The 53,005-nt window shown below is 72.9% G+C and carries 63 protein-coding genes and 2 pseudogenes (2 of these 65 running past the window's edge); 45 read left to right on the top strand and 20 right to left on the bottom strand.

All coding sequences use genetic code 11. The annotated features are described in order from the left end of the window. A protein-coding gene (locus tag ACT3SP_RS01230) for a lactate racemase domain-containing protein (protein WP_444585411.1) crosses the window boundary here: on the bottom strand, positions 1 to 195 show its 5' portion. 1,161 nt of this gene lie to the left of the window's left edge; the window shows 195 of its 1,356 coding nt (coding positions 1–195); it begins with the start codon at positions 193 to 195; its stop codon lies beyond the left edge, outside the window. 163 nt (positions 196 to 358) lie between these two features. Here ACT3SP_RS01230 and ACT3SP_RS01235 point away from each other — a divergent pair, with 163 nt between their 5' ends. After that, positions 359 to 961 (top strand): class I SAM-dependent methyltransferase, encoded by a 603-nt coding sequence (locus tag ACT3SP_RS01235; RefSeq protein ID WP_444585412.1) that lies wholly within the window; start codon positions 359 to 361, stop codon positions 959 to 961. Between the two features lie 108 nt (positions 962 to 1,069). After that, positions 1,070 to 1,624, top strand: coding sequence for a hypothetical protein (locus ACT3SP_RS01240; RefSeq protein WP_444585413.1), 555 nt, complete (start codon positions 1,070 to 1,072; stop codon positions 1,622 to 1,624). A gap of 79 nt (positions 1,625 to 1,703) precedes the next feature. Here ACT3SP_RS01240 and ACT3SP_RS01245 read toward each other — a convergent pair whose 3' ends face one another. Next, positions 1,704 to 2,108 carry a hypothetical protein gene (locus tag ACT3SP_RS01245; RefSeq protein WP_444585414.1) on the bottom strand — a complete coding sequence of 135 codons (405 nt, stop codon included), beginning with the start codon at positions 2,106 to 2,108 and terminating at the stop codon, positions 1,704 to 1,706. Positions 2,109 to 2,112: 4 nt separating this feature from the next. On the opposite strand from ACT3SP_RS01245, the pseudogene ACT3SP_RS01250 reads away from it, so the two are divergent. The 14 genes and pseudogenes from ACT3SP_RS01250 to ACT3SP_RS01315 form a co-directional block, all read left to right on the top strand. Next, positions 2,113 to 2,157 (top strand): annotated as a pseudogene (locus ACT3SP_RS01250) (hypothetical protein); the annotation flags it as partial. A gap of 125 nt (positions 2,158 to 2,282) precedes the next feature. Next, positions 2,283 to 2,588, top strand: coding sequence for a hypothetical protein (locus tag ACT3SP_RS01255; RefSeq protein ID WP_444585415.1), 306 nt, complete (start codon positions 2,283 to 2,285; stop codon positions 2,586 to 2,588). A gap of 57 nt (positions 2,589 to 2,645) precedes the next feature. Then, the gene (locus ACT3SP_RS01260) at positions 2,646 to 3,503 is read left to right on the top strand and encodes a GNAT family N-acetyltransferase (protein ID WP_444585416.1); all 858 of its coding nucleotides are present in this window, start codon (positions 2,646 to 2,648) and stop codon (positions 3,501 to 3,503) included. Between the two features lie 162 nt (positions 3,504 to 3,665). After that, positions 3,666 to 4,058 (top strand): SDR family oxidoreductase, encoded by a 393-nt coding sequence (locus ACT3SP_RS01265; RefSeq protein WP_444585557.1) that lies wholly within the window; start codon positions 3,666 to 3,668, stop codon positions 4,056 to 4,058. 301 nt (positions 4,059 to 4,359) lie between these two features. Then, entirely contained in the window at positions 4,360 to 5,541 is a 1,182-nt protein-coding gene (locus ACT3SP_RS01270) for an MFS transporter (protein ID WP_444585417.1), read from the top strand. Positions 5,542 to 5,585: 44 nt separating this feature from the next. Next, positions 5,586 to 6,272, top strand: coding sequence for a DJ-1/PfpI family protein (locus tag ACT3SP_RS01275; protein ID WP_444585418.1), 687 nt, complete (start codon positions 5,586 to 5,588; stop codon positions 6,270 to 6,272). Positions 6,273 to 6,395: 123 nt separating this feature from the next. Further along, positions 6,396 to 7,532, top strand: coding sequence for a helix-turn-helix transcriptional regulator (locus ACT3SP_RS01280; RefSeq protein ID WP_444585419.1), 1,137 nt, complete (start codon positions 6,396 to 6,398; stop codon positions 7,530 to 7,532). A gap of 54 nt (positions 7,533 to 7,586) precedes the next feature. Beyond that, the gene (locus ACT3SP_RS01285) at positions 7,587 to 9,083 is read left to right on the top strand and encodes an FAD-binding oxidoreductase (protein WP_444585420.1); all 1,497 of its coding nucleotides are present in this window, start codon (positions 7,587 to 7,589) and stop codon (positions 9,081 to 9,083) included. Between the two features lie 78 nt (positions 9,084 to 9,161). Further along, positions 9,162 to 9,911 (top strand): phosphotransferase family protein, encoded by a 750-nt coding sequence (locus ACT3SP_RS01290; RefSeq protein WP_444585421.1) that lies wholly within the window; start codon positions 9,162 to 9,164, stop codon positions 9,909 to 9,911. Between the two features lie 185 nt (positions 9,912 to 10,096). Further along, positions 10,097 to 11,734, top strand: a complete 1,638-nt coding sequence (locus tag ACT3SP_RS01295; RefSeq protein WP_444585422.1) for an outer membrane protein assembly factor BamB family protein — start codon at positions 10,097 to 10,099, stop codon at positions 11,732 to 11,734. 23 nt (positions 11,735 to 11,757) lie between these two features. Continuing rightward, positions 11,758 to 12,312, top strand: a complete 555-nt coding sequence (locus tag ACT3SP_RS01300; protein ID WP_444585423.1) for a hypothetical protein — start codon at positions 11,758 to 11,760, stop codon at positions 12,310 to 12,312. A 19-nt stretch (positions 12,313 to 12,331) separates the two neighbouring features. Beyond that, the gene (locus ACT3SP_RS01305; RefSeq protein ID WP_444585424.1) at positions 12,332 to 12,907 is read left to right on the top strand and encodes an LD-carboxypeptidase; all 576 of its coding nucleotides are present in this window, start codon (positions 12,332 to 12,334) and stop codon (positions 12,905 to 12,907) included. A gap of 279 nt (positions 12,908 to 13,186) precedes the next feature. After that, positions 13,187 to 14,689 (top strand): MFS transporter, encoded by a 1,503-nt coding sequence (locus ACT3SP_RS01310; protein ID WP_444585425.1) that lies wholly within the window; start codon positions 13,187 to 13,189, stop codon positions 14,687 to 14,689. A 35-nt stretch (positions 14,690 to 14,724) separates the two neighbouring features. Further along, positions 14,725 to 15,312 (top strand): TetR/AcrR family transcriptional regulator, encoded by a 588-nt coding sequence (locus ACT3SP_RS01315; RefSeq protein WP_444585426.1) that lies wholly within the window; start codon positions 14,725 to 14,727, stop codon positions 15,310 to 15,312. Between the two features lie 71 nt (positions 15,313 to 15,383). On the opposite strand, the gene ACT3SP_RS01320 is transcribed toward ACT3SP_RS01315, so the two are convergent. Further along, positions 15,384 to 16,148, bottom strand: a complete 765-nt coding sequence (locus ACT3SP_RS01320; protein WP_444585427.1) for an SDR family NAD(P)-dependent oxidoreductase — start codon at positions 16,146 to 16,148, stop codon at positions 15,384 to 15,386. 76 nt (positions 16,149 to 16,224) lie between these two features. Continuing rightward, positions 16,225 to 16,674, bottom strand: a complete 450-nt coding sequence (locus tag ACT3SP_RS01325; RefSeq protein ID WP_444585428.1) for a GNAT family N-acetyltransferase — start codon at positions 16,672 to 16,674, stop codon at positions 16,225 to 16,227. Positions 16,675 to 16,817: 143 nt separating this feature from the next. Between ACT3SP_RS01325 and ACT3SP_RS01330 the strand changes: the two genes are divergently transcribed. Beyond that, on the top strand, positions 16,818 to 17,291 hold the full coding sequence (locus ACT3SP_RS01330; protein WP_444585429.1) for a GNAT family N-acetyltransferase: 474 nt from the start codon (positions 16,818 to 16,820) through the stop codon (positions 17,289 to 17,291). 223 nt (positions 17,292 to 17,514) lie between these two features. Here ACT3SP_RS01330 and ACT3SP_RS01335 read toward each other — a convergent pair whose 3' ends face one another. Further along, on the bottom strand, positions 17,515 to 17,838 hold the full coding sequence (locus tag ACT3SP_RS01335) for a hypothetical protein (RefSeq protein ID WP_444585430.1): 324 nt from the start codon (positions 17,836 to 17,838) through the stop codon (positions 17,515 to 17,517). A 151-nt stretch (positions 17,839 to 17,989) separates the two neighbouring features. Here ACT3SP_RS01335 and ACT3SP_RS01340 point away from each other — a divergent pair, with 151 nt between their 5' ends. Continuing rightward, complete coding sequence (locus tag ACT3SP_RS01340; protein WP_444585431.1) at positions 17,990 to 19,621, top strand: outer membrane protein assembly factor BamB family protein; 1,632 nt, start codon at positions 17,990 to 17,992, stop codon at positions 19,619 to 19,621. A 98-nt stretch (positions 19,622 to 19,719) separates the two neighbouring features. On the opposite strand, the gene ACT3SP_RS01345 is transcribed toward ACT3SP_RS01340, so the two are convergent. The 3 genes from ACT3SP_RS01345 to ACT3SP_RS01355 are packed head-to-tail and all read right to left on the bottom strand — an operon-like array spanning position 19,720 to position 22,125. Next, positions 19,720 to 20,469: an ABC transporter permease gene (locus ACT3SP_RS01345; RefSeq protein ID WP_444585432.1), complete on the bottom strand. Its 750-nt coding sequence runs from the start codon at positions 20,467 to 20,469 to the stop codon at positions 19,720 to 19,722. A gap of 1 nt (position 20,470) precedes the next feature. Then, on the bottom strand, positions 20,471 to 21,220 hold the full coding sequence (locus tag ACT3SP_RS01350) for an ABC transporter permease (protein ID WP_444585433.1): 750 nt from the start codon (positions 21,218 to 21,220) through the stop codon (positions 20,471 to 20,473). Further along, on the bottom strand, positions 21,217 to 22,125 hold the full coding sequence (locus ACT3SP_RS01355) for an ABC transporter ATP-binding protein (protein WP_444585434.1): 909 nt from the start codon (positions 22,123 to 22,125) through the stop codon (positions 21,217 to 21,219). The genes ACT3SP_RS01350 and ACT3SP_RS01355 overlap by 4 nt, the downstream gene beginning before the upstream one ends. A gap of 240 nt (positions 22,126 to 22,365) precedes the next feature. On the opposite strand from ACT3SP_RS01355, the gene ACT3SP_RS01360 reads away from it, so the two are divergent. The 8 genes from ACT3SP_RS01360 (at position 22,366) to ACT3SP_RS01395 (ending at position 26,300) form a co-directional block, all read left to right on the top strand. After that, positions 22,366 to 22,896, top strand: a complete 531-nt coding sequence (locus tag ACT3SP_RS01360; protein ID WP_444585435.1) for an Asp23/Gls24 family envelope stress response protein — start codon at positions 22,366 to 22,368, stop codon at positions 22,894 to 22,896. A gap of 62 nt (positions 22,897 to 22,958) precedes the next feature. After that, a complete protein-coding gene (locus ACT3SP_RS01365; protein WP_444585436.1) occupies positions 22,959 to 23,135 on the top strand; it encodes a hypothetical protein in 177 nt (58 codons plus the stop codon). Between the two features lie 2 nt (positions 23,136 to 23,137). Next, the gene (locus ACT3SP_RS01370; protein ID WP_444585437.1) at positions 23,138 to 23,530 is read left to right on the top strand and encodes an Asp23/Gls24 family envelope stress response protein; all 393 of its coding nucleotides are present in this window, start codon (positions 23,138 to 23,140) and stop codon (positions 23,528 to 23,530) included. Then, positions 23,527 to 24,075, top strand: coding sequence for a DUF6286 domain-containing protein (locus tag ACT3SP_RS01375; protein WP_444585438.1), 549 nt, complete (start codon positions 23,527 to 23,529; stop codon positions 24,073 to 24,075). The genes ACT3SP_RS01370 and ACT3SP_RS01375 overlap by 4 nt, the downstream gene beginning before the upstream one ends. 11 nt (positions 24,076 to 24,086) lie before the next feature. Beyond that, complete coding sequence (locus ACT3SP_RS01380; protein ID WP_444585439.1) at positions 24,087 to 24,749, top strand: hypothetical protein; 663 nt, start codon at positions 24,087 to 24,089, stop codon at positions 24,747 to 24,749. Further along, positions 24,746 to 25,360, top strand: coding sequence for an RNA polymerase sigma factor (locus tag ACT3SP_RS01385; protein ID WP_444585440.1), 615 nt, complete (start codon positions 24,746 to 24,748; stop codon positions 25,358 to 25,360). Before ACT3SP_RS01380 ends, ACT3SP_RS01385 begins: the two co-directional genes overlap by 4 nt. A 5-nt stretch (positions 25,361 to 25,365) precedes the next feature. Continuing rightward, entirely contained in the window at positions 25,366 to 25,911 is a 546-nt protein-coding gene (locus tag ACT3SP_RS01390) for a hypothetical protein (RefSeq protein ID WP_444585441.1), read from the top strand. Continuing rightward, positions 25,908 to 26,300 carry a hypothetical protein gene (locus ACT3SP_RS01395; protein WP_444585442.1) on the top strand — a complete coding sequence of 131 codons (393 nt, stop codon included), beginning with the start codon at positions 25,908 to 25,910 and terminating at the stop codon, positions 26,298 to 26,300. Before ACT3SP_RS01390 ends, ACT3SP_RS01395 begins: the two co-directional genes overlap by 4 nt. A 54-nt stretch (positions 26,301 to 26,354) precedes the next feature. On the opposite strand, the gene ACT3SP_RS01400 is transcribed toward ACT3SP_RS01395, so the two are convergent. Together ACT3SP_RS01400 and ACT3SP_RS01405 are read right to left on the bottom strand one after the other, a co-directional pair. Continuing rightward, a complete protein-coding gene (locus ACT3SP_RS01400; protein ID WP_444585443.1) occupies positions 26,355 to 26,903 on the bottom strand; it encodes a GNAT family N-acetyltransferase in 549 nt (182 codons plus the stop codon). A 51-nt stretch (positions 26,904 to 26,954) separates the two neighbouring features. Continuing rightward, on the bottom strand, positions 26,955 to 28,385 hold the full coding sequence (locus tag ACT3SP_RS01405) for an MBL fold metallo-hydrolase (protein WP_444585444.1): 1,431 nt from the start codon (positions 28,383 to 28,385) through the stop codon (positions 26,955 to 26,957). A gap of 169 nt (positions 28,386 to 28,554) precedes the next feature. Here ACT3SP_RS01405 and ACT3SP_RS01410 point away from each other — a divergent pair, with 169 nt between their 5' ends. Next, on the top strand, positions 28,555 to 29,289 hold the full coding sequence (locus ACT3SP_RS01410; RefSeq protein WP_444585445.1) for a metal-dependent transcriptional regulator: 735 nt from the start codon (positions 28,555 to 28,557) through the stop codon (positions 29,287 to 29,289). On the opposite strand, the gene ACT3SP_RS01415 is transcribed toward ACT3SP_RS01410, so the two are convergent. From ACT3SP_RS01415 to ACT3SP_RS01425, 3 genes are read right to left on the bottom strand one after another with little or no spacing between them, the layout of a single operon-like run. Continuing rightward, positions 29,216 to 30,121, bottom strand: a complete 906-nt coding sequence (locus tag ACT3SP_RS01415; RefSeq protein WP_444585446.1) for a metal ABC transporter permease — start codon at positions 30,119 to 30,121, stop codon at positions 29,216 to 29,218. The genes ACT3SP_RS01410 and ACT3SP_RS01415 overlap by 74 nt on opposite strands. After that, positions 30,118 to 30,891 carry a metal ABC transporter ATP-binding protein gene (locus ACT3SP_RS01420; protein WP_444585447.1) on the bottom strand — a complete coding sequence of 258 codons (774 nt, stop codon included), beginning with the start codon at positions 30,889 to 30,891 and terminating at the stop codon, positions 30,118 to 30,120. Before ACT3SP_RS01420 ends, ACT3SP_RS01415 begins: the two co-directional genes overlap by 4 nt. Next, complete coding sequence (locus ACT3SP_RS01425; protein WP_444585448.1) at positions 30,888 to 31,805, bottom strand: metal ABC transporter substrate-binding protein; 918 nt, start codon at positions 31,803 to 31,805, stop codon at positions 30,888 to 30,890. The genes ACT3SP_RS01420 and ACT3SP_RS01425 overlap by 4 nt, the downstream gene beginning before the upstream one ends. Positions 31,806 to 31,964: 159 nt before the next feature. Here ACT3SP_RS01425 and ACT3SP_RS01430 point away from each other — a divergent pair, with 159 nt between their 5' ends. Further along, entirely contained in the window at positions 31,965 to 32,885 is a 921-nt protein-coding gene (locus ACT3SP_RS01430; RefSeq protein ID WP_444585449.1) for a class I SAM-dependent methyltransferase, read from the top strand. Positions 32,886 to 32,940: 55 nt separating this feature from the next. Here the strand turns inward: ACT3SP_RS01430 and ACT3SP_RS01435 are convergent, their stop codons facing one another. Together ACT3SP_RS01435 and ACT3SP_RS01440 are read right to left on the bottom strand one after the other, a co-directional pair. Further along, positions 32,941 to 33,765, bottom strand: a complete 825-nt coding sequence (locus ACT3SP_RS01435; protein WP_444585450.1) for a sugar phosphate isomerase/epimerase family protein — start codon at positions 33,763 to 33,765, stop codon at positions 32,941 to 32,943. Between the two features lie 55 nt (positions 33,766 to 33,820). Further along, positions 33,821 to 34,534: a DUF402 domain-containing protein gene (locus ACT3SP_RS01440; RefSeq protein ID WP_444585451.1), complete on the bottom strand. Its 714-nt coding sequence runs from the start codon at positions 34,532 to 34,534 to the stop codon at positions 33,821 to 33,823. Positions 34,535 to 34,802: 268 nt separating this feature from the next. On the opposite strand from ACT3SP_RS01440, the gene ACT3SP_RS01445 reads away from it, so the two are divergent. The 6 genes from ACT3SP_RS01445 (at position 34,803) to ACT3SP_RS01470 (ending at position 40,253) form a co-directional block, all read left to right on the top strand. Next, positions 34,803 to 35,777 (top strand): hypothetical protein, encoded by a 975-nt coding sequence (locus tag ACT3SP_RS01445; protein ID WP_444585452.1) that lies wholly within the window; start codon positions 34,803 to 34,805, stop codon positions 35,775 to 35,777. Positions 35,778 to 35,813: 36 nt separating this feature from the next. Next, entirely contained in the window at positions 35,814 to 36,389 is a 576-nt protein-coding gene (locus ACT3SP_RS01450) for a HEAT repeat domain-containing protein (protein WP_444585453.1), read from the top strand. Positions 36,390 to 36,449: 60 nt separating this feature from the next. Further along, entirely contained in the window at positions 36,450 to 37,658 is a 1,209-nt protein-coding gene (locus tag ACT3SP_RS01455) for an AAA family ATPase (protein WP_444585454.1), read from the top strand. Further along, positions 37,643 to 38,272: a GNAT family N-acetyltransferase gene (locus tag ACT3SP_RS01460; RefSeq protein ID WP_444585455.1), complete on the top strand. Its 630-nt coding sequence runs from the start codon at positions 37,643 to 37,645 to the stop codon at positions 38,270 to 38,272. Before ACT3SP_RS01455 ends, ACT3SP_RS01460 begins: the two co-directional genes overlap by 16 nt. 63 nt (positions 38,273 to 38,335) lie before the next feature. After that, complete coding sequence (locus ACT3SP_RS01465; protein ID WP_444585456.1) at positions 38,336 to 39,100, top strand: isocitrate lyase/PEP mutase family protein; 765 nt, start codon at positions 38,336 to 38,338, stop codon at positions 39,098 to 39,100. Between the two features lie 190 nt (positions 39,101 to 39,290). Further along, positions 39,291 to 40,253, top strand: coding sequence for an aldo/keto reductase (locus tag ACT3SP_RS01470; protein ID WP_444585457.1), 963 nt, complete (start codon positions 39,291 to 39,293; stop codon positions 40,251 to 40,253). Positions 40,254 to 40,260: 7 nt separating this feature from the next. Here ACT3SP_RS01470 and ACT3SP_RS01475 read toward each other — a convergent pair whose 3' ends face one another. Both ACT3SP_RS01475 and ACT3SP_RS01480 read right to left on the bottom strand, forming a co-directional pair. Further along, positions 40,261 to 40,674, bottom strand: coding sequence for a VOC family protein (locus ACT3SP_RS01475; RefSeq protein ID WP_444585458.1), 414 nt, complete (start codon positions 40,672 to 40,674; stop codon positions 40,261 to 40,263). A 52-nt stretch (positions 40,675 to 40,726) separates the two neighbouring features. Next, positions 40,727 to 41,266, bottom strand: coding sequence for a YbaK/EbsC family protein (locus tag ACT3SP_RS01480; protein ID WP_444585459.1), 540 nt, complete (start codon positions 41,264 to 41,266; stop codon positions 40,727 to 40,729). A 109-nt stretch (positions 41,267 to 41,375) separates the two neighbouring features. Here ACT3SP_RS01480 and ACT3SP_RS01485 point away from each other — a divergent pair, with 109 nt between their 5' ends. The 5 genes from ACT3SP_RS01485 (at position 41,376) to ACT3SP_RS01505 (ending at position 45,278) form a co-directional block, all read left to right on the top strand. Next, entirely contained in the window at positions 41,376 to 41,975 is a 600-nt protein-coding gene (locus ACT3SP_RS01485) for a hypothetical protein (RefSeq protein WP_444585460.1), read from the top strand. A gap of 53 nt (positions 41,976 to 42,028) precedes the next feature. After that, complete coding sequence (locus ACT3SP_RS01490) at positions 42,029 to 43,537, top strand: GNAT family N-acetyltransferase (protein ID WP_444585461.1); 1,509 nt, start codon at positions 42,029 to 42,031, stop codon at positions 43,535 to 43,537. Next, positions 43,534 to 44,070 (top strand): HIT family protein, encoded by a 537-nt coding sequence (locus tag ACT3SP_RS01495; RefSeq protein WP_444585462.1) that lies wholly within the window; start codon positions 43,534 to 43,536, stop codon positions 44,068 to 44,070. The genes ACT3SP_RS01490 and ACT3SP_RS01495 overlap by 4 nt, the downstream gene beginning before the upstream one ends. Further along, positions 44,063 to 44,806 (top strand): phosphotransferase, encoded by a 744-nt coding sequence (locus tag ACT3SP_RS01500; protein ID WP_444585463.1) that lies wholly within the window; start codon positions 44,063 to 44,065, stop codon positions 44,804 to 44,806. The genes ACT3SP_RS01495 and ACT3SP_RS01500 overlap by 8 nt, the downstream gene beginning before the upstream one ends. Positions 44,807 to 44,984: 178 nt before the next feature. Further along, positions 44,985 to 45,278 carry a hypothetical protein gene (locus tag ACT3SP_RS01505; RefSeq protein ID WP_444585464.1) on the top strand — a complete coding sequence of 98 codons (294 nt, stop codon included), beginning with the start codon at positions 44,985 to 44,987 and terminating at the stop codon, positions 45,276 to 45,278. 50 nt (positions 45,279 to 45,328) lie between these two features. Here ACT3SP_RS01505 and ACT3SP_RS01510 read toward each other — a convergent pair. After that, positions 45,329 to 45,433, bottom strand: a pseudogene (locus tag ACT3SP_RS01510) (NAD(P)-binding domain-containing protein); the annotation flags it as partial. Positions 45,434 to 45,544: 111 nt separating this feature from the next. Between ACT3SP_RS01510 and ACT3SP_RS01515 the strand changes: the two are divergent. The 5 genes from ACT3SP_RS01515 (at position 45,545) to ACT3SP_RS01535 (ending at position 49,996) form a co-directional block, all read left to right on the top strand. Next, complete coding sequence (locus tag ACT3SP_RS01515; protein WP_444585465.1) at positions 45,545 to 46,453, top strand: ABC transporter ATP-binding protein; 909 nt, start codon at positions 45,545 to 45,547, stop codon at positions 46,451 to 46,453. A gap of 10 nt (positions 46,454 to 46,463) precedes the next feature. Further along, on the top strand, positions 46,464 to 47,231 hold the full coding sequence (locus ACT3SP_RS01520; protein WP_444585466.1) for an ABC transporter permease: 768 nt from the start codon (positions 46,464 to 46,466) through the stop codon (positions 47,229 to 47,231). Between the two features lie 4 nt (positions 47,232 to 47,235). Then, the gene (locus ACT3SP_RS01525; RefSeq protein ID WP_444585467.1) at positions 47,236 to 48,486 is read left to right on the top strand and encodes a sensor histidine kinase; all 1,251 of its coding nucleotides are present in this window, start codon (positions 47,236 to 47,238) and stop codon (positions 48,484 to 48,486) included. Between the two features lie 177 nt (positions 48,487 to 48,663). Next, a complete protein-coding gene (locus ACT3SP_RS01530) occupies positions 48,664 to 49,095 on the top strand; it encodes a VOC family protein (protein ID WP_444585468.1) in 432 nt (143 codons plus the stop codon). 16 nt (positions 49,096 to 49,111) lie between these two features. Then, entirely contained in the window at positions 49,112 to 49,996 is an 885-nt protein-coding gene (locus ACT3SP_RS01535; protein WP_444585469.1) for an aminoglycoside phosphotransferase family protein, read from the top strand. Between the two features lie 24 nt (positions 49,997 to 50,020). On the opposite strand, the gene ACT3SP_RS01540 is transcribed toward ACT3SP_RS01535, so the two are convergent. Beyond that, positions 50,021 to 50,806 (bottom strand): GH25 family lysozyme, encoded by a 786-nt coding sequence (locus ACT3SP_RS01540; protein ID WP_444585470.1) that lies wholly within the window; start codon positions 50,804 to 50,806, stop codon positions 50,021 to 50,023. A 210-nt stretch (positions 50,807 to 51,016) separates the two neighbouring features. Here ACT3SP_RS01540 and ACT3SP_RS01545 point away from each other — a divergent pair, with 210 nt between their 5' ends. Then, positions 51,017 to 51,679 (top strand): carbonic anhydrase, encoded by a 663-nt coding sequence (locus tag ACT3SP_RS01545; protein ID WP_444585471.1) that lies wholly within the window; start codon positions 51,017 to 51,019, stop codon positions 51,677 to 51,679. 19 nt (positions 51,680 to 51,698) lie between these two features. On the opposite strand, the gene pabB is transcribed toward ACT3SP_RS01545, so the two are convergent. Next, a protein-coding gene (pabB, locus tag ACT3SP_RS01550; RefSeq protein ID WP_444585472.1) for an aminodeoxychorismate synthase component I crosses the window boundary here: on the bottom strand, positions 51,699 to 53,005 show its 3' portion. It continues 448 nt past the right edge of the window; 1,307 of the gene's 1,755 nt are visible here — the last part of the coding sequence; the start codon falls outside the window, past its right edge; the stop codon is at positions 51,699 to 51,701.

Below are 53,005 nucleotides of genomic sequence, written 5' to 3' on the forward strand. Positions count from 1 at the left end.
GGTGCCGTCGGGGATGATCAGGCAGACGCTCCTGCCGTCGTAGTCGGTGGCGGCGAGCTGCTCGGAGACGAAGTCCCGGATCTGCTCATCGGTGAGCGTGGCCTCGGGTCCGCCCAGGAGCGCAGCGCGTTCGGCCAGCCCGTCGGGGATCGGAGGGATCGTGGGACCCTGAGTCTGCGTCTCTGTCTGGCTCATCCCTCCACTATGCGCCGCCGGGCCTGACCAGGACAAGGATCGCCCGGCTGTTGCCATGAGGGGCGTGCGGCCGACGGGCGGCTCGATCTCGTGGGGATGCGGCTCGTCCGCTGACTCCGATGCTCTCGTGACGCCTCGGCGCGCGCCGATAGGATCCGTGGCCATGCAGCACTGCAGCGCGGACCGGGATTTCTCGGCGTACAACGCCGCTCAGCGGGCACGACCCGTGCGGCCACTCGCCCGCCGCGCCGCGGAGCTGGCAGCGGAGTGCTCGCGGACCGACGGGCCCGGGACCGCGGTGGAGCTCGGGTGCGGGATCGGGGTCGAAGCACATTTCCTGGCCGAGAACGGTTTCACCGTGCACACGGTCGACGGGGATGCGAGCGTCGAACCGGCCATGGCGGCGCTCTCCGCGGAGCGGCCGATCCACCACCGGACGGCCGACCTCGCGCAGCTGCGCGAGCTTCCTCCCGCCGATCTCCTGCTGTCCTGCGCCACGCTCCCGTTCGTGCCGCGGCCCGCCTTCGACGCCCTCTGGTCGACGATCCGCGAGGCGCTCCGCCCGTGCGGGATCCTCGCCGTCGACCTCTTCGGCGACCATGACGACTGGGCGGACACCGACGGCACCTACCTGAGCCGCGACGACGTGGAGGGGCTCCTCGACGGGCTCGAGATCCTCGAGCTCACCGAGGAGGAGCGCGACGGCCGCTCCTTCAGCGGCCCCAAGCACTGGCACACCTTCCAGCTGATCGCCCGCAGACACTGACGGGAGCCGTTCACCGCGCCCCGCTGCGCTCCGGCATGCCGCACCCCACACCCCCACGGTGGGAACGACGCTGCGGGCGGGCGATGCTCCAGGAGGCATGATCGAAGGATGAGTCCCGAGCGCTGCGTCTTCCATGCCCGGACGACCCACAACGCCGGCGCACACGAGCTGCAGCCTCTCAGTGCGCTCGAGCGGACGGACCCTCGTGCCTTCGCGGCCGCGATCGCCAAGTACGACGACACCCCGGAACGCCGACGGCTCCGGGACACATGGATCCCCGGCCTCGAGGCGACGTGGACCGAGGTGATCTTCCTGTCTCCCGTCCAGCCGCGCGCGATCTGGGAGGCGTGGCGCACCATCGCCGGCGTCGAGCTGCCCGCGCAGGAGTTCTGGGCGATCCCGGTCGAGGACCTCGGCCCCGCAGTCGTCTTCGACCGGCACCTGAGCAGCACGGGCGATCCGATCGAGCCGAGGGAGATCGATGTCCTCGACGTCGCGGCCTACCGCTCCTCGGACGCGACGACGCCGCGGAATGCCCGATGGATCGACGAGCTCGCGAAGGCGGGCAAGCGCGGGGCCTGGTTCAACGGGACACCGCACGTCCTGACGAAGGACCCCGTTCCGCTCCACTCGGCAGAGGTGATCGACTGGCGGGTGCCGTGAAGGACTTGCGTCAACTGGGCAGACCGAGCGGGTGACCGCACGTCACGAGTCGCGCCCTGACCGGCACCGGATCTCGCATCTACCGACACCCATCGAACAGCTCGTTCAGATCGCGCTGGTACTGCGCGATCAGGTTCGGATCGGTGGCCGCCACCTGGCGCCCGATACGCGCCATCGCCCCCTCGAGCGACCTGGAGCCGGGTCCGCCATCCCCCTGCACGATGACGGGTCCGACGGCCTGATAGGCGGGCTCGGTGTCGCTGCGTCCGTCCCAGCGACCGATCGTGAGGCCGAGGCTCTCCAGGGCCGCATCGTGGGTCGCGTCGGCCAGGACCCAACGGCCCTCGACATGGACCTGCACCGCCGTATGGATGTCGGTGCGGAAAGAGAGACGGCGCTGCACGTCCACCAGGTCAGGCAGCTCGTATTCCCACGAGACGGGAATCGGCCGACGGGAGCTCCCGATCAACTGCGATGTCTCCACGCCGTTGACATGGATCGGTCCCGGTGCCGCCGCCGTCGACCTGTTCCTCGACGTCCTGGTCCGCCGTGATGGCAGCTACCAGGTCGTCGATCAACCAGAGTTCGACGATGCCTGCTCGCGGCAGCTCATCTCGAGTGCTGAGGCACTCCACGCAGAGGAGGGCCTCAGCCCGACGTGGGATCAGGGCGTCGGCAGAACTCTCATGGCGACCTCGCCTACACGGACCCGAGCTCCGTCGACAGCAGCTGCTACGACTCCGCCATCGACGCCGGCGCGCGCTCCTGGTTCAAGGAGGAGGCCGTGAACCTGCTGCACATTGCACGGCATGACACGTTGCTCCTGGACCGGCATCAGGTGCCCTGGGTCGAGCTGCGGACGGACCACCCGGGACGCATCGTCTACGAAGACCCGGTACAGGTGGTCGCTGTCCCCTTCGTCCACGAGGAGCACCGGCCCTTGCGAGCAGCACCGCCCGCGTGATCGCCCGGCAGTCGAAAAGCGGTTGACCCCTCACGACCGGGATCCGAGCATGGCGAGATGCTCATGACGTCCGCGGACATCGATCACCAGGCAGTTCTGGACTTCATCGTCCACCAGCAGCAATGCCCCGAGACGGCGTGCGCGTACCTCGGCACGGACGCCTCGGACATTCGCGGCGATCTGGAGGAGCTGGACCAGCACTGGCTGGAGACCGTCCGCGTCTCCGTCTCCGCAGACGGCCGGATCCTCGGCGCGGCCGTCATCGAGTGGGACGAGGAGCTGGACCGTTCCTGGGTGCACGGCCCCTGGGTGGAGGAGGACGCCTGGCCGACCGCGGGCCCCTCGCTGCTCGCGGCGGTGACGGCGCAGGCGCCGGTCTCCGCCCACGAGATGTACGCGGACGTCAGCAACCGCGGCATGGCGCAGCTGGCGGACGAGTGCGGGTGGCAGGCAGGGGAGACCAACTTCGAGTACCTCCGCACCACCCCCGCACCGGCCGGAGCATCTGCTCCCGGCATCCGACCGGTCACCAGCGCGGACGAACCCGCCGTCCGTGCGCTGCACGATCAGGAGTTCCCCGGAACCTATGCGTCGGCGTCCGAGCTCCTCGACCCCGACAGCCGCTACTCCACCCTGGTCTTCGCGCCGGAGGGGACGGTGCTCGGGTACGTGGCCTCGCAGCTGCAGACCGACTCCACGGTGTACGTGGACTTCGTCGCGGTAGATCCCGACGCGCGCCGGAAGGGCATCGGAGAACGCCTGATCAACGGCGCCCACGAGAGCTCGGGCCGGGACAGGATCGCCCTGACGGTCGATGAGAACCGTCCCGCGGCACGGGCGTTCTACGCCTTCCTCGGTTTCGAGCTGACGGCCACCACCCGGCCCTATCGACTGCGCCCTCAGTCGAGGCGGTGACGAGTCGGCCAGGTCGTACGAGTTGCCACGCGGGCTCCGCACGCTGCGGGACCACGGTCTGCGAGAAGCACTCGGCCTGCAGCGTGAGGACGCTGCCGCTCGCGCAGTCACGCTTCTCGCTGACGATCCCGGCAGCGTCCGGGAGGGGGAGCGACAGGGAACATCGGTCGGGTCGCCGAGCTCACGCGGGAGGATCATGCCGACGCCCTCGCCGTGAAGATGCTCGGGCAGCTCGGCGTGGTCCGCCACGCCTTCGAGCACCTGAACGACGGCGGCTCGGTCACGCTCACCTCCGGGGTCCTCTCCCGGGAGCCGATCGCGACGGCCGCGGCCGCAGCAGCCGCCGACGGGGCGATCGAGTCGTTCGCGATCACGGCCGCGACCGAGGCACCGCGCGGGATCCGTCTGAACGTCGTCTCCCCCGACGTGCTCGAGAACTCGCCGCAGCTCCATGCGATGTTCCCCGGCCACCGCCCCGTCACCGACGGCGAGGTGGCCCGCGCCTACGTCCGCGCGGTCGACGGCGTCGGCACGGGGCGGACCATCACCGTCTGAGACGCGTCACCGGTGCCGACCATCGCGCCGTGCTCTCCACAGTGGAGCTCCACGAACAGGAAGGCGAGGAACCGTGGATCGTCGCGGTCTGCGAAGAGCTCGGGGAAGTCCTCCCTCGCCCCCGGCGAGACTCCCGGCTCCCGCACGTCGGCGATGGTGAAGCCCGGATAGTCCGTGAGGCCCCGCCGCACCGGGCCGTCGCCGGGTTGCGGAGGCGGGCCGCACCCGCCACGATGACTGTGTAAGCCGATTCCTCAGTCCGACCTGTCTGACGGCTTGCCGCTCCAAGGTGCGGTGACCCATGTCGGCTCTGACCAGCTATCGGCAGCTCTTCCTCCTTCCCGGCGCGGGACGATTCTTCGTCCCTGCCGCTCTCGCGCGGCTCGGCGTCTCGATGCAGGGCCTCGCCATCCTCTGGGCGGTCCACGGCGCCTCCGGCTCGTTCGCGGTGGCAGGCCTCGTCTCGGGTGCCTTCGCGATCGCGGAGGCCGTGCTCGCCCCGCAGGTGGCGCGCTTCGTGGACAGCCACGGGCAGCGCGCGGTGGCCACCGCGCAGCTTCCGGTGTTCGCTCTCGCCTCGTCACTCCTGATCCTCGCCGTCTCCCGCGATCAGGAGGCATGGATGTGGATCCTGGCCAGCGCCGTCGCCGGCGTCTCCTGTCCTCAGATCGGTTCCCTCGCCGCCGCGCGATGGCGGCAGCTCACCGGCGGCTCCGCTCAGGTGTCCTCCGCGCTCGCCCTCGAGGTCGCGGTCAACGAGATCACCTTCATGCTCGGCCCCGTCCTCGTGACGACGCTCAGCGCCGCAGCCCATCCGTCGGCAGGTCTGGTGCTCTCCGCGGTTCTGGTGCTGCTGTTCGCGACCATGCTGGTGACCTGTCGAGACTCCGAGCCTCCTCGCCAGCCGCGAGGGCCAGGTCTGGTGCTCGATGCGCGCCTCGTCCGCAGCACGTTCCTGCCGTTCGTCGTGCTGCACCTGCTGCTCGGCCTCTACTTCGGCGGGATGGCGCTCTGTCTCACAGCGGCAGCGCTGTCGTGCGGCGCGGGCGCGTTCGCGGGCCTCATCGCGGCGGGCGGGGGCGCGGCGAGCCTGCTCACCGGTCTCCTCCACGGTGCCTCGCCCCGGCTCGGGGCAGCGCCGGCGATGATCGGCGGGTCGGCCCTGCTCGCCGTCACGTGTCTCGCATTGGGCCTGACGCAGGGGTTCGTGCCGCTCGTCCTGCTGACCGTGCTGGCGGGCGCCTGCATCGCCCCGATCGTGATCCCCGCAGCGGTGACGCTCCAGCAGGAGACGCCGCGCTCCCTCTATGTCCAGGCAGTCACCTGGACCGGGTCGGCGAGCGCGTTGGGGTCCGCCGTCGCGGGCCCGCTGGTCGGCCGTCTCGTCGATCAGGTGTCCCCGCAGGCGGGCTACCTCGCCCTGGCGATCGTCGTGGGCGGCCTGACTCTGACCACGGCGGCCTTCCCCCGGGCACGTCGGTGAACCGCGTACGCGCGCGATCCGCGACTCTCGGCGATACTGACCCCGTGAGCATCGACGTCGTGGCCGTGCTGTTCCCGAACGTGACCCAGCTGGACCTCACCGGTCCCGTGCAGGTGTTCTCGCGCCTGCCCGACGCACGGGTGCACCTGGTCTGGCGGGACACGGAGCCCGTGCTCACCGATGCGGGCTTCTCGATCGTGCCGACGACGTCGTTCGAGGACGCTCCGCAGGCCGATGTGCTCCTGGTGCCGGGCGGTCAGGGGGCGTTCGACCTCCTCGACGACGAGGAGGCGGTGGACGTCGTGCGCCGACAGGCCGCGAGGGCACGGTTCGTCACGAGCGTGTGCACGGGAGCGTTCGTGCTCGGTGCGGCCGGTCTGCTGACCGGTCGTCGCGCCACCACGCACTGGGGCTCGCACTCGATGCTCTCCCTGCTCGGCGCGATCCCCGAGCGGGCGCGGGTCGTGCGGGACGCGGAGCTGGTCACCGGCGGCGGAGTCACCGCCGGGATCGACCTCGCGCTCGCCGTCGCCGCGGAGCTGTACGACCCCTCGACGGCGCGCGCTGCGCAGCTGGCCCTCGAGTACGATCCGCGGCCGCCGTTCGACGCCGGGCATCCCGATCGCCCCGAGGCCGACGCCGACCAGGTCCGCGACACGATCGCCGCCGCGCACGCACTTCGGGAGCCCGCCGTCCTCCGGGCCGCTCAGCGGCTCGAAAGGGACCGGTGACCCGAGGGCGAGGCCGCAGGACCGTCCGGTCCGGGGAGACAGCCCGAGCCCGGACCGCCACCGCATAGCAGGCGCTACAAAAATCAATTGCACTGTGCGCGAAGGCATGCTGATACTTCCTGGATGCTCACTGCGGAGCCGGACCTGTCGCCGGATCTCGTGCGCCGTCGGCGCGACGAGCTGATCCGGCATGCCGCGGGAGCCGGCACCGTGATGGAGGTGTTCGCGCACGCCGCTCGCCGACTGCCGCGCCTAGTGCCCTACGATGCCGCGGCCTGGGTGATGGCCGATCCGGCCACCGGGCTGCCGGGAGCGCCCGGCCTGCTGGAGAACCTCGACGGCCCCGTGCCCGCAGGGGCTGGGACCGCGCCTGTCGATCCCGGCTCCCCCGCGCGCCTCCGCCGGGACTCCCGACCACCGGGATCCGCGGGCGAGCTGCGGGTGGTGCTGCGCGCCGGCGCCATCCCGTGGGCGATGGTCACCCTGTGGCGCCACGAGGAGCGTGAGCCCTTCACCGCCGCCGAGACCGACCTGGTGGGAGGGCTCGCGGAGCCTCTCGGCGAGGCGGTGCGCACGGCGGTGCGCGCGACCCTGCGCCTGCCCGCGGGCGATGACGCCCCGCCCGGGGTCCTGACCTTCGACCCGGACGGCCACCTGCTCTCGGCCGATGACCATGCCGTCGGCCGCCTGGAGGAGCTGCCGCGACTGGACCTGGTGCCCACCGGTTTCGGCCTCGCCCTCCCGGTGTGGCTGCTGCTCACCGCGGCCCGCTCGACACGGGCGCTGCACGCCGGCGAGGACGGCACCGCCCGTGCCCTGGTCCCGTCCGAGCGGGGCCGGTGGACGGTCTGCCGGGCCACCACCACCCGCGATGCGGAGGGAGCGCCGGCCGGGACCGTCGTCGTCCTCGAGACGGCCGGTCCCGCGACGATGGCACCGATCATCGCCCAGGCCTGCGGGCTCACCGAGCGCGAGCAGGAGATCGCGCTGCTGATCGCCCGCGGGGCCGGCACCGCGCAGATCGCCCGGTCCCTGTTCCTGTCGAGCCACACCGTGCGCGACCACGTGAAGTCGGTGCTGCACAAGGTCGGCGTCAGCAGCCGGGGCGAGCTCGTGGCCGCGCTCTACACCGAGCAGGGAAGCCCGGCCGCCCCGCGCAGTGCACGCCCGGACGGCGAGTCGCTCCCCCCGCACGGCGGCCCGCCGCGGCCGGAGGGATCCCCCGATCGAGGGATGGCGGCGGCCGTCGGGCACCACTGAGATGAAGGGGCACGGCGCGATCGCGCCGGCGAGAGACCACGACGAGGTGAGAACGTGACCGAGCACGACGACCGCACAGACCCTGAGAGCCCCTCCCTCGACCGCCGGACGCTGCTGCGCGCGGGCGGCGCGCTGGGCGCCGCCGGCGCCGTCGGCACCACCGGAGCCCTGAGCGCGGCACCCGCCATGGCGGACGGCGGCGGCCGCGGCGGGAAGGAGCACTGGCTCCGCCCCGGCGACGAGGGCTACGAGGAGGCGCTGGCCGGCTTCAACACCACCGTGACGCACCGGCCCGAGGCCGTGGTGCTCGCGCGGGATGCCCGCGACGTGCAGGAGGCGGTGCGCTACGCGGGGCGACACGACCTGCCCGTGGCCGTGATGGCCACCGGCCACCAGGCCTCCGTCCCCTCCGACGGCGGGATCATGGTCTCCACCGCCGGGATGGACGGCATCCATCTGCGCCCGTCGCGGTCCTCCGTGCACATCGGTCCGGGCGTGCGGTGGGGCCGTCTCGCCCGGAAGGCGCATCGTCACGGGCTGGCCGGCCTGGCCGGCTCCTCGACGGACGTGGGAGTGGTCGGCTACACCCTGGGCGGCGGCCTCAGCCCGGCGCTCGGTCGCCTGCACGGCTACAACGCGGACCATGTCACCCGGTTGGAGATCGTCACCGCCGACGGGGAGCTGCGCGAGGCCACCCCGGAGTCGGAGAGCGACCTGTTCTGGGCCGCCCGCGGCGGCAAGGGCAACTTCGGGATCGTGACCTCCATGGACTTCGGCCTGTTCGGCGTGCGCACCCTGTACGCCGGCGCGCTGATGTACGCGGCGGAGACCGCCCCCGAGGTGCTGCGGGCGTGGCGCGACTGGGCGGCCGCGGCGCCCGAGTCCGTGACCACCTCGGCCGCGTTCGTGCAGGTCCCGCCCGATGCCCCGCTGCCCGAGCCCGTGCTGGGGAAGCTCGTGCTGAGCGTCCGCGTCTCCCATGTGGGCGACGCGGACGAGGGAGCGGCCCTGGTGCGGCCCCTGCGCACGGTCGCGCCACGACTGGCCGACACCGTGCGCGAGATGCCCTTCACCGACTGGGGGCAGATCCACAACGATCCGGAAGGGCCGATCTCCGCCTACGAGCGCACCACACTGCTCGGCGAACTGCCCGACGAGGCGATCGACTCGATGATCCACCTGGCCGGAGCGGACTCCGACTCCCCGATGGGGCTGGTGGAGGTGCGCCAGCTCGGCGGGGCACTGGCCCGGGAGCCGGAGGTGCCGGGCGCGATCGGGCACCGGGAGGCGGCGTTCACCTACTTCGCGATCGGCATGGCACCTCCCGGGGACGTCGAGGAGGTGCGCGAGTACGGGGTCCGGCTGATGGAGGCGATGGGGCCGTGGAGCACGGGCGGCGCCTACGTCAACTTCCTCTCGGCGGACGAGTCCGACGTCGAGGAGGTCCGCCGTGCCTACACCCCGGAGGTCTACGAGCGCCTGGTGTCGATCAAGAGCGACGTGGACGGCGACAACATGTTCCGCGTGAACCACAACATCCCGCCCGGGTGAGGGAGCCCGGGACGCGGCCTCCGCGCCTCCCGGGAAAATCCGGCGACACCGGCGACGGCTCCTGCCAGCATGGCGTCCATGGAGGAGGTCGAGGTCGTCGTCGCCCACAGCGCACGTGCGACGCTGCGCGTCGGCGAGGTGTACCTGAAGGTCGACGGCGACGCGGCCAACGCCGGGATCGAGGCGCGGGCGATGGAGCTGGCCCCCGTCCCGACCCCCCGGATCCTCTGGCACGAACCGCCCGTGCTCGCCATCGCCGCCGTGCCCGGCACGGCGCTGGGCACGCTCGGCGGGCCGTCGACCGCCTCCCCTGCCGCCTGGGCCGCGACAGGTGCCGCGGTCCGGGCCCTCCACGACGCGCCGCCGCCCCCGTGGGAGGGGACGTCGCCGGAGGAGGTGAGGGAGGAGCTCGATCGCGAGTGCGCGTGGCTGCTCGAGAACGCCGCCCTGCCCGCCGACGTCGTCCGTCGCAACCGCGAGATCGCGGACGCAGCGCTCAGGCCGTGGACGCCGAGGTTCATCCACGGCGACCTGCAGATCGCGCACGTGTTCGTCGATGACGACGACGAGGTCGCCGGCATCATCGACTGGTCAGGGGCCGCCCCCGGCGACGCGATGTTCGACCTGGCCACCCTGACCCTCGGGCACGAGGAGCAGCTGGAGCCGCTCCTCGCCGGCTACGGGGACGGGGCGGACCGGGAGGTCATCCGCGCCTGGTGGTCGCTGCGCAGCCTGACGGTGTCCCGCTGGCTGATCGAGCACGGCTTCGATCCGGACGCCCCCGGCTGCGAGTTCGACGTGCTGCGAGCACGGATGGCGAATAGCTGACCAGCCCTCAGGGCCCAGAAGAGGAGACCTGCGGCGGCGACCGGGCGGAGCACGGCGGAGGCGCGGCTCCCTGTGCTGCGACGGAGGGACCGGACCGCCGGGAGGAGGATCGCCGCGCCGAGCATGCGCCCTCGAGGATGCCGCGCAGATGTGACGTGCACCTCATCGGGCTACGATGATCCGCGATGAGGGGAAACAGCGAGGACACGAAGGCCGCGGGCACCGCGCCGAACAGCGACGCCTCGAGCCGCCGGGGACGGCCGTGGGCACCCTGGGCAGCCGGTGCAGGCGGCGTGGTCCTGGTGGTCGTGCTGGTGCTCGGCGCGGCCCGACCGGACTGGGCCGCGAAGTGGTGGGACGGCTCCGGTCTCGATTGCGGCCGGGGACTGTCCACGGCGGACCGGGAGGACCTCGCCTCCGTCTGGGCGGCCTGGGGCGACGGCGACCACGAGCCCGCTGAGGACCACGAACTCGAGGATCACCGCACCCACATCGAGGAGCTTGCGGCGCAGCTCGACGCGGAGCCCGTGGGTGAGATCGCGACCCAGACGACGATCGCCGGACCGGACGGGTCGCAGGAGGTCGTGAGGGTATATGCCGAGGCCCAAGACGAACTGATCCGGACCGAGCTGCACGGGGAGGACGGGCTGCACCGCTTCGCCGCGATCGACCCCACCTCCGGCGCCCCGGCATGGCATTGGGACCTCGACGAGGGGCGCGACAGCTGGGTGGAGCAGCACGGCGAGCACCTGGTGATGGTGAACCGGATCGAGCGGCGCCACGACGAACGCCCGGACGCCCACTGGACGGACATGCTCAGCCTGGATCCCGCGACAGGCGACCGGCAGGGATGCCACCGCGTCACGGGCTCACCAGGCTATGGCTCCGGCAGCACTGATGCCGGACTGGTGGTGGACACCGAGAGCCGGGACTTGATGGCCGCCGAGGAGGAACAGGACGTCCAGGAACAGGACGAATGGACACGGACCATCCAGCAGGTGGCCCTGCCGACGTTCACCGAGGGATTCGAGCGCACGCTTCCGCCGCAGGAGTTCGAGTCACTCTCCGGCTTCGCAGACCGCCGACCGCATGCCCTGGTCACGCTGCCGGGCGGCTTATTCCTCACCTACTCCTCCCTCTTCGCAGGCAATGGGACCGACGCGCTCACGAGCGCGCGGCACGGTCTCGACTTCCCCACCGACACCGTCCCGGTCGAGGCGTTCAGCATGGACACCGGGGAGTCCCTGTGGTCCCACGGAGAGCCCGGCGACCGCATCGCCTTCGTCTCCGGCGTGCAGGGAATCCCGGGCGACGCCTCCGGAGTGCTGCTGGCCGAGCTCGGCGAATTCGAACCCTCCGCAGACGATCCCGAGCTCGGAACCTCCACGGTCACCTTGCGGATGCTCGATGCGGAGGGAGAACAGCTCTGGGATGCCGATGGCGCAGACGTCGGCGCCGATTTCGCCGCCGGCGCCTCCGGCGCCCATTATCTGCGAGCCCTGGGGGATGTGATCCTCGTGCACACCGCACCGCACGAGGTCACGGCCCTCGACGCGGCCACCGGGGAGGAGCTGTGGAGCATCGGCGGGACGGAGGACGAGCCCCAGGCCCTCTGGCTGTACGAGGCCATCTCCCTCGACGGGAACCTCTTCCTCCCCGGCCACCCGAACAACTACATGGTCGACGCCCGCACCGGCGAAGCCGACGATGACCTGGCCACCACGATGATCGACGCCCGGATCGAGGACGTCAGCACCCTCGGCGAGGACATGCTGCTCGTGACGACCCTGGACTACGGCCACGTGATCCTGCAGAAGCGATGAGACGGCGCCGGCTGCCGGGGGCGATGGCATCGATCCTGCTCCTGGCCGGCTGTGTGACGCTGCGGGACTCCCGCTCCGAGGGCGAGGAGCGCCCCACCCCACCCGCCAAGGACGTGGTGGACGGGATCGAGACCTGGGACCTCGCACAGCGACCCCGCGCCGCGGACGTCGGACTCGACGGCACGTCACGGGTGCAGATCCATGAGACCCGCGAGCCGCGGACGATCAGGCTGCTGCTGCCCGAGGAGGCGACCGTGACGTTCGAGGCACGGCTGCTCACCGTCCAGCTCCTCTCCGGCACCGACGACGAGGAGTTCACGGTGAGCGCACGCGGGGCCACCGTCGAGGCCGATGCCCTCACGACCCAGCTGCGGGATCTGATGCAGCAGCTCGGCCTGCCCGTCGATGCCGTCGACGCGTTCCGCGAGGAGATCGCCGCCGCCCCACCGGACCAGACGGAGAGGATCCGCTTCTCCTCCCCTGCTGCCACGTTCGGGGAACTGATGATGGGTGTCCAGGCGAATCTCTCCCCGATCGCCGGTGGTGGTCGCTTCCAGCTCGGGGTGACCTGGTCCTGAGGAGACAGCGACGATCACGGTGCCCGAGGCCGCCCCCGGGGACAGGGTGGCGGTGCTCGCCCCTGCCTTCGCGGCGCCGGCCGTCTCCGCGGCCGTGCACGAGCAGGCGATGCAGCGCCTGCGGGAGCTGACCGGGCTGGTGCCCGTCGAGTTCCCGACCACCCGACAGCTCGGAGCGAGTGCGCAGGCGCGCGCTGCGGACGTGACGGCCGCCTTCGCCGATCCCACTATCCGAGCGGAGATCGCGACCGTCGGCGGGGACGACCAGATCACCCTCGCGCCCCACCTCGACCGTCAGGTCATCGCCGCGAGCCCGAAGCCGTTCCTCGGGTACAGCGACAACACGGATCTCCACAACCTGCTGTGGTCGCTCGGGAGCGCGCCGGCCTCCGCGATCCAGAAGGCCTCCACCCCCGCGAGCACCTCCTCCGGGGTCCAGGGCTCGAGCTCGACGGTGTCCGGAACGAGGACGGGGACCACCCCCAGGGCGGCCGGCGCGTCGGTGTCGACCGTCGCCGGGGAGATCACGGCGATCCGTTCGGGCCGGGCCTCCAGCGTGGTGGAGCCGACGGCGGTCTCGAGCTCGAACGGGTAGTCGGTGGCCCCCTCGACGGCGGGAAGCGCACCACGCGTCTCCCCCCTCGGCGCCGCCTCCCGCGTCGGAGGCGCCGGGGCCCGCGCCGCGCTGGACGCGCTGCTGGCACCGCTCGGCGGGGAGCACTTCTCGTTGCGCGCGCCCCGCCATCCTGCGGCACGCTGATCCCTGGCCACGCGCCCACGGGCCGGGCTGTGGCGCGCGACGCACCGCCTTGACCCTCGTGCGGATGATCCTCAAAACTGTACCGGCGCGACGGTTTAGTTCTTAGGAGAGGCCATGAGCGACGTGATGACCCCTGCGCGCCGATGGGCGGCCCTGGCGGTGCTGGTGGGGGCGGTGCTGCTGCTCGCCATCGACGCGACCGTGCTGTACCTCGCCGTGCCCTCTCTCACCGCGGATCTCTCACCCACGGCGACGCAGGTGCTGTGGATCGGGGACATCTACTCTCTGGCGCTCGCGGGCCTGCTGGTCACGATGGGGAACCTGGCGGACAGGATCGGGCGCAGGCGACTGCTGCTGATCGGGGCCACGGCCTTCGGCGCCGCCTCGGCACTGGCCGCCTTCTCCCCCTCGGCGGAGGTGCTGATCATCGCGCGTCTGCTGCTGGGCATCGCGGGGGCGACGATCATGCCCTCGACCCTGTCCCTGATCCGCAGCATCTTCACCGAGCCGGTCGAGCGCACGCGGGCGATCGCCCTGTGGTCGGCCGCCGCGGCCAGCGGCATCGCGCTGGGACCACTCGTCGGCGGGGCGCTGCTGGAGAACTTCTGGTGGGGATCGGTCTTCCTCATCAACCTCCCGGTCATCGCCCTGGTGCTGGTCGGCGGCGCCCTGCTGCTGCCGGAGTCGCGGAATCCGCACCCGGGCAGGTTCGACCTCGTCTCCAGCCTGCTCTCGATGCTCGCGATCGTCCCGCTGGTCTACGCGGTCAAGCAGCTCGCCGCCGGCACGGGCGGCACCGACGCGGTGCTCGCGATCCTCGCCGGCGCCATCGGCGGCGTGCTCTTCGTTCGCCGCCAGCGCCGGGTGGAGGCACCGATGATCGAGGTGGAGCTGTTCCGCAACCCGGCTTTCACCGGGGCGGTGCTGGTGAACTTCACCTCCGTCTTCGCCCTCAGCGGCGTGCTGTTCTTCTTCTCCCAGTACCTGCAGCTCGCGCGCCACCTCAGCCCGCTGCGCGCCGGAGTGGCACAGCTGCCCGCGGCACTCGCCGCGATGGCGGCGGTGCTGGTGGTGGGCCTGCTGCTGACGCGACTCGGCCGTGGTCGCGCCATCGCGGTCGCACTGCTCACCGGTGCACTGGGCCTCGGGCTGCTGGCGCTGCTGGAGAGCAGCGAGCAGCTGATCTGGGTGCTGCTCGCCCTCGTGCCCCTCGGCCTCGGCATCGGGATCTCGGAGACGCTCAGCGTCGACGCCGTGGTCTCCGCGGTGAAGCCGGCCAAGGCCGGGGCCGCGGCCTCGGTCGCCGAGACCGCGTACGAGCTCGGCGTCGCCCTCGGCATCGCGATCCTCGGATCGATCGTCACGGTCGTCTACCGCTCCTCCCTGAACCTCCCGGCGGACATCCCCGCCGACGCCGCGACCCGGGCGCAGGACTCCCTGGCGGCCGCCGCCGTGGCTCTCGAAGGCCACGATGTCGCCCTGGCCTCCGCGGAGCACGCCTTCGTCTCGGCGATGCAAGTGACCACCATGGCGGCGGGCGGGGTCATGGTGGTCGCCGCGATCATCGCCGCGACCCTGATCCCGAACGCCCGCACCGCCGTCCCGCGCGAGCACTGAGCCTGCCGGGCACCAGGATCGGGGAGACTGGAGGCATGGCACGCACAGCTGGGCGCAGTTCCGCCGACACCAGGCGCCTGATCCTGGACACCGCCGCCCGCGTGGTCGGCCGGTCCGGCACGGCGGTGCCGGTGTCGGAGATCGCCGCGGCCGCCGGGATCTCCAAGGGCGGTCTGCTCTACCACTTCCCCACCAAGGAATCTCTCCTGTATGCGCTGGGGGAGGACCTGATGTCCCAGTTCCGCGAGCAGGTCCGCCTCCGGGCCGAGGAGGAGGGCGAGCCGGCCCGAGGCCGGCTCACCCGCGCCTACATCCGGGTCAGCTTCGCCGATGCCGCGGACTTCACCCGCCAGCGGGACGCGATCTCGCTCGCCGCCCACCTCATGTTCGAGCCCGAACTGGAGAAGCTCGCCCAGCAGGACGCGCAGCAGTGGCGCGAGGAGCTGCTCGAGGACGGGCTCGACCCGGCGGTGGTCCGTCTGGTGATCGCGGCCGCCGACGGCAGCGGCAGCGCTCCCCTCTGGGGCGCCATCCTCGACGGCGCCGACCGGGACCTCCTCGAGGAGCAGCTCATCGCCCTCACCGTCGCACCGGACACGGCGGAGGCTCCCGGTCCCCCCTGACCCCTGCCCTCGCCCGCGGACGAGGGCAGGGGCCGGGCCGGCGTGCGCGGGACGGGGCGGGGCCGGCGAGCTCAGAGCGGACGCGTGATGCTGAGGCCCCCGTCGACCGGCAGGACATGCCCCGTGATCCAGGAGGCGTCGCCCGAGCAGAGGAAGGCGATGGCGGCCGCGATGTCCGAGGGCTCCCCCACGCGCTGCAGCGGATACTTCGCCGCGAGGTGGTCCGGTCCGCCCTGGGCGTCCCAGACGCGGGTGCGGACGGTTCCCGGGGCGACGCCGTTGATCCGGACGCCACGCGGCCCGTACTCGACGGCGAGGTTCCGGATCACCGGCACGAGGGCCGCCTTGGCGGCCGAGTACGGCTCGCTCCCCAGGGTCAAGGACGCGTTCACCGAGCTCACGATCACCGCGGACGGGCCCCGCGGGCTCTTCGCCAGCTGCGGCAGTGCACGACGGAGCGACCGCACGGGGCCGAGCAGGTTCAGCTCGTGCATGGCCCGCCACGTCCCGTCCCCCGACTCCTCGAACGTCCCATGACCGGTGTCGCCGCCCGCGACGTGGACCAGGGCGTCGATCTGCACATCCTGCGCGAGGATCGCGGCGACGGCCTCGTCGACCGAGTCCTGGTCCAGGACGTCCACCTCGAGGGCGAGGTGGCCCGCACCGGGGAGCTCGGCGGCGGCGCGCACGGCGTCATCTAGATCCAGATCGGCGACCAGCACCCTCCCGCCCTCGGCAGCGAGGCGATGCGAGGTCGCGAGTCCGATCCCGGTCGAGGCGCCGATCACGAGCAGGGTGCGGTCCCGGAACCTGGCGTGCCGCGTCGTCTCGTCCATATCAGGAGACTACGGGGCACGGGGCCGTCGGCGGCACCGACTCGGTCCGTCGCGCGCCGACCCCCGGGGCTGCGCCTCAGCGGAAAGGGCGCTTGAAGTAGGTCGCGGATTCCTCGTAGCCGATCGACCGGTAGAAAGCACCGGCCCGCCTGGTCGCCAGCGCCATGTAGGCGATGTCGTCGGTCTCCCGGGCCCACTGCTCGGCGGCGTCCATGAGGGCTCGTCCGCAACCGGTCCCCCGCTCCGAGTCGCGGACCATGAGCTCCTCGACCCAGCCGATCGCCCCGTCGGCGTGGAACGCCCGGTGCGTGAGGACATGGACGTATCCCACCAGGGTGTCACCATTCACTGCGACCAGGATCGCTGAGTGCGGGTCATCCACCACGGAACGTAGGGTCACCCTGAACTGCTCCCTCGTGGGGCGGTAGGACGTGGCCAATGCGTCGGCGAGAGGCCATAGTCCAGTTTCGTCGGCGATCGTCGCCGTTCGAACGGTCGGGCCGGGCGCGGTGTCGTCGGGATCCATCGCCGGACGATATCCCGACAGGACGATCCCGGGAGTGCCCCGGCCGCCGACGGCGTCCGCGCGGACGATGCCACCGCGCGCAGGGCGGGAGGGGAGCCCGGAATCGACATGCGCCACGGCATCGCGCGCTCTACGGTGAAGGAATGCCCGCCCCACCGCCGCCCGCCCTGGCCATCACCCCGGCCTCGGATGCCGAGTTCACCCTGCTCGAGCGCCTCCTGCAGCTCTACCTCCACGACTTCTCCGCGCACACGGGGGACGACGTCGACGACCAGGGGTCGTTCCACTACGCCTGGCTGGATGCGTACCGGGTCGAGCCGGACCGCCATGCCCTCCTCGTCCGCGTGGAGGGCCGTCCCGCCGGGTTCGCTCTGGTCAGGAGCGGTGAACCGACTCGGATGGCGGAGTTCTTCGTGCTGGCGAAGTATCGCCGCCACGGCGTGGGGACCGCCGCCGCCCGCGAGCTCTTCCGGAGGTTCGCCGGCGAGTGGTCGATCACCCAGCTCGCCACGAATCGGGCCGCTACCGAGTTCTGGCGCCGGGCGATCCCTGCCTCGTTCGACGAGCGGACCTGGGCGGACGGGCGCGTGGAGCAGAGGTTCACGAGCGCGCCGTAGCGCCGGTCACCTCTCCGGCCACTGCTCAGGTGCTCGTGGGCAGGGTCCCGGGCTGCCAGTCGGCGTCGGGCTCGTCCACCGCATGACCGTTTCGTCGCCGTCCGGCCGAGCGACCAACTGCACGCCCGTGGCGTCAGCGGGCAGGAAACCCTGGAAACGGAACGACTCCCCGATCTCACCTGCGCCCTCCCTCCGGGCCGCGGCGCCTCGCCCCGGTCCTCGCTCAGGACTGCCTCCCGGCCCGGCGTCGACGGTCGAGGAGCTCGAGGATCCCGGCCGCGCCCAGCAGGGCGGATGTCCAGACCAGGGCTCCGACGAGGGCCAGGAGCGGGAGGATGATCACGCCGTACTGCATATCGGCGACGAGCCAGGCGCCGGCGACCAGAGCCCAGCCGAGGAGACCTGCGCCGGTGATGACGCGGAGGAGCGCGGCGCCCTGGCTCCCCGACCGTCGGCGCCGGGCCAGGACGGCTTCCACCAGGATGACGGCGCCGAGGACGAGCAGGATCAGCGGCACAGCGATCATGGCCAGCGCGGCGACCTGCATGGCGCTCGCCCCCCTCCCCCGTCAGCTCGCTCCTCCGCGCTCACCGCCCCGGAGGAGGGATCCAGGATACGGCGGTGCCGCCGACCTGCTGCCCGGCGGGTCCGCGCACGCCCCGTGTGACCCACGCCGCAGCACGCTACGATGATTCGCCATGACCGGCCGCAGCGACGTCACGGACCACCCCGACGCCACACCCGCCGAGCCGAGCCCGCAGGGTCCTCGGCGCCGGCCCTGGGGGCCGTGGGCGCTCGGCGCCGGGGGCGTGCTCATGGTGGTCGTCCTGGTCCTCGGTGCGGCCCGCCCGGAGTTTGCCATGAGGTGGTGGGACGGCTCCGGCCTCGACTGCGGCCGCGGTCTGTCCCCGGGAGATCCGCAGGACCTCGCCTCGCTCTGGGCGGCCTGGGGCGAGGGCGAGCACGAGCCTCAGGACGACCTCGATATCGAGGACCACCGGGCCCACGTCGAGGAGCTGGCCCGACAGCTCGACGCCGAGCCCGTGGGCGAGATCCCCCGACGGTGGACGACGTCGACGGAGGACGGCCGGAGCGTCGAGGCCAAGGTCGAGGCGGTGGCGCAGGGCGAGCAGATCCGGGTGTCCGTGCGCGGCGGCAGCGGGGAGGAGGCCGTGCGCCGCATCGCCGCGATCGACCCCGCCACCGGGGATCCGGCGTGGCACTGGGACCTGGACGAGGGACACGACGCCTGGGTGGAGCAGCACGGTGAGCACCTGGTCCTCGCGAACCGGATCGTGCGAGGGCACAACGTCTTCGAGGGCGATCTGTGGACGGACATGCTCAGCCTGGATGCGGCGACCGGCGAGAGGCAGGGGTGCCACCGCTTCGCGGGCTTCCCGGGCTACGGCGCCGGCAGCACCGATGCCGGCCTCGTGGTCGGCACCGAGTCATGGAACCCGATGGTCGCCGACGAGGAGCAGGAGGTCGGGACACGGACCATCCAGCAGGTGACCCTGCCGAGGTTCTCCCAGGGCTTCGACCGCACCCTGCCGTCTCTCGAGTACGAGTCCTTCGAGGGCATGACCCGCAGCCGCCCCCAGCCGCTGGTCACGCTGCCGGGAGGGTTCTTCCTCACCTATGCCTCAGCCCTCGCCGACGGCGGCAACGACGCCTTCGGGAGCGCGCAGAACGGGACGGACTTCCCCGCCGACACGACACCGGTCGAGGCCTTCAGCATGGACACCGGGGAGTCGCTGTGGTCCTACGGCGAACCCGGCGACAGGATCGCCTTCGTCTCCGGGGTGCCCGGGATCCCCGGCGAGGCCTCCGGGGTGCTGCTGGCCGAGATCGGCGAGTTCGAGCCCTCCGAGTCCGACCCGGAGCGCGGATCCTCCTCGGCGACCCTGCGGATGCTCGATGGTCAGGGGGAGCAGCTCTGGGAGGCTCCCGCGGCCGACATCGGGGAGGCCCTCGGCGGCAGCGACGGCGAGAGGTACCTGCGGGTCCAGGGCGACGTGATCCTCGTGCACACCGCGCCGCACGTGGTCACGGCCCTCGATGCGGCCACCGGGGAGGAGCTGTGGAGCATCGACGAGTCCGATGCGGGGGAGCCTCAGCGGCTCTGGCTGATGGAAGCCGTCGATGCCGACGGGAAGCTGTTCCTGCCCGGCTCCGGGCGGGAGTACATGGTCGACGCACGCACCGGGGAGCACGACGACGAGCTGGCCGGCGCGATGGTCGACGCCCGCGTCTCGGACATCAGCGCCGTCGGCGAGGACATGCTGCTCGTGCAGACCCGGGACTACGGCCCCGTGCTCCTGCAGCAGTGAACGGGGCGGGCCGCTGCTGCCGGGAACGCCGGACTCCGGCCGGCTCCTGGACCGGGGGTTCCTGCGAGGGTCCGGCGGCACCGGGCCGCCCGCCGGGCTCAGAGACGCGTGTCCCGTCGGTCCAGGACCGTCGCGCTGGCGAGGAGGAGCACCACGGTGAGGATCCCGCCGGCGACGAGGATCCGGGCGACGTCCGCCCCGGCGACGGCCCCCGAATCGACCAGTGACCCGGTGCCCAGCAGGGCGGTGCGGGTCGCGAGCGCGTAGGGCGAGACCAGGGCCGGCTCCCCCACTGCCATCAGCGCGGCAGTGGAGATCCCCGCAGCCACCAGGGCCACCGCGACCGGACCGGCGAAGGAGCGCAGGAGCATCGACAGCGCGGACTGCGCGACCGCGACGGGCACCGTCGCGGCGATGAGCAGCGCGGTGATGCCGAGGAACCGTGCGGGGACCGGGAGGGGGAGCCCGAAGGCGAGGGTCCCGACCACGGTGACGGCCACGAGCAGCACGAGCTGCATGATCGCGGCGAGGCCGGCGACCACGGCGGCCTTCGCGGTGACGATCTGCAGGCTGCTGCGCGGACCGCTCATGAGCGCGTTCCCGTTGCTCCCGCGGTGCTCGACCCGCCAGACGAGCGAGCCGAGGATCGCGACACCGATCGCGAGGGGGAACAGGCCGTAGAACCCGATGGACTGCAGCCAGACGGTGTCCCAGCCGTCCTCGAGATCCCTGCCGTCGGTGAGGCGGGTGATCGCCCCGGCGAGGGCCAGGGAGACGGGCAGGAGCACCACGATCGGCCAGGCCAGGGAACGCCTGAGCTTGAGGATCTCTGCGGTGAGGGCACCCATGTCAGGCCTCCTGTCGGTCGAAGCGATGGGTGAGGACGGCGAACAGCACCGCGGCGACCACCCCCAGCACCACGATGCCCGGGACGTCGATCGGCAGCGCGCGGAGCACCTCGCCCTCATAGCCGGCGGCCTGGGCGAGCGCGTAGTGACCCCACGGGGTGAGGTGGGCGGCCCAGGGGGGCAGGCCCTGGGAGAAGATCGCCATGATGCAGCCGAGCACGCCCACGCCGAGGGCCACCAGCTGGTTCTCGACCCGGGCAGAGAGCAGCACGTGCAGCGCCAGGACCACGAGGTTCACCACCAGAGTGCAGACGGTGCACACGACCCACCGGCCGAGCGGGGCCGGGGCGCCGAGTCCCAGCAGGGTCACGCCGAGCAGGAGCACGATCCCGCTGCCGGCGATCGTCGCCGCGGTGACGACGAGGCCGAGGGCGAGCAGCTTCACCCGGCACACCCTTCCCGGGCTGATGCCGGAGGTGGCCTGCAGCAGCCACCCTCCGCCCTGGTGCTCGAGGTCGACCTGGCGCGAGGCGAGCACGGCCAGCAGCAGCGGCGAGATCAGCGGGACCCCGAAGGACATGCCGGCCAGCAGCCCGTACCAGGCCCGCAGGGAGCCGGGGTCGAAGTCCGGGCTGGTGAGCACCGCGATCAGGGACAGGGCCACGATCGCCACGACCATGGTCGTGGCCGTCAGGCCGATGCGCAGATGCCGCATCTTGGCGAACTCGTTGTGGAGGATCCGCGCTCTCACAGCCCATCTCCCTCGGTCAGGGACATGAACACGTCCTCGAGCGTCTGCTCGGAACGGCGCACCCCGTGGACCCCGACGCCCGCTCCCACGAGCGCGGCGACCGCCTCGGCGGTGCGTCGGTCGTCAGGCCCGGGGAGCACCAGCTCGCCCTCCTCGGCGAGGCGGGCACCGAACGGGGCCAGCGCCGAGACGGCGCCGCGGGGATCCGAGCAGGCGATGAGCACGTCCGGGGTGGAGGCGGCCATCAGCTCGGAGCGGCTGCCCTGGAAGATCATCCGGCCACCGGAGAGGATGCCGAGCACGGTCGCGGTGCGGTCGATCTCGCCGAGCAGGTGGGAGGACACCATCACGGTCGTGCCGTCCTCGGCGAGACGGCGCAGCAGACGACGCATCTCCTCGATCCCCGCAGGGTCGAGCCCGTTGGTGGGCTCGTCGAGGATGAGCAGTCGCGGCCGGCGGGCCAGGGCCATGGCGATGCCGAGGCGCTGCTTCATGCCCAGGGAGAAGTCGCGGACTCTCTTGCCCATCTGGTCCTGGAGGCGCACGGCGCGGACCGCCTCGTCGACCTGCCGGTGGTCCAGGTCGAGCATGCGGCGCACCAGGTGCATGTTCTCCGCGCCGGTGAGGTGCGCGTAGCCGGGGGGCGCCTCGATGAGGGAGCCGATGGCCGGCAGCAGCGTCCGACGGGTCCGACGGGTCATGGGCTCCCCCATGATCCGCACCTCGCCCGCGGTGGGACGGATCAGCGAGAGCAGCATCTTCATCGTGGTGGACTTCCCCGCCCCGTTGGGGCCGAGGAAGCCGTACACGCTGCCGGCCGGCACGCGCAGGTCGAGGTTCTCGACCACGGTGCGCGTGCCGTAGCGCTTGGTCAGATTCTCGGTGGCGACGATCGTGGAGGACATGGCTCCACGCTCCCGATCCGGAGCCCGTCCGTCATCGCCCCGCGGGACCATCCCCTCCTGCGACCTGAGGACCACCCCGGCGACCACGTGGCACGCTCCCGCACCTCCCGCGCCTCCCGCGCCTCCCGTATGTGGCGCAGACCACATGCGATCCTCGTGAGGATCTCCCGCCTCGCGACGTCTCACAGATGTCAGCATCCGCAGGCACCGGTCGTCCCGGGCCATCTCGAAGGAGCACACATGTCCGACGCATCCATCCCCCAGACCGGCCAGCAGAAGGAGCGCGAGGCGGCGCAGCGCGCGGCCGAGCAGCAGGAGGCCCGCGAGCAGCAGCAGGTCGCGGTGCAGGAGAAGACCCCGCGCGGTCCCCTCCAGACCAGCCGCGGCGTGACCACCCTCGACGAGACCGTGGTCGCCAAGATCGCCGGCATGGCCGCCCGCGAGGTCCCCGGCGTCTTCGACATGGGCAATGCCGTGCGTCGGGCGTTCTCCGCGGTCACCGACCGCATCCCCAACGGCCAGACCAACGTCACCGGCGGCATCGGTGTCGAGAAGGGAGAGACCCAGGCCGCGGTCGACGTGACCGTGGTGGTGGACTACGGCGCCTCCATCGTCGAGGTCGGCAACGCCATCCGTCGCAATGTCATCGACCAGGTCGAGGGCACCACCGGTCTCGAGGTCATCGAGGTCAACGTCAACGTCGTCGACGTCCACCTGCCCGGCGAGGACGACGAGCCGGCCACCGAGCAGCGCAGCACCGACCTGAAGTGATCACTCGCGCGCAGGACGGGCGCGGCACCGTGCCCGTCCTGCACCACGATCGAGGAGTCGTCATGAAGACATCGCAATTCGCCCTTCTGGTGGGCCTGCTGCTGGGCGCCATGCTGGCCTTCGGCACGTTCAGCCAGTTCTTCCTGGTCCTGGTCTTCGCCGCGATCGGCCTCGCCGTCGGCATGACGATCGAGGGTCGCATCGAGATCCGGGGCCTGACCGATCGCTGGAGGCGGTGACGATGCCCGCCGCCCACGGCACCACGGCCGCCACCGCCCCGACGGAGAGCCGGGGCACCACCAGCATCCCCGCCCAGGTCGTCGCCCGGATCGCCGAGCAGGTCGCCTCCGAGGTCCCGCACATCGGGTCGGACGCGGGCGGAGTGCTCGGCGTCGGGGCCCGGCGCGACTTCGCCTCCCGCCCCTCGGCCGAGTGCGACCTGTACGGGAGCACCGCGGTCCTCCGCCTCGACGTCGGCGTCGACTTCCCCGCGCCGCTCGCCCCCGCGCTGACCGCGCTGCGCGAGCACGTGCACGAGAGGGTCGAGCACCTGACCGGCCTGGAGGTGGGGCGCCTCGACGTCAAGATCTCCTGGCTGAACCCTGCGACCCGGGGACGGAGGACCCTGCGATGACGACCACCCCTCGCCGACTGGATCGGCGCCCCTCCCGCAGCATCCCCGTGGGCCTGCTCGGCGCCGTCGTCCTGACCGCCGGCGTCCTCGGGGCGTGGCTGCTGGGCACCCTCCTGGTGGACGGCTCCTGGCCGGCCTCCGCCCGCAGCGGCCTCGACACGGTCGGGGCCCTCCGTCTGGACTCCGCCCCGGTGCTCGCTGCGGCCGGCGTCCTGGCCCTGCTCGGCCTGCTCATGCTCCTGGCCGCCCTGCTGCCGGGGTCGTCCTCGCGCAGTCGCGTGCTGGACGGCGACGTCCCCGGCCAGACGGTCGTGTCGCGGCGCGACCTCGCGCGCCGCGTGAAGCTCCGCGTCGAGCGCGTCGACGGCGTGCACAGCGCTCGGGCGTCCGTCTCCCGGCGACGCGTCGACGTGGTCGCACGCACGGTCGTGGACGACGCGGAGTCCGTGCTGCGCGCCGCCCGCACCGCCGCCGAGCAGTCCGTCGCCGAGCTCCGACCCGCCAGCACCCCCCGTACCCGCGTGCGGGTCCAGCGGATGAACTGAGAGGAGAGATCATGCGCACCGTCTCCGGACCCCGCAACCGCCTGATCCTCGTACTGGCTTCGCTTCTCGCCCTGCTCGCAGCCGCCTGGTCGGCCTCCGCCTCCCTGGGTCTCGCCGATCGCTGGCCGGCCGCCGAGGCGGTCCTCCCCCACGGCGACTCGACCCCGGCCACCCTGGCCGCGGCCCATCAGCAGTGGCTCCTGCCCCTCGCCGTCGTCGCCACCGTGCTCGCCGTGCTGATCGGCCTCTGGCTGGTGCTGCTCCAGATCCCCTCCCGCCCGGTGACCGCGCCCCTGCGCTTCTCCGACGACGACGCCGTCCTGCTCGGCACGCTCGAGCCCGCGGTGCTCGAGCGCGCGCTGTCCGAGCACGTCGAGGAGGTCTCCGGGGTGCTCGACGCCTCGGTGCAGGTGTCCTGCTCGACCCGCGCCCCCTGGGTGCAGGCCTCGGTCACCATCGCGGAGGACGCGGAGACCGGATGGGCGGCGCAGTCCGTCCGCGAGCGTCTCGCCGAGGACGTCCGCACCGTCCTCGGCGTCGAGGCGCAGCAGGTCGACCTGCTGCTGCACCTGCGTTCCTCGGCCGCGCCCTCGCGCGCCGTGGTCGGAGAACGCGACCGCGGCCCCTCCGCCCGTGAGGAGGCCCCGGCCGCTGCCGGGACGGCCCTCGCATGACGACCGTGACGCCCGCTCCGGAGACCTCCGCGGAGGAGCGCGCCCTGATCCTGCGCGCGCAGGACGGCGACACCGCCGCCTTCGAGCAGCTGGTCGACCTGCATCAGGGCCGCCTGTTCCGGATCGCGTTCATGGTGGTCGGCGACCGCCAGGACGCGGAGGACGTGGTCCAGGAGGCCCTGGTGCTGGCCTGGAGGCGCCTGCACCTGCTCGAGGAGCCGGATGCCTTCCGGGGCTGGGTCGCCCAGATCTGCGCGCGCCGCGCGACCGACGTCGTCCGTCGCCTGGCGCGCCGCGCCACCTCCGCCGCGGCCGACGAGGACCTCGAGGCGGGCTCCGACGGGTCCGCGGACCGCTCACAGCTGTACCCGAACAGCTCCACCGCCACCGATCCGTCCACGACCGCGCTGGTCAACGCCCAGATGGCCGCGCTCGCCCGCATCCTGCGCTCGATCGACCCCGCGCAGCGCACCTGCTGGGTGCTGCGGGAGATCGACGGGATGTCCTACCGCGAGATCTGCCGCGTCGTCGACGCGTCGGAGCCGACGGTGCGAGGCAGGATCGCCCGCGCCCGCGCCCAGATCGTCCGAGAGATGGAGGAATGGAGGTGAACCCCATGCCCGACCCGGACCAGGACCATCCGGTCCCCGAGGAGGATGCCGCCACGCAGCGGTACCTCGACCTGATCCGATCCCTGCACAGCGAATGGGACGAGCTGGAGGGCGCCGGCGACAGCTCGGTGCAGCTCTCCGCCGGAGCGCTCTCGACCATCAAGGAGTCGGTGCGCGCCGATGCCCGCCACGGCGCGCACGTGCACATGCCGCCCACGCCCGTCGGTCCGTTCACCGTCTCCGAGCTGACCCTGCGCACCCTGGTGCGGCGGGCGATCGACGCGGTCCCCGACGCCCGGTCGCTGCGCACCGTGTTCGAGTACGAGGAGCTCCCGTCCTCGACGCGCACCCGGGGGACGCCCACCCGGGCCGTCTGTCGGGTCTCCGCCCGGCTCGGCACCCCGGACCTGCCTGCCCTGGCCGACGAGGTGCGCGCCGCGGTGCGCCGCGCCTGCGAGGTCGAGCTGGGCCTGCCCGATCTCGTCGTCGACCTCCACATCGAGGATCTCCACGACGCCGAGGACCGCCCTGCCCCCCGAGGAGCGTCATGAGCACTGAGGACCACCAGCGCGTCGAGAACCCTGTGCACGCCGCGGCGGCCCGGACATCGACCGCCGACGCCGCCGCGCTGATCGACGTGGTCACCGCCGTGCCCGGTGTGATCGGCCTCGAGCCCGGGGTCGCGACGACCCTGCGCACGCTGGACGCGCGCCTGCGCCGCTCGGACCCGTCCGCCTCCCGCTACGGGCTCGTGATCGACCGGGACACCGGGGACGTGACCGTCGAGATCGCCGTCCGCGGTCCGCTTCCCCTGCGCAGCACGGTGGAGGAGGTCCAGCGCACCGTCCGGAGGGCGATGGGCGATCGCGCGGCGGCGTCGCCGCAGGTGCTGGTGCGGGTGCAGTCCCTCGGGACGGCCGGAGCGCCCGGCACCGTCTGAGCGGGGCCGGTCGGGCCGTGCTCGTCGTCGGACCCGACGCCGGTCGACCCGCTGTCAGCGGGAACGGTGGGCGCCCTGCGGACGATCGGGAGGCGCGCCGACGGCGTCCGGGTCGAGGACCAGCTGCAGGAAGGCCAGGTCGAGCCAGCGGCCGAACTTGGTCCCCACCTCGCGCAGCACCCCGGTGCGTTCGAAGCCGAACCGCTCGTGCAGCCGCAGCGAGGCCTCGTTGCTCGCGTCGATGCCCGCGATCATCACGTGCAGTCCCTGCTGCTGTGCCCGCTCGATGAGCGCGCGCAGCAGGGCCGAGCCGGTGCCGCGCCCGTGCAGGCCCTCCCGCACGTACACGGAGTGCTCGACCGTGCGGCGGAATCCGTCATGGGGCCGCCACGGCCCGTAGGCGGCGTAGCCCAGCACCTCCCCGCTCTCCTCGAGAGCGACCAGCACCGGGAAGCCGGCCCCCTGTCGCTGCGCGATCCAGTCCTCGCGGTCCTCGATGCTCACGGTCCGCTCGTTCCAGATCGCGGTGGTGTGCTCCACGGCCTGGTTGTAGATCGCGGTGATGCCGGCGGCGTGCGCCGGGGTCGCGTCGAGGATCTGCATCTGCCCCTCCTGAGGGGTGTCGAGGACCCGGTGAGGATACGACGCAACGGCTCACGCCGGCGCAGCAGCCTCCTTCTGCCCGGCGCTCCAGCGGGCCCAGCCGGCGTAGCTGCCCTCGAGCTCGACCACGTCGTAGCCGGCGCGACGGAGCGCGGCGGAGGCCACGGCATTGCGCAGCCCGGACTGGCAGAAGGTGATCACCCGCCCGGCCTCGCGGGGCGGGAGCTCGTCCCGCCGGAAGAGCACCTTGCCGGCGGAGAGCTGGGCGGCGCCGGGGATGGTGCCGGCGGCGTGCTCGCTGCGGCGGCGCACGTCCAGCAGCAGCGCGGTGCCGCCGTCGGCCCGCAGGTGCTCGAGGCCCTCCGGGGAGACCACCCCGGGCGCGGCCGTCTCCAGAGCGTCGAGCGAGGTCACGTACCCGATCAGGCGGTCCACGCCGACGCGCACGAAGTGGTCGCCGTACTCGGCGGCGCGGCGCGCGTCGGCCGCGAGGACCACGAGCTCGACGTCGTCGGTCTCGGGATCGACGGCCCAGGCGATGTGGGAGGCGGCCTGGCCGAGCGCGGGGATGCTCAGCGCCCCCGGGACCGTCCCGCGATGGACCTCGGCCACGTCGCGGGTGTCGACGAGGGCGAGCGCGCCCTCCTCCATGCCGCGCCGCAGCTCCTGCGCGGTGAGCTCGCGGAGGACCGGCCGCTCCCCCATCACGGAGGGGCCCTCGCGGTTCTGCCGCTTCATCCGTGCGAAGTAGGCGTGCGGCTCGGGCTGGCCGTCCAGCAGCTCGTCGAGGAAGCCCTGCTCGTCATCGGCCGCGAGGTGCCCCGCCCACCAGGCGAAGCGTCGCTCGTAGCCGACGGTGGTGGAGGGCAGTGCGCCGAGCGCCTTCCCGCACGGGGAGCCGGCGCCGTGGCCGGGGAAGACCTGCACGTGATCGGGCAGGGTGAGGAACACGGACTTCAGGGAGGCGAACAGCTGCCTCGCCCCCGCGAAGCGGGTGTCCTGCGCGCCCGCGACCTCGTCGAGCAGGTCCGGGCGGCCCACGTCCCCGGAGAAGACGAAGTCACCGGTCAGCGCATAGCCGGGCTCATCGGCGACCGCCCCGTCGGTCACCAGGAGGATGAGGTGCTCGGGGGTGTGGCCCGGGGTGTGGCGGGCGGTCACCGTGAGGCTGCCGAGGGTGAGCGCGTCGCCGTCGTGCAGGCGCTCGGCCGCATAGCCGTACTGCCAGTCCTCCCCGCCCTCGCCGGAGACGTGCACCGTCGCACCGGTCGCGGCGGCGAGCTCGCGGGTCCCGGAGAGGAAGTCGGCGTGGAGGTGGGTCTCGGTGACGGCGGCGATTCTCATGCCGTGGTGATCGGCGAGGTCGAGGTACACCTGGATGTCGCGGCGCGGATCGACCACGAGCGCCTCACCGGCCTGTTGACAGCCCAGGAAGTATCCCGCCTGGGAGAGGTCCTCGTCGTAGATGCGTTCGAGCAGCATGGCTTCCTCCGGATCGCGAATCCCCTCGTGCCCGGAGCCTACCGAGCGCGCACCGGGGGCGACAGGGGCCGCAGGTCGGAGCCAGGGGGGGGACGGGCCGGGGGGGACGGGCCGGGGGGACGGGCCGGGGGGACGGGCCGCGACCTCGTGGGTTTGCTAGCGTTCGAGCATGTCCGTCTCCGCGCTCTCGGTGAGCACCCAGAACTACCTCAAGGCGATCTGGAGCCTCGGCGAGTGGTCCACGGACCCGGTCACCGCCTCCGCCCTCGCCGCCCGCGTCGGCGTGAAGCTGTCGACGGTCTCGGACGCGGTGCGCAAGCTCAGCGACCAGGGGCTGCTCGAGCACACCCCGTACGGCTCGATCGCGCTGAGCGCGCAGGGCCGCACGCACGCCCTGGCGATGGTGCGCCGGCACCGCCTCATCGAGACGTTCCTGGTCGAGGTGCTCGCGTACGGCTGGGACCAGGTCCACGACGAGGCCGAGCACCTCGAGCACGCCGTCTCCGACTTCCTGGTCGAGCGGATCGACGAGCACCTCGGCCACCCCTCCCGCGACCCCCACGGGGACCCGATCCCCACCGCCGACGGGACCGTCGAGAGGCCCGACGCCGTGCTGCTGACCGAGCTGCCGGCAGGATCCGCGGGGCGGGTGGAGCGGATCTCCGACGCGGACCCGAAGCTGCTCGCCTACTTCGGCGAGCGGGGCATCGGGATGGGCACCGTGCTCGAGGTGCGACCCGGCGCACCGTTCTCCGACGCGCTCGAGGTCGCGGTCGCCGGTGAGGAGGAGAGCCTGACGCTGGGCCGCTCCGCGACCAGCTCCGTGTGGGTCACGCGCGGGCCCGCTCCTGCCCCCGACGCCCCTGCCCCCGGCGCCCCTGCCTCCGACGCCGACGGGCGCTGACGGCCCTGCCGAGCAGACCGCGTCGCGGCTCGACCAGGTACACGAGCGCGAACACCGCGCCCTGCACCAGCACCACCAGCCCGCCCGAGGACGCGTCGACCCAGAAGCTGAGCAGGATCCCCAGCACGGAGGAGCTCACGGAGATCGCCGGGGCGATCACGAGCATCCGGCCGAAGCGATCCGTGAGCAGGTGCGCCGTGGCACCGGGGACGATGAGCATCGCGACCACCAGCACCACGCCCACCACCTGCAGCGCGACGACCGCGGTGAGCGCGAGCACGCCGAGCAGCAGGGCGCCCAGGAGACGCGGCGAGAGACCGATGGCCTGCGCATGGAGCGGGTCGAAGGCGTAGAGCGTGAGATCCCGTCGCTTGAGGAGGAGCACCGCGAGGGCGACCGCGGCCAGCAGGCAGATCTGGAGCAGATCCCCTCCCGAGACGCCGAGGATGTTGCCGAAGATGATGTGGTGCAGATCCGTCTGGCTGGGCGTGACCGAGATGAGCACCAGCCCGAGCGCGAACAGGGTGGTGAACACGATCCCGATCGCGGCGTCCTCCTTCACCCGGCTGGTGCCCCGGACGGCCCCGATGAGGGCGACGGCCAGGAGTCCGAAGGCGAGGGCGCCGACGGCGAACGGCGCCCCGACTATGTAGGCGAGGACCACCCCGGGGAGCACGGCGTGGGAGACCGCGTCCCCCATCAGCGACCAGCCCACGAGCACGAGCCAGCAGGAGAGCAGGGCGCACACGGTCGCGGCGGCGACCGTCGCCAGGAGCGCACGGACCATGAAGTCGTACTGCAGCGGCTCGAGGACCAGATCGAGCAGGGTCATGCCGCACCGCCCTCAGCATCCTGGTCGAACCGTCCCAGGGGATCGAGCCCGAAGGCGAGCGCGAGGCGCTCGGGCTCGAGGGCCTCGCCGACGGGGCCGTGGAAGAGGACCCGGTGCAGGAGCAGCACCGCCTCGTCGGCGAGCCGGGGCAGCGCAGCGAGGTCGTGGGTGGACACGAGCACGGCGCATCCGTCCGCCGCGAGCTCCCGCAGCAGGGCGACCATCGTGGCCTCGCTGCGCGTGTCGACCCCCGCGAAGGGCTCGTCCAGCAGCAGCAGCCGAGCGCCCTGGGCGACGCCGCGCGCCACGAACGCGCGCTTCCTCTGCCCTCCGGAGAGCCGACCGATCTGCCGGTGCGCGCACTCGGTGAGCTCCACCCGTTCGAGCGCCTCCCGCACCGCGCGCCGGTCAGCGGCCCGCGGCCGACGGGTGATGCCCTGGTGGCCGACGCGGCCCATCATCACCACGTCCTGGACGGAGACGGGGAAGGTCCAGTCCACGTGCTCGCTCTGGGGGACGTAGCCGACGAGCCCGCGGGAGCGGAGCTCGCGCGGGTCCGCGCCGCCGAGCTCGACCGTGCCCTCGTCGGGCCGCACCATCCCCATGATCGCGGCGAACAGGGTGGACTTCCCCGATCCGTTCATGCCGACCAGGCCGGTCACGCGGCCTGCGGCGATCTCGAGGCTCGCGCCCTCCAGCGCGACCACCTCGCCGTACCGCACCGTGAGGTCCCGCACGCTGATCGCCGGTGCGCCGCCGCTCGCCGTCATGCGGCACCTCCGGCGAGTCCCTCGACGATGGTGTCCGCGTCGTGGCGGAGGAGGTCGAGATAGGTGGGCACCGGCCCGTCGGGGCCCGAGAGCGAGTCGACGTAGAGGGTGCCGCCGAACTCCGCGTCGGTCGCCGCGACCACCTGCTGCATCGGCGCGTCCGAGACCGTCGACTCGCAGAAGACGGCCGGGACGCCCTGGGCGTCGACGTGGTCGATCACCGCGGCGATCTGCTGCGGGGTGGCCTGCTGCTCGGCGTTGACGGGCCAGATGTACTGCTCGGTCAGCCCGGCGTCGCGTGCGAGATAGGAGAAGGCCCCCTCGCAGGTCACGAGCGATCGTTGGTCCTCGGGGAGGGTCTCGAGCTCCTCGATCAGATCGTCGTGGACCTCCTGCAGCTGCGCGCTGTACGCCGCCCCGTTGGCGGCGTAGTCCTCGGCGTGATCCGGGTCGAGCTCGGAGAACGCCTCGACCATGTTCTCGACATAGACCTGCACGTTCAGCGGGCTCATCCAGGCATGGGGGTTGGGCTTGCCGGCATCGACGTCGCCGGTGATGTCCATGACCTCGACCCCCTCGGACACCACGACGTGGGGAACGTCCACCGAGTCCACGAACTGCGCGAACCACGCCTCCAGACCCAGCCCGTTGTCGAGGACGAGGTCCGCGCCCGAGGCGGCGGCGATGTCGCGCGGGGTGGGCTCGTAGCCGTGGATCTCCGCGCCCGCCTTCGTGATCGAGGCGACCTCGAGATGCTCCCCGCCCACGTTCTGCGCGATGTCGGCGAGGACGGTGAACGTCGTCAGCACCGTCGGCCTGTCCGGCTCGGCGTCACCCGTCACCGCCCCGCATCCGGCGAGCGCCAGCACGGCGACCAGGGCTGCGCCCACCAGTCTCCCCCCGATATCAGGCATCACAGCACTTCCTTCTTCGTCGCGTCTTGTTTCTATTGTTCGTCGCATCGAACTCGCACGATGCTACCCCTCCCCGGGCGCCTCCGGTCGCCACCCGGCCCGAGATCCCAGCCCGAGAATCCGTTTGCCCGTCGGCGTCGGCCTGCGAAGAATGACCCCATGCCCTCCTCCCCTGCCGATCGCACCCTCCACCAGCACCCGCTGGCGTATCTGCTGGGACTCGAGGGGGTGGCCCTCCTGCGCGCTTTCGCCGGCGAGCACGGCCGCGACTTCACCGAGGCACGGTTCGCCGAGATCCGTGAGCTGCTGGAGCGCGCCGACGAGCTCGGACCCGGGGTCGACGTCCCGCCGCTGCCGGTCACCGACGGCTACGACGGCTGGGCGGAGACCTACGACGGCGAGGACAACGGCTGCTTCCCGATGCGGGACGACGTGCTCGCCCCGATGCTGGACCGCCTGCCCGTGGGTCGCGCGCTCGATGCCGCCTGCGGCACGGGCGCGGTCGCGGCGCAGCTGGTCGAGCGGGGACACGAGGTGATCGGCATCGACCTCTCCGAGAAGATGCTGGCCCGCGCCCGCACCGCCGTGCCCGACGCGCGCTTCGAGACCGGCGACCTCACCGGGATGCCGCTGCCGGAGGGCTCGGTCGATCACGTGGTCTGCAGCCTCGCGCTCACCCATCTCGCCGACCTGCGGCCCTTCGTCGCCGAGGCGGCCCGGGTGATGCGCCCGGGCGGGCATCTCGTGGTGCTCGACACCCGCACCCATTTCCTCGGCTCGCCGCTGTACCCGCTGATCAAGACCGCACCCGACGGCCGCGTGGGCCACATCGCGGGCCACCACCACGGCCTCGGCGACTACCTCCGCGCGGCGCTGCCGCACGGCTTCGTGGTGCGCGACTGCCAGGAGTCCCGCCTGGGGCCCGAGACGGTGGACCCGCACCTGCGGCCCGAGCCGCTGAGCCCCGGCCCGCCCGACATCTGGAAGCTGCATCCCTGGGCGCCCGAGGCCACGAACGCCGCCAAGGCCGGTCAGATCGGGGTGCTCGCGCTGGACCTCGAGCTCCGTCCGGACGTGTGAGGGGCAGCGGGGCGAGCGACGCCACCGCTGTCGACCCTGCGCCGGGAGCTCGGGATCAGCCGGTGACCGCCCGCGTGATCTCGTGCATCTCCTCGAGCCGACCCCATTCGTCGTCGTCCGTTCCGGCGTAGACCCAGGAGATCCGCCCCGCATAGCCGACGTCGCGCAGCACCGTGAGGGAGCGGGTGAGGTCCTCGGCGTCGAGCACGCCCGGTGCCGATTCCCGGGCCTTGACCTGCGAGCACTCCGCGTTCCCTGCCACCTGCGCGATCTGCTCGTACTTGTCGGGGCCGGTCCAGTTGCCGGTGTCGATGAGCAAGCCCACCTCGCCCTCGAGCTCCTCGAGCAGTCGGCGCGTGGTGGCCGCGTCGACGAGCAGGGACTTCCAGTTCTCGGTGAGCACCCGGATCCCCGGATGCTCCGTCGCGAGCGCCCGGAGCCGGCGCGCGCTGAGCGCGATGGTCACCTCCGTCGGCGGCTGGTCGCCGGCGGGCACCCGCACCCGCGGGGCGCCGAGCTGCTCGGCGATCCCGATCCATCCCGACAGCCAGCGCTGCTGCTCCTCGCCGTGCTCGGGGTGGGTCACGTCCCCGTCGTCGACGAGGAGGACCTCGAGATCCACGCCGGCGGCGTCGAAGGCGTCGCGCAGCTCGGCGAGATAGGCGGCGTCGGTGCGGGGCAGGTAGAAGTGGCACAGCTGGGCGCTGGCGAAGCCGTGCTCGGCGAGCTGCCCGGGCAGCTCGAGCAGGTCCAGACCCTCCGTCGAGGCGTTCTCGGTGAGCGCTCCCGAGGGGGCGGAGCCCGGTGCGACGAAGCGGCCCATCGTGCGGAACAGCGACCACGTGTGCAGGGCCTTGGTCGGGTCGAGTGCGTGAGCCATGGGATCTCCTGTGATCAGGGGCGGCATCCGGTGGAGGACCATCATGTCGCACGGGTCATTCCGCGAGGCTCTGCCAGCCCTTCGGCAGCGGCACGGGCTTCACCGCGGCCGGTGGGACCCAACGCGCCCAGTCCGCCACGACCGGGCCCTCCCCACGGCGCAGGATCCCGGCGAGCTCCGCACCGACAGACCGGAAGTACGCTGCGCGCTCCGGGGAGAAGGCGCCCTGCTCGACGTACCAGTCGAGTTCGTCCTCGTCCTTGAACCCGACCGTCCAGCTGTGCGTCCCGGGCGTCCCTCGGGCCACCACGTCGAGAGCCCAGTCCTGAGTGTCGTAGCCGACGGCGCTGCGGCGCCAGGGGGCCTCGAGATTCCCGTACCAGTCACCGGTCCAGTCCTCACCGTCGTGCCAGCGCCACACCGACCAGCAGCGCCCGCGCGGATGCACCCGCACCACCGTCCGACCTTCCCACCCCGCGATGTCATAGGAGCCGTCCCAGCCGGTCACGACGACGTTCCGTCCCCGGGGCCCGGTCCTCCTGCCGGCGCGCGAAGCACGCCCCGAGCCCGGACGGGTCGTCACGACCATCACGTCGCCGTCGTCCTGCAGGACCGTCCCGGCGACGGCGAAGCTCACGGCCGGGGAACGATCCGCGAAGCCGCGAATGCTGCGCAGCGCCACCGTGGAGCCCACAGGATGAGGGGTCTCGACGACACTCCCCGCAGGGCCGGGGATCGCTTCGAGGAGATTCCTGACATCGATGTCCATCACGCCAGGCTAGTGCCGAACGTGGTCACTCACTCAGCGCGAACACCGTCGACGAGACCTCCGGAGGCCGCTCGACATCCGATCACACATCACGCATCCTGAGCGGATGACCTCCCTTGCCGCTCCGTCCGCACCGCCACGTAGGGCACGAGGTCTGTCCCTACGGCACGGGGTCGCGGCGTCGGCCGGAGGGGCGACTCCGACACGATGCTGCTGCGCCTTCGCTGACACCGATCCCGAGACGCCGCTCATCATCGGGAGCTGACCCATGCCGACCCTGCCCATCCGCCCCGCCACCTCGGCCGACGCCGCGGACCCGGCCTTCGACGACCTGCTCCCCGATCGCTGGCGCGAGGGCGACAACCGCCGCTCCGTGGTCGCGACCGATGCCGAGGGCACCGTCCTCGGGCACTGCCGCGGCATCGACAACGTCTTCCACCCGGATTCCCGCACGCTCGTGCTCGAGGTCCGGGACGGTGCGCCGTGGGCGGCCGTCGCCGATGCCCTGCTCACTGCCCAGATCTCCGTGTCGGCCCTGCCGCTGCACGTGAAGCCCTCCGCCCATGAGCCGGAGCTGGCGCGCCTGTGCGCCCGGCACGGCGGCGTCCTCGTGCAGCTCATGCCGCCCTGGCGCTACGTGGTCGATCCGGCGCTGCGCTCCTGGTCGCAGGACCATCGCACCACGGGCGACGAGCTCTCCGCCAGGAGGGTGGATGCCTCGCGCCACGAGGAGATGCTGGACCTCTACGTCGAGCACTACACCGCCCAGCACGCCCGCTGGTCCCCGGCAGCGGCCGCCGAGCAGCTGCGCACCGAGAACGCGCCGAACTTCGAGCCCGGCGGCGAGGGCTCCGCCGACCCCGAGCGGACCACGATCCTCGTGCGCGCGGGGCGGATCGCCGCCCAGGCGCTCGCCTGGCCGCCGGAGCCCGACGGCGGCACGGAGATCACCGTCCAGTCCCGCCCGCACGACGGGCCGAGGGCCCGGGAGGACATGGAGGCCTGCCTCGCGGCGGTCATCGATCGCAGCGCCGACGGCGACGTGCTGCTCATCGACTCCCACGTCACCGAGGAGCTGGAGTCCGCGATGATGCGCGACCTGCCCGGCCCTCCCCCGCATCCCGCGGACACCTGGACCGCGATCGTCGCGATCCCCGTCCCGAGCGGGCCGGGGCCGATCCCGCTGCCCGCCGAGCGGATCCCGGCCGACGCGGCGCCCCTGGTCGAGCGTCTGCAGTACTGAACCGGGCCGGCGGTCCGTCGCACGTACCCTGAGGCCATGACCCTCGACGTGGAGGAGGCCGCGCGCGCGTCGCCCCGGGACAGGGCCCGGGCGGCGGCTCAGGCGCTGGGTGCGCGGGAACTCGCGCGCTGGTGCGCCGAGATCCTCTCCGGCTCCCTCGACCTCACCGACCAGGACCTCCACGACCCCCGCTGGCTCGCGGGACGCGCGTGGACGGCATGGGGCGATCCGACCACCTGGAGCTCCCGCGGGCTCGACCTTTGGCCCCGTGCCTGGGCGGCTCGCACCCTGCTGCACGCGTGGGACCCGGTGGCCGCCCACGCCGTCGTGACCGGGCTGCGCGACGAGGCGTGGCGGGTGCGGGAGATGTGCGCGAAGATCACCGCCCGCCACGAGCTGGGCGCCGCAGCCCCGGAGTGCGCCCGCCGCGTCGGGACCGACGAGGTGCCCCGGGTGCGGGGCGCGTCCCTGCGCGCTCTCGCCGCCGTCGGCGAGATCGAGCACGTCCCTGCGGTGCACGCGGGTCTGCGGGACCAGGATCCCTCGGTCGTGCGAGCGGCCGAGAAGGCGCTCGAGGGGATGGAGGCGCGGCTGGACCGCCCGCTGTCCTGACCTCGCCACGGGGCGAGGAACTCGATTGCCTGCCCCGCCCGTCGGCCCTACTGTCGAGACGTGCAGTCCTCCCTGGCCGACCGTGCCCGCCGCGCCGCGAGCACCCTCGCGCGGTCCTTCGGTCTCGCGGTCGACGAGGTGGTCGATCTCCACGACTCCAACCGTCTCACCGTGCTCCTGCTTCCCTGCGAACTGGTCGCCCGGATCGCGCCCGCCGGCGCGGAGGGCGCCCAGGACGAGATCGACCGTGCGCTGCGACTCGAGCATGCCGGCGCGCCCGTCGGCGGCCCCGACCCCCGGGTCCCCGCACAGGTCCACCTGCGCGACGGCCTCGAGATCACCCTGTGGACGCATCACGCCCCGCGCACCGACCGGGAGCTGCCACCGACCGACTACGCCGCCGGCCTGGCCCGACTGCACGCCGCGATGCGCAGCGCACGGTTCGAGGCCCCGCCCTTCACCACCCGGGTCGACGCCGCCCTCGCGCTGCTCGAGGATCCGCGCCGCACCCCGCGCCTGACGGAGCCGGACCGAGCCTTCCTGCGCACGACCCTCACGACCCTCGCAGCGCAGGTCTCCCGCCGCGGCGACCAGCAGCCGCTGCACGGCGAGCCCCATCCCGGCAACGTGCTCGACACCGCGCACGGACCGGTGGTCATCGACCTCGAGACCTGCTGCACGGGGCCGGTCGAGTTCGATCTCGCCCATGCCCCCGTGCAGGTCGCAGTGCACTATCCGGCGGTGGACGCCGAGCTGCTCGAGGACTGCCGGATCCTCACCCGGGCGCTCGCGACCACCTGGCGCTGGGACCGCGAGGACTCCCTGCCGAACGGGGAGCTGCTGGGCATCGGCTGGCTCGATCAGGTGCGCGCCCTCATGGAACGGCGCCGACGGCCCGCGACCGCACGCCCCACGCTGACGATCCTGCACGGCCTCCCCGGCAGCGGGAGGACCGCCGCGGCGGCCGCGATCATCGAGGCCCCCGGGGCGGTGCGACTCAGCGCCGACGACTGGATGGCACGGCTCGGCCGCTCACCGGAGGACGAGGATCTGCGCGACCGCATCGAGCACGTGCAGTGGCAGATCGGCCGGGAGCTGCTCGAGCTGGGCGTGAGCACGGTCGTCGTATGGAGCAGCTGGGGGCGCGATGAGCGCGACCGCCTGCGCGAGGAGGCCCGCGCGCTCGGGGCCCGCGTCGCGCTGCACGACCTCGACCTGTTGCCGGAGAGGACTGCTGCTGGCATGCTCCCGGAGTGCCCTCCTTCGTGACGCCGGCCCTCGAGCCCGGTGCGCTGTCCAGCACACGGCAGCCCGTGCTCGGCGACGACGCCCTCCGTCTGCGCCCATGGGCCGACGCCGACGCGTCGGCCGTGGTCTCCGCCTACCAGGAACCCGAGATCCAGCGCTGGCACGCGCGCTCCCTGACGGCGGACGAGGCGGCGGAGTGGATCTCTGCCACGCACACCGCCTGGACAGCGGAGACAGCGGTGAGCTGGGCGGTCGATCTCGACGGCGCACTCGCGGGACGCATGACGCTCACGCTCGATCCCGCGCAGGGCTGCGCCGTGGCGGCGTACTGGACGCGCACCCTGGCCCGAGGTCGCGGTGTGGCGACCCGTGCGCTGTGCCTGGCCACCGGATGGGCCTTCTCCGTCGGGATGCACCGCGTCGAGCTCGAGCACTCGACGCTGAACCCGGCGTCGTGCCGCGTCGCCCGCAGGGCGGGATTCGACGCGGAGGGAACCCGGCGCGAGAGCGCGCTGCACGCCGATGGATGGCACGACATGCACGTCCACGCCCGGATCGACGCCTCGAGCGCCCGGAGCGACGCCGCGCACCCCGGGGGGACGGTCGAGCAGAGGGTCTCGATCGAGCGGGCCTGACGGGAGCGGACATCGAGGGCGAGAGACCTTGACCGGCTCGGAGAACGCGAGTGGGATGGCCCCATGACCTCACTGAGCGAACGCGCCGAGTCCCTCCTCGCCCTCCATCACCGCTCGACCCCGGTGGTGCTTCCCACCGTCTGGGACGCCTGGTCCGCGCGGGCAGCCGTCTCCGCCGGCTTCGAGGCCCTGACCATCGGCAGCCACCCGCTCGCGGACTCGGTGGGCGCCGGCGACGGCGAGGACATGAGCCTCGACGAGGCCCTCGCGGGCATCGCCCGGATCACCGGTGCCGTGGACGTCCCGGTCTCGGCCGATGTGGAGTCCGGCTACGACACCGAACCCGCGGAGCTCGTCGAGCGCGTGCTGGAGGCAGGTGCCGTGGGCGTGAACGTGGAGGACACCGTGCACTCGCAGGGTCGTCTGCGCGGGGCGCAGGAGCATGCCGACTACATCGCCGGGATCCGCCGGGCGGCCGACGAGGCCGGGGTGCATCTGGTCGTCAACGGGCGCACCGACGTGTTCAAGACCGAGGAGCGGATCCCGGACCGTCTGGCCGAGGCGATCACCCGGCTGAACCTGCTCGAGGCGGCCGGGGCGGACTCGCTGTACCCGGTCGGCGTGCCGGACGTGGCGACGCTGACGGCGCTGCTCGCCGCGGTCGACACTCCGTTGAACGTCACCGCGCACCCGGTCACCGGCTCCATCCCGGAGGGCCTCGATCTCGCGCGGCTCACGGAGCTCGGCGTGCGCCGTGTCAGCTTCGGGCCGCTGCTGCAGATGGCCCTCGCCGACCACCTCGACGAGGTCACGAAGGCCTGGCGCTGAGCTCCCGGGCAGGAGCTCCCGCCGCACCGGAGCTGCCTGCACATCGTGAGCGCCGCCCTCACCGTCGCGGCGACCGTGCGACCGCCCGTCGGCCCACCCTGGCCACGCGCTGACCCTGGACGTACGCTTTCCCTCCGGCGGATCCCGCTCGCACGGAGCGGTGCCGCCACGACGCGAGGAGCGCATCACCATGCAGCACGCCCAGCTCGGACGCACCGGAGCGACCGTCTCCCGGCTCGTCCTCGGCACCATGAACTTCGGCCCCCACACCGCGGAGGAGGACGCCTTCGCGATCATGGACCGCGCCCTCGAGCAGGGGGTGACCTTCTTCGACACCGCGAACGTGTACGGCGGCAAGGACCACCGGGGCTGGACCGAGGAGATCGTGGGCCGCTGGCTGGCCCGCACCGGCAAGCGCGAGGAGATCGTCCTGGCCACCAAGGTGTTCGGCGAGATGGGCCCCGGCGCGAACGACCGCGGTCTCTCCGCGCTGAACATCCGCCGCGCGGTCGACGAGTCCCTGCGCCGCCTGCAGACCGACCACATCGACCTCTACCAGATGCACCACGTGGACCGCTCCGCGCCCTGGGAGGAGATCTGGCAGGCGATGGACCTGCTGGTCACGCAGGGGAAGATCAGCTACGTCGGCTCCTCGAACTTCGCCGGCTGGCATCTCGCGCAGGCGAACGAGTCCGCCCGGGCGCGGCACTCTCTGGGCCTGGTCTCGGAGCAGTCGCTGTACAACCTGATCTCCCGGGACGTCGAGCTCGAGGTGCTGCCCGCGGCGGAGCACTACGGCCTGGGGGTCATCGCCTGGTCACCGCTGTCCGGCGGGAAGCTCGGCGGTCGCTCCGAGAAGGGGGTGCGCCGCGGCACGGCGGACCGTCGCCACGACCCCGCGGACCTCACCGACCAGCTGGACCGTTGGGAGGCCTTCTGCGCCGAGCGCGATCTCGCGCCCGGTCAGGCGGCGCTGGCCTGGCTGCTGCACCGCCCGGGCGTGCTGGGTCCGATCATCGGCCCGCGCACCATGGAGCAGCTGGACTCCGCGATCGAGGCCGTCGACATCGAGCTGTCCGACGAGGACCTGGCCGCCCTCGACCAGATCTTCCCCGGCCCCGGCGGCCCGGCCCCGGAGGCCTACGCCTGGTGAGAGCGTTTCAGCCGACCAGCAGGCAGAACGGGTGCCCTTCGGGATCGCCCATCACGTAGAGCGGTTCATCGGGATCGCTCGAACGGCCCATGAGCATCCGCGCCCCGAGCTTCTCCGCGCGTTCCCGCTGCATCTCGAGCTCGGCGGCGTCAGGGACGCGGAAGTCCATGTGCAGCTGCATGGGGATCTCCTCGCTCGGCCAGGTCGAGGGGCGCAGATCCGGCTTGCCCTGGACGGCGAGCACGCGGCGGTCCTCGCCGTCCAGCAGCACGATCCAGTCGGTGTCGTCGGCCGCCGGTGGCTCCGGGGGCGCGTCCCCCGGACGGCAGTGCAGTCCCAGCAGCGCGCTGTAGAACTCGGCGAGCGCGCGCGGATTCCGGGCGTCGATCGCGGTGCAGCTGAGCACGGGATACGTGGGCATGGGACCTCCTCGTCCGGCTCCCCATCCTAGATCCGTCGGCCCGTCACCCGCCTCAGAGCGCGACGGCGACCACCTCGGCGCCGGGCAGCTCGGCGAGCTCACGGCCGGGAGCGAGGATCTTCGCAGTGCGCACTCCCCCGCCGATCAGCACCTCGTCGAGCGCGGCCACGGCGGGGTCGATGAGCACCGGCCAGCCTGCGGGCAGGCCCACCGGGGTGACTCCGCCGCTGGTCATGCCGGTCAGCTCCTCGGTGTCCTCGGTGCGGGCGAAGGAGAGCCTGCTGGCGCCGAGATGCTTCTTGACGGCGCGGTTGACGTCGGCCCGGTCGCTCGCGAGCACGAGCACGGCGGCACGGATGTCCTGCCCGCCGCCGCGGCCCTTGACGATCACGCAGTTCGCGGTCGTGGTCTCGTCCACCCCGTAGGCCTCGCAGAACGCCGCCGTGTCCGCGAGATGGTCCTCGACGGGGGCGACGCGCGCGTTCGGCACGGCCCCGGCGCGCACGGCCTCCGCCGTGGGAGGGGCGACCAGGTCGAGGGAGTCGGCGAGCGGGGTCCAGGTCAGGGGCAGGGTGCCGTTGTTCTGAGCCATGCCTCCACTGTAGGAGCGACAGGGCCCGAGGTGCAGAGGTCGTGAAAGGGGTGGTGACGCGGGTCCGAGGGCGGGCAGTGTGGAGCCCCGAGCCCCGGAGGAGGCCACCATGAGCCGACGACGTCCCCGCCGACTGGATCTGCGGGACCTCCCGCCCGCGGTGGCCGACGCGCTCGAGGCGGCCCTCGGCGGCGAGGAGCTCGCGCTCGCCCGGGACGGGGAGCCGATCGGGACCCTCACCGGTCGCCGCGCGGTCCTCACAGGGCAGCTGCTCTCCGACAGCCCCGCCCAGGAGGCCCCGCCGCCGCGCGAGGACGTCACCGTCGTCGCGACCGCGATGGAGCTCTCGCAGACCGCCCGCCGCCAGCTCTCCGAACGGTTCGGCGAGGGCTTCCTGGTGCTCGACCTGCACGAGGCACCGCCCACGGCGGACGTCCTGCTCGTCCCGCCGATCAGCCCCCAGCTGGTCGGAGCGCTGCGCGCGCATTTCCCCGCGGCACGAATGCTGGTCACCGAGATCGAGGACGAGCAGCTCGGCGTGCACTACGCCGGCCCCGTGACCCGGATGCTCGAGGCGGGGGCGTCGGCCTACCTGCCGCCGCGGCCGCTCGCCGAGATCGCCGGAGCCGTGCAAGCGCACCTCGTCCGCGGCGAGCGCACCGCGCTGGAGCGCGCGGACGAGGACGAGCAGCAGGAGCTCACCGACTGAACGACCCCCGGAAATCGCTGTGCGGGACGGCACGGATGGGAAAGGATCGGGTCATGCCGCTCCCCGACGTGCTCCTGCGCCCCTGCACCGATGACGACCTCGCCGCCCTGGAGGCCTGGGCACCGACGGGCAACTCCCGCACCCATGAGCAGAGGTTCGCCCGCCAGCGCGCCGGGACCAGCACCTTCTATCTCGCCGCTCTCCGCGACGATCCCACGTCCTTCGTCGGCTCGGCGGAGGTCCGCTGGGACGGCGGCCTCGATCCGGTCCTGCCCCGCTGCCCCGAGACCAACGGGCTCCAGGTGTGGCCTGAGGAGGCGCGCTCCCGCGGCATCGGCACCGCCATGCTCTCCCTGCTCGAGACGGAGGCGCGCCGACGCGGGCACCGCCTCCTCGGCCTCGGGGTCGATGACAGCGGACCGAAGCGGCTGTACCTCCGCTGCGGCTATCGGGACACCGGGCCGGACTACGTGGACCGCTACACCCTGATCGACGAGCACCACCGCGAGCACCACCGCGAGCACCACGTCGCCGATCCCGCTCGCTGGATGACCAAGGACCTGTACGAGGGACGATTCGTCATCGGCATCGACGCCGGCGGGACCCACACCCGGGTGGGCTGCTACGACCTCGACGGCCGCCTGCTCGGCTCGGCGACCGGCGGAGGCGGAGGACCGCACCACAACGACGACGCCCGGGAGAACGTGCGCGGGACCCTCGCCGCCGCGCTGCGCTCGGCGTCCCTCGACGCATCGGCCGCGACGGCTCTGGTCGCGGGCATGGCCGGCGTCAGCCGCGAGGGATCGAACCAGGGCGGGGACGACGACCTCGTCGCCGACTTCTTCGAGATCGACGGCCTCGCCTGCCCGGTCACCGTGCTCAACGACGCGGTGATCGCCCACCGCGGGGCGCTGTCCGGCCGAGCCGGGATCGTGGTGGTCGCCGGTACCGGCTCGATGCTCCTCGCGATCGACGAGGAGGGGGTGGAGACCGAGAGCGGCCAGCTCGAACACTACGCGGGGGCCGCGAGGCACCTCGTGTTCGACGTCGTCCAGCGCCTCCTGGTGGGCGACGCCGACCCCGGCGACCCGCTGTACGCGGAGGTGCTGGAGCACTTCGGGGCGGCCGACGTCCCCGCTCTGCGCGAGGGCGTGCTCGCCCGCTCCGCGGCCGACCGGAACGACACCAAACGCGCCTACGGGAGCTTCGCGCCCCGGGTGACCGCGCTCGCCGAGGAGTCACCGCTGGCCGATCTCGCCCTGACCGATCTCGCCGCGCGCACGGCCCGCGGGGTGCGTCTGCTCGCTCCGTTCGCCGGCCCGGCGCCCGTGCCCGTGGCGTGCACCGGTTCGCTCGCCGCCGATCCGGCCTTCCGCCGTCGGCTGGAACGACTGCTGGGCGAGGCGGCGCCGGAGGCGATCGCGCTCGTCCCGCCACGGCTCGATCCGCGGGCCGGAGCGGCGCTCCTCGCGCTCGAGGCCGCCGGCATCGCACCGGAGGGACCTGTCCTCGACCGGCTCCTGCACACCGACACCCCCACGCCGGACGGAGCAGCCCGATGATCACTCCCCCGCAGGAGAACCCCACCGAGGAGCAGCTCGCGGCATGGAGGGAGCGCCGCCGGAGCATCGGCGCCGCCGTGGGCGCCCTGGCGGAGGCCGGGATCTGCTACCAGTGCCGCGATCGCGAGACGGGCGGGGAGATCCTCGGCGACCAGGACGTCATCCTCGACGAGCCCGATGTCCGCGCCGTCCTGTCCCTGGACCCCAGAGCCCCCGGCCACACCATCGTCGTGTGGACGGCGCACGTCCACGACTTCACCGAGCTGACCGAGGTCCAGACCGGCCGGCTGTTCACCGTCGCCCGCGATGTGGCCCGCGCGATCCAGGAGTCGCTCGAGGGGGTGGCCCGCGTCTATCTGGTGACCATGTGCGACGGTCCCGTCAACCACCTCCATCTGCAGCTGATCCCCCGCTACGTCGACTCCCCGATCGGCTCGGACCGTCTCGTCGATCCCCGGGGGCCGGTTCTCGACGGGCCACGGATCGCCGCCGAGATCCGCAGGGCCTACGAGGCGACGGCCGCGCATGACTGATCCGCGGGAGATCCGCATCGACGGTACGACGGTCCATCGGCCCCGCGCTCCCTGGACCCGGACGGTGCACGCCCTCCTGCGACACCTGCGCGCGCAGGATCTCCCGGTGCCCGAACCCCTCGCGATCCATGAGCGTGTCGAGCACGTGAGCCTCGTGCCCGGACGCGCGGGGGACGAGGCGTGGCCGCACGGCGTCCCGGCCGACGGGGCCCGATCTCTGGGACGGCTGCTGCGCTCCGTGCACGACGCCACGCGCGGCTGGACCCCGCCCGCCGACGCCCGGTGGTCCGTCCCCCATGCGCCGGGGGAGGTCATCTGCCACGGCGATCCGAAGCCGGCGAACGTCGCCTGGCAGGGCGGGGTCGCCGTGGGCCTGTTCGACTGGGACGCGGCGCGGCCCGGCGACCCCGTCGAGGACCTCGCCTACACCCTGCTGTGGACGGTTCCGCTCAACGGTGATCCATCGACGCTGGTGACGGAGCCGGAGGCGAGACTGCGCCGCGAACGTGCCGCCGCACTTCTCGACGGCTACGGCTGGACCGGACCGTTCGATGTGGTCGGGCAGGCGGTCCGCCGCCACGAGCAGGCGATCGACGAGGTGGAGCACCTCGGTGCCGAGGGCCACGAGCCCCATGCCACCTGGGTGGCCCAGGGATGGCCGGCGGCCTGGCGCAGCCGCCTCGGCGCGATGCGCGCGGCGGGCCGACGGGTCCTCCCGGCCGCACCGGCTGGGTGAGCCGCCGTCGGGGTGCTCGATCGGCTCATGGAGATCGAGGGCTGAGCGCCGGAGGGTCGACCCGACGCGGCCCCCGATCCATCTTCAGGGGGATCCCGACCATCCCGCAGGCGGATCCGCCCGGCTCCTCCCCGTTCCTACGCTGACATCGTCAGCACGTCGAACGAGAGGCGACCCCGTGACCGCCTACGGCACGATCACCCACCACGGAACCGGCAAGGGCACCGCGAGCCTGCTGCTCGGCATCTGCTCTTTGGTGGCGGGATGGACGCTGATCGCCCCGATCCTGGGCGTGGCCCTCGGGATCAGCTCCCGCGGCAGCGAGCCGTCCGCCCGCGGCCGCGCGGGCTGGGGGATCCTCCTGAACCTCGTCGCGATGCTCGGCTGGGTCATCGCCGTGATCGCCGTGCTGGGGGTGGGCGTCGGCGCGGCGGCCTGGAACCTCGACCTCGGGACCCTCGTGGGCGGCTGACGGCTCCATGCGCCCGCCGCCGGCCCCGGGGCACGCGGCGTGCACGCTCCAGGTCCGCGCGAGTTCGCGATCACCACGTCGTATCCCGCCGCGAGTGCCGCCCGCGCGACCTGGCTGCCGATGTGTCCTGCTCCGATGATTCCCGGCGTCGTCATGCCGGATCCGACTCCGCACGGGCCGGGTCTCCTCCCCGATCCCCCGATCGGTGGACCCCGCGCTCCCGATCGGGGGATCCGCAGCGGCCCGTCGCCGACCAGGCTCGGACCATGGCACTCATCGAGATCGAAGGACTGACCAAGCGCTACGGGCACCGCACCGTGGTGGACGACGTGAGCTTCTCCGTCGAGCGCGGCGAGATCTTCGGGATCCTGGGCCCCAACGGGGCCGGGAAGACCACCACCGTCGAGTGCCTCGAAGGCCTGCGCCGGCCCGACGGCGGACGGATCTCCGTGGCGGGCCTGGACCCGCAGCGGGACTCCGCGGAGCTGCGCCACGTGCTCGGCGCCCAGCTGCAGCAGAGCGCCCTGCCCGAGCGGATCACCGTGGGCGAGGCGATGGCCCTGTTCGCCTCCTTCTACCGCGATCCCGTCGACTGGCGGGAGCTGATCGACGGCCTCCATCTCGGCGAGACCGTGGACCGTCAGTTCCGGCGACTCTCCGGCGGCCAGAAGCAGCGGGTCTCGGTCGCGCTCGCCCTGGTCGGGGACCCGCAGGTGGCCGTGCTCGACGAGGTGACCACGGGACTGGACCCGCAGGCCCGGCGTGACGCCTGGGCCGTGATCAGGTCGATCCGCGACCGCGGGGTGACCGTCCTGCTGGTCACGCACTTCATGGAGGAGGCGGAGCGGCTGTGCGACCGGCTCGCCGTGATCGACGCGGGCCGCCTGGTCGCCCTGGACACCCCCACGGGCCTGATCGACGCCGTCGACGCCGACCAGCGGATCCGGTTCCGGCCGTCGGTCCCCCTGGCGGAGTCGCTGCTCACCGCCCTCCCCCAGGTCTCCGCCGTGGCCCGGGACGGGGAGCTGATCCAGGTCACCGGCTCCGGGGACCTGCTGTCCGCACTGGTCACCGCGCTCGCCGCCGAGGGCGCAGCCCCCGTGGACCTGCACACCGAGCGCGCGACCCTCGACGACGCCTTCCTCGCCCTCACCGGGCACACGCTCACCTCCTGAGGAGACACCCATGACCGCCTCCGTCCTCCCCTCCTCGCTGCCGGCGCTGCCGCGCCTGACCCTCACCGAGACCCGGCTGTTCCTCCGCGACCCCGCCGCGATCGTGTTCGGCCCGCTGCTGGCACCGGTGCTGATGCTGATCCTGGGCTTCGTGCCGAGCTTCCGGGAGCCCGATCCCGCGTTCGGCGGGCTGCGCGTCGTCGACCTCTTCGCCCCGATCCTGGTGGGTGTGGCCGTGGCGAGCCTGGCCCTGACCGTGCTCCCCCAGCTGCTGGCCTCCTACCGCCAGCAGGGGATCCTGCGCCGCCTGCGCACCACCCCGATGCGGCCGGTCGTGCTGCTGCTCGCCCAGCTGCTCATGTGCACCGCGCTCGCCGTGGTCTCCTCCGCGCTGGTGCTGGGGATCGCGAGGGGCCTGCACGGGATCCCGCTGCCGCAGAACGGCCCGGCCTACCTGGTGGGGCTGCTGTTCACCTGCGCGGCGATGATGGGGCTGGGGCTGCTGATCGGCGCGTTCTCGCCGAGCGGTCCCGCCGCGAGCGGCTTCGGGATGCTCGCCTACTTCCCGCTGCTGTTCCTGGGCGGTCTGTGGCTGCCCCGGGAGGCGATGCCGGAGGTGCTGCGCACCCTCAGCGACCTCTCGCCGCTGGGGGCGGGCGTGGCATCCTTGCAGCACGCTGCGGTCGGCGGGTGGCCGGAGCCGGGGCATCTGGCCGTGATGGCGCTGTGGAGCGTGCTGACGATCGCGGTGGCCTCCCGCTTCTTCCGATGGGACTGACCCGGTGGGCATCGCGAGCGAGCTGACGCAGGAGCAGCTGCGGGCCGAGCGCCGCGAGGACGCGGTGTTCACCGCGCTCCCGTTCCTGCTGCTGGCGGTCGCGACCCTGATCACGCTGCTGGATCTGCCGCAGGTGCGCTTCCCCGTGCTGGCCCTGGCCCTCACGGTGGTCAGCGCCGCCTGGGTGGCGTGGTGGGTGACCGCCCACCCGCAGTGGAGGGCACGGCCGGGCCTGATGGGCGTCCACTACGCGGGACTGACGCTGCTGGCGGCGGCGCTGGTCGCCCTCGCCCCCTGGTACGGGATCTTCGCCGTCACCGGCTACCTGCACGCCTACCCGCTGCTGCCGGGCCGATGGAAGCTGCTCGGCGCGGCCACCACGTCCATGATCCTGGCCGTGACCTACCTGGGCGGGATCGATCGGATCCGCGGCGACCAATGGTGGCTGTGGCTGGTGATCTCCCTGCTCGGCACCGTGCTCACGGTGTTCGCCTACCGTCTCACCGCGTCGGCCGAGCAGCGCGCCGAGGCGCAGCGTCGCGCCCTGCTCGCGCTCGAGGAGGCCAACCGGCGGCTCGAGGCGGCGAACGCCGCCAACGACGTCCTCCAGGCCCGGCTGCTCGCGCAGGCGCGGGAGGCGGGCACCCTCGCCGAGCGTCAGCGGGTGGCCCGCGAGATCCACGACACCATCGCCCAGGGCCTGGCGGGGATCCTCACCCAGCTCCAGGCCGCCGAGCCCACGCTCCCCGACACCTCCCCTGCCCACGAGCGCCTGGCCGTCGCCGAGAGGTTGGCCCGCGAGAGCCTGGTCGAGGCGCGCCGCACCGTGCGCGCCCTCGGACCCGAGCAGCTCGAGCGCGGCACCCTCCCGGAGGCGCTCGACGAGGTGGTCCGGGACTGGTCCGCCGACCGCTCCCTCCCGGCGGAGCTGTCCGCCCGCGGCGAGCCCCGCCCCCTGCCCGCCCCGGTCGAGGCGGCGCTGCTGCGCGTGGCCCAGGAGGCGCTGACCAACGTCGCCAAGCACGCCCGGGCGAGTCACGTCGAGCTGTCCCTGGTCTATGCGCCGCGGCGCATCGTGCTGGAGATGCGGGACGACGGGATCGGCTTCGACCCCGAGGCGGTGCAGAGCCCCCGAGCCGACGGCGGCTACGGCCTCGAGGGCATGCGCCGACGCCTCGAGGAGTTCGGCGGACGGCTCGTGGTGGACGCGTCCCCCGGGACCGGGACGGCGCTGTGCGCGACGGTGCCCGGGTGAGGAGTCAGGGGACCGTGGGCCGGGCGGAAGGCCCTGCTCAGCCGTCGAGGCGTGCGTGACGACCGACTGGCGGGACGTGTCCTGACCTGCCCACCCCCTGGTGGAGTGTCGCCCCGTCGGTCTACGCTCACCCCGAGCGCCCGGCACCGCGCCGGGACGGACGTCGAGGAGGACGCCATGCCCGCAGCCCTGCACCCCTATCTCAACTTCGACGGCGATGCCCGCGAGGCCTTCGAGTTCTACGGCCAGGCCCTGGGCGCGATCCCGCAGTTCGTGACCTTCGGGGAGGTCCAGGCGGTCCCCGAGGGCCACCCCGCCGCCGACAGGATCATGCACGGCTCCCTCGAGGTCACCGACCTGATCCGGCTGTACGTCTCCGACGTCATCGAGGGGATGACCCCGGAGGGCTTCGTGCGCGGCAACAACGTCACCCTCTCGCTCATGGGGGACGACGAGGGCCTGCTGCGCAGCGCCTTCGAACGCCTCTCCGAGGGCGGGTCGATCACCATGCCGCTCGAGAAGCAGATGTGGGGCGACGTGTACGGCTCGTTCACCGACCGGTTCGGCATCGTGTGGCAGGTCAACATCAGCGAGCCCGCCGCCGACTGACCCCCGGGGCGCTCCCATGATCTCCGTGCCCGCCCCGTTCCGCGCCATGCCCCGCTGGTGGCACGACGAGGAGGGCAGGGCATGGCTCGACCGGCTCCCGGACCTCGTCGGGCAGCAGTGCGCACGCTGGGATCTCGACGTCGACGGCATCCCGCTCCACGGCTCGAACGCACTGGTCGTCCCGGTGAGGCGCGGCTCCCTCGAGCTCGCGCTGCGCCTGTGCCCTCCGGCCGACGACCTCTCCGCGGAGGTCGCCGCGCTGCGCCACTGGGACGGCCGCGGGGTGGTGCTGCTGCACGAGACGGACCTGCCGGCGGGAGCGCTGCTGCTGGAACGGCTCGATCCCGCCCGCTCCCTCGCCGCGGTGCCGCCGCTCGAGGCGGCCGTCCTCCTCGGCGCTCTCACCCGCCGCCTCGCCATCCCCGCTCCGGCCGACGCCCCGAGCACGCGGGACATCGCCGCCCAGGAGGCGTCGGCCGCGGAGTCCCGCTGGGAGGCGCTCGGACGGCCCCTGCCCCGCGCGCTGCTCGCGGCGGCGATCGCGGCCGCGGGCCGACGCGCCGCCGGCGCTCCCGGGGACGGGTCCGTCGACGGCGACCTCCACCACGAGCAGGTCCTCGCCGGGCGGCGCCACCCCTGGACCGTGGTGGATCCGGTGCTGCTGCGCGGCGACCGGGAGTACGACCTCGGCCGCGTGCTGTGGAGCCGCCTGGACGAGCTGCCCGGCGAGGAGGAGGTGCGGGCCGTCGCCGGGGCGTTCGTCGAGTCCGCTCGCGTCCCGGCGGAGCGGGCGCGGGACTGGGTGCTGGTGCGCTCCCTGTCCTACCTGCTGTGGGGCCTGGAGCAGGGGCTCACCCTGGATCCGCCCCGGTGTCGGCGCCTGCTCGAGGTGTTCGCCTGAGGGGGCGGCTCAGGTGCTGACGGCTCAGTTGCTCACCGGGTCGTAGTCGGGGTCGGTGAGGAAGGACTCAAACTGCGCGGCGTCGCCGTGCCACAGGTTGGAGTCCCCGGCGAAGGGGCCCTCCTCGGCGGCGTACTGCCAGATCTCCCAGGCGCTCCAGGTGCCGGGGATCTCGGTGCCGACGGGCGGGTCCGCCATGTAGTGGGAGACGTGCAGCGGCACGTCCGCCGGTGCCCAGTCCGGACCGACCTGGTCGTCCCAGAACCAGGCGCCGGTGTAGACCACGGGCGTGCGGCCGGTCTCGCTGCGGTAGCGGTCGATCCAGGCGGTCACCCAGGCCTGGAGGTCGGCCTGGCCGAGCCCGTTGGGGTTGTCCTCGACGTCCAGCATGCCGGGCATGGTGCGGCCGTCGTCGCTCCAGCCGCCGCCGTTCTCGAGGAAGAAGTCGCACTCGGCGGCGGGGTCCGAGCTGCCGGGCTCGGTCCAGTGGTAGGCGCCGTGCACGAGGCCGACGTCGTAGGACCCGCCGTACTGCTGGGCGAAGTAGGGGTTGGTGTACCAGTCGCCCTGGGTGGCCTTGCAGTACGCGAACTGCGAGCCCAGCTCCTTCTGGGCGGCCCAGTCCACGTCCCCCTGGTGGGAGGAGACGTCCTGGCCCTGGATCCCGCCGTCGGCCGCGCGGGCGCGGGAGGGCATCAGGGCGGCGGAGGTGCCGCCGACGGCGAGGGCGCCGGCGGTGCCCAGCAGGGCGGTGCGCAGCACGGTGCGGCGGTGGACGTGGTGATCGGGACGGTCGGATGCAGTGCTCATCGCGGCTCCTTCTCTCCTTCCGGGGCGGGTCCGCCCCGTCGTCCTCGACGCTAGCGAGGTGCTCCGGAGCACACCAGGGACGAACGTGCCGATCCCTCGCGGGCGGTCCGAAGGCGGGAGGAGGTGGGCACGAAAGTACCGGCCGCGGTCCCGGAGTATCCTCGCCCGAGCGCCCCCGCGCCGCTCTCCCCTCACGAAGGACTTCACCTCATGACCTCTCCCCGCGTCACCGTCCAGCAGGCCTGGGATGCCCTCGTCGAGGGGAACGAGCGATTCATGGCGGGAGATCTGGCCCATCCGCAGCAGAGCGCGGCGCGACGCACCGAGCTGCGCGCCAACCAGGCGCCCAACGCCGCCTTCCTCGGCTGTTCCGACTCCCGGGTGGCGGCGGAGATCCTCTTCGACTGCGGCCTGGGAGACCTGTTCGTGGTGCGCAACATCGGCCAGATCGCGAACGACAACACCACCGCGACCATGGAGTTCGCCGTCGCGGAGCTCGGGGTCGCGGTGATCGTGGTGCTCGCCCACGGCTCCTGCGGTGCGGTGAAGGCCGCGATCGACCAGACCACCGCCTCGCCCAGCGCGGTCACCCCCGCGATCCGCAAGGAGCTCGAGCAGATCCAGCCGGCGGTGCAGCAGGAGTGGTTCGCCTCCCAGCAGGTCAGCCCCTACGTGGACCCGGCCCTGATCGACACGGACGCGGTGGGTCGCCGCCACCTGGACGCGACCATCAACGCCCTGATGCGGCAGTCCCGGGTCATCTCCGACGCGGTCGCCGGCGGCGAGCTGGGCATCGTCGGCTGCCAGTACCAGCTCGAGGAGGGGCGGGTCTCCCCGATCTCCTGGGTGGGCCGGGTCGAGATCGCCCGCTGACGACGGGCGCGCGGACCGCTCACCCCTCGGCGAGCACCGCCGGGCGCCACCCCCTCGCGGAGCTGAGCACGGCGAGCTCGTCCGCACGGCGCAGGTCCTCGATCTCCAGCGGGCGCTCCACCAGCTCCCCGGCGGCGAGCGCGAGGCGCCGGCCCACTCCGTCCAGGCAGCCGTCGACGAGCGGCGGGGTGCACCAGGTGCCGTCGATCCGGGCGGCGAGGGTCGCGATCGTGGTCTCGACGGCGCGGCCGTGCTCTCCGCGCAGCACCACGTCGTCGGCCGACGGGTGCCGTCCGCGGGCGGCGGTGAAGTGCCCGCGCACCGTGGTCTTGTGGGCGCTGAGACCCACCGGGAGCACGGTGCGGACCTCATCGAGCGCGAGCCGCACGGGTGCGGCCGCCGCCGCCGGCGGACGGGTCGAGATCTCGAACGACCCGTCCCGGCGCAGCGCCAGCCGCACCAGCACGTCGGCCCCACCGGCCCGGGCGACGGCCCCGGAGAACGCCGCCTCCAGCTCCTCCCGGCCGACGGGGATCGCGAAGTGCGCGGCCGAGCCGAGCATCCTCGCCCGGTGCTCCGCGAGGTTCTGCGGGACGCCGTCGCGGACGGCGAAGGTCTCGATGAGGGCGAAGGGCTCGCGCACCCCGGTGGGCAGGACCGCGGCCTTGACCAGCAGCTCGTCGTACTCGCCCGCGGGAGTGGAGTCCCAGGTGACGCCGCCGCCGGCGCCGTAGACGGCGGAGCCGTCCTCCCGGTCGACGAGCACGGTGCGGATCGCGACGCTGAAGCGGGCGCGCGGTGCGGGCCCCGGGGCGAGATACCCGATCGCGCCGCAGTACACACCGCGCGGGGCGTCCTCGAGCTCGGCGATGAGCTCCATGGTGGACAGCTTGGGCGCGCCGGTGATCGATCCGCAGGGGAACAGGGCGCGGAGCACCTCGAGCAGGCCGGTGCCCTCGCGCGCCCGGCCCCGCACGCGGGAGGTGAGCTGCCACAGCGTGGGGTAGGCCTCGGCGCGCAGCAGGTCGGTGACCTGCACGCTGCCCGGCTCGCACACCCGCGCCAGGTCGTTGCGCAGCAGGTCCACGATCATGACGTTCTCCGCGCGGTCCTTCCCGCTCGTCCGCAGCGCCTCCCGGGCCGCGCGGTCCGCCCGGGCGTCCTCGCCGCGGGCGGCGGTGCCCTTCATCGGAGCGGTGCGCAGCTCCGCGCCCTCCCGCTCGAGGAAGGACTCGGGGCTCGCGCTGACCACGGCGAAGCGTCCCAGGTCGAGATAGGCGTGGTGGGCGCCGCGCTGGCGATGGGCGAGCTCGCCGTACAGCCCGA

Source organism: Brachybacterium sp. AOP43-C2-M15, assembly GCF_052446295.1.
Taxonomy (GTDB): Bacteria; Actinomycetota; Actinomycetes; order Actinomycetales; family Dermabacteraceae; genus Brachybacterium.

Bases quoted from the DNA above. Each gene is read 5' to 3' on its own strand.
- ACT3SP_RS01235 (WP_444585412.1), top strand. From the start codon at position 359: ATGCAGCACTGCAGCGCGGACCGGGATTTCTCGGCGTACAACGCCGCT.
- ACT3SP_RS01240 (WP_444585413.1), top strand. From the start codon at position 1,070: ATGAGTCCCGAGCGCTGCGTCTTCCATGCCCGGACGACCCACAACGCC.
- ACT3SP_RS01260 (WP_444585416.1), top strand. From the start codon at position 2,646: ATGCTCATGACGTCCGCGGACATCGATCACCAGGCAGTTCTGGACTTC.
- ACT3SP_RS01270 (WP_444585417.1), top strand. From the start codon at position 4,360: ATGTCGGCTCTGACCAGCTATCGGCAGCTCTTCCTCCTTCCCGGCGCG.
- ACT3SP_RS01280 (WP_444585419.1), top strand. From the start codon at position 6,396: ATGCTCACTGCGGAGCCGGACCTGTCGCCGGATCTCGTGCGCCGTCGG.
- ACT3SP_RS01290 (WP_444585421.1), top strand. From the start codon at position 9,162: ATGGAGGAGGTCGAGGTCGTCGTCGCCCACAGCGCACGTGCGACGCTG.
- ACT3SP_RS01295 (WP_444585422.1), top strand. From the start codon at position 10,097: ATGAGGGGAAACAGCGAGGACACGAAGGCCGCGGGCACCGCGCCGAAC.
- ACT3SP_RS01300 (WP_444585423.1), top strand. From the start codon at position 11,758: ATGGCATCGATCCTGCTCCTGGCCGGCTGTGTGACGCTGCGGGACTCC.
- ACT3SP_RS01310 (WP_444585425.1), top strand. From the start codon at position 13,187: ATGAGCGACGTGATGACCCCTGCGCGCCGATGGGCGGCCCTGGCGGTG.
- ACT3SP_RS01315 (WP_444585426.1), top strand. From the start codon at position 14,725: ATGGCACGCACAGCTGGGCGCAGTTCCGCCGACACCAGGCGCCTGATC.
- ACT3SP_RS01320 (WP_444585427.1), bottom strand. From the start codon at position 16,148: ATGGACGAGACGACGCGGCACGCCAGGTTCCGGGACCGCACCCTGCTC.
- ACT3SP_RS01325 (WP_444585428.1), bottom strand. From the start codon at position 16,674: ATGGATCCCGACGACACCGCGCCCGGCCCGACCGTTCGAACGGCGACG.
- ACT3SP_RS01330 (WP_444585429.1), top strand. From the start codon at position 16,818: ATGCCCGCCCCACCGCCGCCCGCCCTGGCCATCACCCCGGCCTCGGAT.
- ACT3SP_RS01335 (WP_444585430.1), bottom strand. From the start codon at position 17,838: ATGCAGGTCGCCGCGCTGGCCATGATCGCTGTGCCGCTGATCCTGCTC.
- ACT3SP_RS01340 (WP_444585431.1), top strand. From the start codon at position 17,990: ATGACCGGCCGCAGCGACGTCACGGACCACCCCGACGCCACACCCGCC.
- ACT3SP_RS01345 (WP_444585432.1), bottom strand. From the start codon at position 20,469: ATGGGTGCCCTCACCGCAGAGATCCTCAAGCTCAGGCGTTCCCTGGCC.
- ACT3SP_RS01355 (WP_444585434.1), bottom strand. From the start codon at position 22,125: ATGTCCTCCACGATCGTCGCCACCGAGAATCTGACCAAGCGCTACGGC.
- ACT3SP_RS01360 (WP_444585435.1), top strand. From the start codon at position 22,366: ATGTCCGACGCATCCATCCCCCAGACCGGCCAGCAGAAGGAGCGCGAG.
- ACT3SP_RS01365 (WP_444585436.1), top strand. From the start codon at position 22,959: ATGAAGACATCGCAATTCGCCCTTCTGGTGGGCCTGCTGCTGGGCGCC.
- ACT3SP_RS01370 (WP_444585437.1), top strand. From the start codon at position 23,138: ATGCCCGCCGCCCACGGCACCACGGCCGCCACCGCCCCGACGGAGAGC.
- ACT3SP_RS01375 (WP_444585438.1), top strand. From the start codon at position 23,527: ATGACGACCACCCCTCGCCGACTGGATCGGCGCCCCTCCCGCAGCATC.
- ACT3SP_RS01380 (WP_444585439.1), top strand. From the start codon at position 24,087: ATGCGCACCGTCTCCGGACCCCGCAACCGCCTGATCCTCGTACTGGCT.
- ACT3SP_RS01385 (WP_444585440.1), top strand. From the start codon at position 24,746: ATGACGACCGTGACGCCCGCTCCGGAGACCTCCGCGGAGGAGCGCGCC.
- ACT3SP_RS01390 (WP_444585441.1), top strand. From the start codon at position 25,366: ATGCCCGACCCGGACCAGGACCATCCGGTCCCCGAGGAGGATGCCGCC.
- ACT3SP_RS01395 (WP_444585442.1), top strand. From the start codon at position 25,908: ATGAGCACTGAGGACCACCAGCGCGTCGAGAACCCTGTGCACGCCGCG.
- ACT3SP_RS01400 (WP_444585443.1), bottom strand. From the start codon at position 26,903: ATGCAGATCCTCGACGCGACCCCGGCGCACGCCGCCGGCATCACCGCG.
- ACT3SP_RS01405 (WP_444585444.1), bottom strand. From the start codon at position 28,385: ATGCTGCTCGAACGCATCTACGACGAGGACCTCTCCCAGGCGGGATAC.
- ACT3SP_RS01410 (WP_444585445.1), top strand. From the start codon at position 28,555: ATGTCCGTCTCCGCGCTCTCGGTGAGCACCCAGAACTACCTCAAGGCG.
- ACT3SP_RS01415 (WP_444585446.1), bottom strand. From the start codon at position 30,121: ATGACCCTGCTCGATCTGGTCCTCGAGCCGCTGCAGTACGACTTCATG.
- ACT3SP_RS01420 (WP_444585447.1), bottom strand. From the start codon at position 30,891: ATGACGGCGAGCGGCGGCGCACCGGCGATCAGCGTGCGGGACCTCACG.
- ACT3SP_RS01425 (WP_444585448.1), bottom strand. From the start codon at position 31,805: ATGCCTGATATCGGGGGGAGACTGGTGGGCGCAGCCCTGGTCGCCGTG.
- ACT3SP_RS01430 (WP_444585449.1), top strand. From the start codon at position 31,965: ATGCCCTCCTCCCCTGCCGATCGCACCCTCCACCAGCACCCGCTGGCG.
- ACT3SP_RS01435 (WP_444585450.1), bottom strand. From the start codon at position 33,765: ATGGCTCACGCACTCGACCCGACCAAGGCCCTGCACACGTGGTCGCTG.
- ACT3SP_RS01440 (WP_444585451.1), bottom strand. From the start codon at position 34,534: ATGGACATCGATGTCAGGAATCTCCTCGAAGCGATCCCCGGCCCTGCG.
- ACT3SP_RS01445 (WP_444585452.1), top strand. From the start codon at position 34,803: ATGCCGACCCTGCCCATCCGCCCCGCCACCTCGGCCGACGCCGCGGAC.
- ACT3SP_RS01450 (WP_444585453.1), top strand. From the start codon at position 35,814: ATGACCCTCGACGTGGAGGAGGCCGCGCGCGCGTCGCCCCGGGACAGG.
- ACT3SP_RS01465 (WP_444585456.1), top strand. From the start codon at position 38,336: ATGACCTCACTGAGCGAACGCGCCGAGTCCCTCCTCGCCCTCCATCAC.
- ACT3SP_RS01470 (WP_444585457.1), top strand. From the start codon at position 39,291: ATGCAGCACGCCCAGCTCGGACGCACCGGAGCGACCGTCTCCCGGCTC.
- ACT3SP_RS01475 (WP_444585458.1), bottom strand. From the start codon at position 40,674: ATGCCCACGTATCCCGTGCTCAGCTGCACCGCGATCGACGCCCGGAAT.
- ACT3SP_RS01480 (WP_444585459.1), bottom strand. From the start codon at position 41,266: ATGGCTCAGAACAACGGCACCCTGCCCCTGACCTGGACCCCGCTCGCC.
- ACT3SP_RS01485 (WP_444585460.1), top strand. From the start codon at position 41,376: ATGAGCCGACGACGTCCCCGCCGACTGGATCTGCGGGACCTCCCGCCC.
- ACT3SP_RS01490 (WP_444585461.1), top strand. From the start codon at position 42,029: ATGCCGCTCCCCGACGTGCTCCTGCGCCCCTGCACCGATGACGACCTC.
- ACT3SP_RS01495 (WP_444585462.1), top strand. From the start codon at position 43,534: ATGATCACTCCCCCGCAGGAGAACCCCACCGAGGAGCAGCTCGCGGCA.
- ACT3SP_RS01500 (WP_444585463.1), top strand. From the start codon at position 44,063: ATGACTGATCCGCGGGAGATCCGCATCGACGGTACGACGGTCCATCGG.
- ACT3SP_RS01515 (WP_444585465.1), top strand. From the start codon at position 45,545: ATGGCACTCATCGAGATCGAAGGACTGACCAAGCGCTACGGGCACCGC.
- ACT3SP_RS01520 (WP_444585466.1), top strand. From the start codon at position 46,464: ATGACCGCCTCCGTCCTCCCCTCCTCGCTGCCGGCGCTGCCGCGCCTG.
- ACT3SP_RS01530 (WP_444585468.1), top strand. From the start codon at position 48,664: ATGCCCGCAGCCCTGCACCCCTATCTCAACTTCGACGGCGATGCCCGC.
- ACT3SP_RS01535 (WP_444585469.1), top strand. From the start codon at position 49,112: ATGATCTCCGTGCCCGCCCCGTTCCGCGCCATGCCCCGCTGGTGGCAC.
- ACT3SP_RS01540 (WP_444585470.1), bottom strand. From the start codon at position 50,806: ATGAGCACTGCATCCGACCGTCCCGATCACCACGTCCACCGCCGCACC.
- ACT3SP_RS01545 (WP_444585471.1), top strand. From the start codon at position 51,017: ATGACCTCTCCCCGCGTCACCGTCCAGCAGGCCTGGGATGCCCTCGTC.